Annotated in this window: 48 protein-coding genes and 1 riboswitch (1 of these 49 running past the window's edge); of the genes, 30 read left to right on the top strand and 18 right to left on the bottom strand. The window is 50.9% G+C overall.

Translation table 11 applies throughout. The features are described from left to right. Positions 1-678: 678 nt before the first annotated feature. Positions 679-1,221 (bottom strand): acyloxyacyl hydrolase, encoded by a 543-nt coding sequence (locus ACO0K9_RS05305; RefSeq protein WP_422982547.1) that lies wholly within the window; start codon positions 1,219-1,221, stop codon positions 679-681. Positions 1,222-1,352: 131 nt separating this feature from the next. On the opposite strand from ACO0K9_RS05305, the gene ACO0K9_RS05310 reads away from it, so the two are divergent. From ACO0K9_RS05310 to ACO0K9_RS05320, 3 genes are all read left to right on the top strand, one after another. Further along, positions 1,353-2,270 (top strand): NAD(P)-dependent oxidoreductase, encoded by a 918-nt coding sequence (locus ACO0K9_RS05310; RefSeq protein WP_422982549.1) that lies wholly within the window; start codon positions 1,353-1,355, stop codon positions 2,268-2,270. A 147-nt stretch (positions 2,271-2,417) separates the two neighbouring features. Next, positions 2,418-4,499, top strand: coding sequence for a molybdopterin-containing oxidoreductase family protein (locus tag ACO0K9_RS05315; protein ID WP_422982551.1), 2,082 nt, complete (start codon positions 2,418-2,420; stop codon positions 4,497-4,499). Positions 4,500-4,830: 331 nt separating this feature from the next. Beyond that, a complete protein-coding gene (locus ACO0K9_RS05320; protein ID WP_422982553.1) occupies positions 4,831-6,507 on the top strand; it encodes a long-chain-fatty-acid--CoA ligase in 1,677 nt (558 codons plus the stop codon). A 111-nt stretch (positions 6,508-6,618) separates the two neighbouring features. Here ACO0K9_RS05320 and ACO0K9_RS05325 read toward each other — a convergent pair whose 3' ends face one another. Together ACO0K9_RS05325 and ACO0K9_RS05330 are read right to left on the bottom strand one after the other, a co-directional pair. Next, positions 6,619-8,205, bottom strand: coding sequence for an alkaline phosphatase D family protein (locus ACO0K9_RS05325; protein ID WP_422982555.1), 1,587 nt, complete (start codon positions 8,203-8,205; stop codon positions 6,619-6,621). Positions 8,206-8,211: 6 nt separating this feature from the next. After that, positions 8,212-8,631 (bottom strand): acyl-CoA thioesterase, encoded by a 420-nt coding sequence (locus tag ACO0K9_RS05330; RefSeq protein ID WP_422982557.1) that lies wholly within the window; start codon positions 8,629-8,631, stop codon positions 8,212-8,214. Between the two features lie 512 nt (positions 8,632-9,143). Between ACO0K9_RS05330 and ACO0K9_RS05335 the strand changes: the two genes are divergently transcribed. From ACO0K9_RS05335 to ACO0K9_RS05380, 10 genes are all read left to right on the top strand, one after another. Further along, positions 9,144-11,033: an ABCB family ABC transporter ATP-binding protein/permease gene (locus tag ACO0K9_RS05335; protein ID WP_422982559.1), complete on the top strand. Its 1,890-nt coding sequence runs from the start codon at positions 9,144-9,146 to the stop codon at positions 11,031-11,033. Between the two features lie 2 nt (positions 11,034-11,035). After that, positions 11,036-12,019, top strand: a complete 984-nt coding sequence (locus ACO0K9_RS05340; RefSeq protein WP_422982561.1) for a LysR family transcriptional regulator — start codon at positions 11,036-11,038, stop codon at positions 12,017-12,019. Positions 12,020-12,234: 215 nt separating this feature from the next. Then, positions 12,235-13,521 (top strand): Glu/Leu/Phe/Val family dehydrogenase, encoded by a 1,287-nt coding sequence (locus tag ACO0K9_RS05345; protein WP_422982563.1) that lies wholly within the window; start codon positions 12,235-12,237, stop codon positions 13,519-13,521. A 379-nt stretch (positions 13,522-13,900) separates the two neighbouring features. After that, positions 13,901-14,797 (top strand): amino acid ABC transporter substrate-binding protein, encoded by an 897-nt coding sequence (locus tag ACO0K9_RS05350; RefSeq protein WP_422982565.1) that lies wholly within the window; start codon positions 13,901-13,903, stop codon positions 14,795-14,797. Between the two features lie 199 nt (positions 14,798-14,996). Continuing rightward, a complete protein-coding gene (locus ACO0K9_RS05355) occupies positions 14,997-15,941 on the top strand; it encodes a transporter substrate-binding domain-containing protein (protein ID WP_422982567.1) in 945 nt (314 codons plus the stop codon). Between the two features lie 270 nt (positions 15,942-16,211). Beyond that, a complete protein-coding gene (locus ACO0K9_RS05360) occupies positions 16,212-16,961 on the top strand; it encodes an amino acid ABC transporter permease (RefSeq protein WP_422982569.1) in 750 nt (249 codons plus the stop codon). Position 16,962: 1 nt separating this feature from the next. Beyond that, on the top strand, positions 16,963-17,655 hold the full coding sequence (locus ACO0K9_RS05365; RefSeq protein WP_422982571.1) for an amino acid ABC transporter permease: 693 nt from the start codon (positions 16,963-16,965) through the stop codon (positions 17,653-17,655). 59 nt (positions 17,656-17,714) lie between these two features. Next, positions 17,715-18,440: an amino acid ABC transporter ATP-binding protein gene (locus ACO0K9_RS05370; protein ID WP_186950995.1), complete on the top strand. Its 726-nt coding sequence runs from the start codon at positions 17,715-17,717 to the stop codon at positions 18,438-18,440. 415 nt (positions 18,441-18,855) lie between these two features. Next, positions 18,856-19,920: a dihydroorotase gene (pyrC, locus tag ACO0K9_RS05375; RefSeq protein WP_422982573.1), complete on the top strand. Its 1,065-nt coding sequence runs from the start codon at positions 18,856-18,858 to the stop codon at positions 19,918-19,920. A 12-nt stretch (positions 19,921-19,932) separates the two neighbouring features. Continuing rightward, positions 19,933-20,730, top strand: a complete 798-nt coding sequence (locus ACO0K9_RS05380; RefSeq protein WP_422982575.1) for a DUF3025 domain-containing protein — start codon at positions 19,933-19,935, stop codon at positions 20,728-20,730. Between the two features lie 25 nt (positions 20,731-20,755). On the opposite strand, the gene ACO0K9_RS05385 is transcribed toward ACO0K9_RS05380, so the two are convergent. Further along, the gene (locus tag ACO0K9_RS05385) at positions 20,756-21,004 is read right to left on the bottom strand and encodes a YdcH family protein (protein WP_422982577.1); all 249 of its coding nucleotides are present in this window, start codon (positions 21,002-21,004) and stop codon (positions 20,756-20,758) included. A 302-nt stretch (positions 21,005-21,306) separates the two neighbouring features. On the opposite strand from ACO0K9_RS05385, the gene ACO0K9_RS05390 reads away from it, so the two are divergent. Continuing rightward, positions 21,307-22,896, top strand: a complete 1,590-nt coding sequence (locus tag ACO0K9_RS05390) for a sensor histidine kinase (protein ID WP_422982579.1) — start codon at positions 21,307-21,309, stop codon at positions 22,894-22,896. A gap of 125 nt (positions 22,897-23,021) precedes the next feature. Here the strand turns inward: ACO0K9_RS05390 and ACO0K9_RS05395 are convergent, their stop codons facing one another. Then, entirely contained in the window at positions 23,022-23,504 is a 483-nt protein-coding gene (locus tag ACO0K9_RS05395; protein ID WP_422982581.1) for a DUF2147 domain-containing protein, read from the bottom strand. Positions 23,505-23,614: 110 nt separating this feature from the next. Continuing rightward, positions 23,615-26,440, bottom strand: a complete 2,826-nt coding sequence (locus tag ACO0K9_RS05400) for a valine--tRNA ligase (protein WP_422982583.1) — start codon at positions 26,438-26,440, stop codon at positions 23,615-23,617. A gap of 403 nt (positions 26,441-26,843) precedes the next feature. Between ACO0K9_RS05400 and ACO0K9_RS05405 the strand changes: the two genes are divergently transcribed. The 8 genes from ACO0K9_RS05405 (at position 26,844) to ACO0K9_RS05440 (ending at position 35,080) form a co-directional block, all read left to right on the top strand. After that, positions 26,844-28,934, top strand: a complete 2,091-nt coding sequence (locus ACO0K9_RS05405; protein ID WP_422982585.1) for a diguanylate cyclase — start codon at positions 26,844-26,846, stop codon at positions 28,932-28,934. 82 nt (positions 28,935-29,016) lie between these two features. Continuing rightward, positions 29,017-29,126, top strand: a riboswitch (TPP riboswitch). 76 nt (positions 29,127-29,202) lie between these two features. Then, entirely contained in the window at positions 29,203-31,116 is a 1,914-nt protein-coding gene (thiC, locus tag ACO0K9_RS05410; protein WP_422982587.1) for a phosphomethylpyrimidine synthase ThiC, read from the top strand. A 2-nt stretch (positions 31,117-31,118) separates the two neighbouring features. Beyond that, on the top strand, positions 31,119-31,319 hold the full coding sequence (gene thiS / locus ACO0K9_RS05415; protein WP_422982589.1) for a sulfur carrier protein ThiS: 201 nt from the start codon (positions 31,119-31,121) through the stop codon (positions 31,317-31,319). A gap of 61 nt (positions 31,320-31,380) precedes the next feature. Continuing rightward, positions 31,381-31,737 carry an endonuclease domain-containing protein gene (locus ACO0K9_RS05420; RefSeq protein ID WP_422982591.1) on the top strand — a complete coding sequence of 119 codons (357 nt, stop codon included), beginning with the start codon at positions 31,381-31,383 and terminating at the stop codon, positions 31,735-31,737. 164 nt (positions 31,738-31,901) lie between these two features. Beyond that, the gene (locus tag ACO0K9_RS05425; protein ID WP_422982593.1) at positions 31,902-32,693 is read left to right on the top strand and encodes a thiazole synthase; all 792 of its coding nucleotides are present in this window, start codon (positions 31,902-31,904) and stop codon (positions 32,691-32,693) included. After that, a complete protein-coding gene (gene thiD / locus ACO0K9_RS05430) occupies positions 32,693-33,511 on the top strand; it encodes a bifunctional hydroxymethylpyrimidine kinase/phosphomethylpyrimidine kinase (RefSeq protein WP_422982595.1) in 819 nt (272 codons plus the stop codon). The genes ACO0K9_RS05425 and thiD overlap by 1 nt, the downstream gene beginning before the upstream one ends. Next, positions 33,508-34,203 carry a thiamine phosphate synthase gene (gene thiE / locus ACO0K9_RS05435; RefSeq protein ID WP_422982597.1) on the top strand — a complete coding sequence of 232 codons (696 nt, stop codon included), beginning with the start codon at positions 33,508-33,510 and terminating at the stop codon, positions 34,201-34,203. Before thiD ends, thiE begins: the two co-directional genes overlap by 4 nt. 115 nt (positions 34,204-34,318) lie before the next feature. After that, on the top strand, positions 34,319-35,080 hold the full coding sequence (locus ACO0K9_RS05440; RefSeq protein WP_422982599.1) for a hypothetical protein: 762 nt from the start codon (positions 34,319-34,321) through the stop codon (positions 35,078-35,080). Between the two features lie 46 nt (positions 35,081-35,126). Here the strand turns inward: ACO0K9_RS05440 and ACO0K9_RS05445 are convergent, their stop codons facing one another. Together ACO0K9_RS05445 and dapA are read right to left on the bottom strand one after the other, a co-directional pair. Next, positions 35,127-35,855: a hypothetical protein gene (locus ACO0K9_RS05445; protein WP_422982601.1), complete on the bottom strand. Its 729-nt coding sequence runs from the start codon at positions 35,853-35,855 to the stop codon at positions 35,127-35,129. 63 nt (positions 35,856-35,918) lie between these two features. After that, the gene (gene dapA, locus ACO0K9_RS05450; protein ID WP_422982603.1) at positions 35,919-36,869 is read right to left on the bottom strand and encodes a 4-hydroxy-tetrahydrodipicolinate synthase; all 951 of its coding nucleotides are present in this window, start codon (positions 36,867-36,869) and stop codon (positions 35,919-35,921) included. 362 nt (positions 36,870-37,231) lie between these two features. Here dapA and ACO0K9_RS05455 point away from each other — a divergent pair, with 362 nt between their 5' ends. Beyond that, positions 37,232-39,523, top strand: a complete 2,292-nt coding sequence (locus ACO0K9_RS05455; protein WP_422982605.1) for a UvrD-helicase domain-containing protein — start codon at positions 37,232-37,234, stop codon at positions 39,521-39,523. A 232-nt stretch (positions 39,524-39,755) separates the two neighbouring features. Here ACO0K9_RS05455 and ACO0K9_RS05460 read toward each other — a convergent pair whose 3' ends face one another. Beyond that, the gene (locus ACO0K9_RS05460) at positions 39,756-41,408 is read right to left on the bottom strand and encodes a methyl-accepting chemotaxis protein (RefSeq protein WP_422982607.1); all 1,653 of its coding nucleotides are present in this window, start codon (positions 41,406-41,408) and stop codon (positions 39,756-39,758) included. A 197-nt stretch (positions 41,409-41,605) separates the two neighbouring features. After that, positions 41,606-42,238, bottom strand: coding sequence for a 2-polyprenyl-3-methyl-6-methoxy-1,4-benzoquinone monooxygenase (coq7, locus tag ACO0K9_RS05465; RefSeq protein WP_422982609.1), 633 nt, complete (start codon positions 42,236-42,238; stop codon positions 41,606-41,608). 340 nt (positions 42,239-42,578) lie between these two features. Here coq7 and ACO0K9_RS05470 point away from each other — a divergent pair, with 340 nt between their 5' ends. Both ACO0K9_RS05470 and ACO0K9_RS05475 read left to right on the top strand, forming a co-directional pair. Beyond that, a complete protein-coding gene (locus ACO0K9_RS05470; protein WP_422982611.1) occupies positions 42,579-43,715 on the top strand; it encodes a porin in 1,137 nt (378 codons plus the stop codon). Positions 43,716-44,109: 394 nt separating this feature from the next. Further along, positions 44,110-45,144, top strand: coding sequence for a porin (locus ACO0K9_RS05475; RefSeq protein ID WP_422982613.1), 1,035 nt, complete (start codon positions 44,110-44,112; stop codon positions 45,142-45,144). Positions 45,145-45,376: 232 nt separating this feature from the next. Here the strand turns inward: ACO0K9_RS05475 and ACO0K9_RS05480 are convergent, their stop codons facing one another. The 7 genes from ACO0K9_RS05480 to dusB form a co-directional block, all read right to left on the bottom strand. Then, entirely contained in the window at positions 45,377-46,201 is an 825-nt protein-coding gene (locus tag ACO0K9_RS05480) for a 2-keto-4-pentenoate hydratase (RefSeq protein ID WP_422982615.1), read from the bottom strand. 246 nt (positions 46,202-46,447) lie between these two features. Then, the gene (ruvB, locus tag ACO0K9_RS05485; protein ID WP_422982617.1) at positions 46,448-47,518 is read right to left on the bottom strand and encodes a Holliday junction branch migration DNA helicase RuvB; all 1,071 of its coding nucleotides are present in this window, start codon (positions 47,516-47,518) and stop codon (positions 46,448-46,450) included. Between the two features lie 3 nt (positions 47,519-47,521). After that, complete coding sequence (gene ruvA / locus ACO0K9_RS05490; RefSeq protein WP_422982619.1) at positions 47,522-48,103, bottom strand: Holliday junction branch migration protein RuvA; 582 nt, start codon at positions 48,101-48,103, stop codon at positions 47,522-47,524. A gap of 152 nt (positions 48,104-48,255) precedes the next feature. Continuing rightward, positions 48,256-48,798 (bottom strand): crossover junction endodeoxyribonuclease RuvC, encoded by a 543-nt coding sequence (gene ruvC / locus ACO0K9_RS05495; RefSeq protein ID WP_422982621.1) that lies wholly within the window; start codon positions 48,796-48,798, stop codon positions 48,256-48,258. Between the two features lie 442 nt (positions 48,799-49,240). Continuing rightward, entirely contained in the window at positions 49,241-50,806 is a 1,566-nt protein-coding gene (gene purH / locus ACO0K9_RS05500; RefSeq protein ID WP_422982623.1) for a bifunctional phosphoribosylaminoimidazolecarboxamide formyltransferase/IMP cyclohydrolase, read from the bottom strand. 47 nt (positions 50,807-50,853) lie between these two features. After that, entirely contained in the window at positions 50,854-51,087 is a 234-nt protein-coding gene (locus tag ACO0K9_RS05505; protein ID WP_110258221.1) for a helix-turn-helix domain-containing protein, read from the bottom strand. A gap of 80 nt (positions 51,088-51,167) precedes the next feature. Next, positions 51,168-52,178, bottom strand: a complete 1,011-nt coding sequence (dusB, locus tag ACO0K9_RS05510; protein WP_422982625.1) for a tRNA dihydrouridine synthase DusB — start codon at positions 52,176-52,178, stop codon at positions 51,168-51,170. Between the two features lie 323 nt (positions 52,179-52,501). On the opposite strand from dusB, the gene ACO0K9_RS05515 reads away from it, so the two are divergent. Next, positions 52,502-53,830, top strand: coding sequence for an NAD(P)/FAD-dependent oxidoreductase (locus ACO0K9_RS05515; protein ID WP_422982627.1), 1,329 nt, complete (start codon positions 52,502-52,504; stop codon positions 53,828-53,830). A gap of 134 nt (positions 53,831-53,964) precedes the next feature. Here the strand turns inward: ACO0K9_RS05515 and ACO0K9_RS05520 are convergent, their stop codons facing one another. Beyond that, positions 53,965-54,738: a hypothetical protein gene (locus tag ACO0K9_RS05520; RefSeq protein WP_422982629.1), complete on the bottom strand. Its 774-nt coding sequence runs from the start codon at positions 54,736-54,738 to the stop codon at positions 53,965-53,967. Between the two features lie 268 nt (positions 54,739-55,006). Between ACO0K9_RS05520 and ACO0K9_RS05525 the strand changes: the two genes are divergently transcribed. The 4 genes in view from ACO0K9_RS05525 to ACO0K9_RS05540 are tightly spaced (at most 60 nt apart) and all read left to right on the top strand, a layout consistent with a single transcriptional unit that may run on beyond the window. Beyond that, entirely contained in the window at positions 55,007-55,684 is a 678-nt protein-coding gene (locus ACO0K9_RS05525; RefSeq protein ID WP_422982631.1) for a hypothetical protein, read from the top strand. 60 nt (positions 55,685-55,744) lie between these two features. After that, entirely contained in the window at positions 55,745-56,347 is a 603-nt protein-coding gene (locus tag ACO0K9_RS05530; protein ID WP_422982633.1) for a hypothetical protein, read from the top strand. 45 nt (positions 56,348-56,392) lie between these two features. Continuing rightward, entirely contained in the window at positions 56,393-57,448 is a 1,056-nt protein-coding gene (locus tag ACO0K9_RS05535; protein WP_422982635.1) for a sensor histidine kinase, read from the top strand. After that, a protein-coding gene (locus tag ACO0K9_RS05540) for a LytR/AlgR family response regulator transcription factor (protein ID WP_422982637.1) crosses the window boundary here: on the top strand, positions 57,445-57,671 show its 5' portion. The gene runs 511 nt beyond the window's last position; 227 of the gene's 738 nt are visible here — the first part of the coding sequence; the start codon lies at positions 57,445-57,447; the stop codon falls past the right edge of the window. The genes ACO0K9_RS05535 and ACO0K9_RS05540 overlap by 4 nt, the downstream gene beginning before the upstream one ends.

Here is a 57,671-nt window from a genome sequence, read left to right on the forward strand (position 1 = left end):
CCATCCCGAACAGGACCGTGAAACGATTACGCGCCAATGATAGTGCTGCAACCAGTGTGAAAGTAGGTTATCGTCAGGCTTGTATCCAGAAACCCCCGCTAGAGCAATTTAGCGGGGGTTTCGCTTTGCGCGAACGGAAAATACACGCGTAACACAAGATCAAAAACAACACCAACGCCAATATCAACATCAAGACCTCTCAACACAGAGACACGGAGACACAGAGGTGCACCGAGAAAGGCAAGAAAGTCTGGAAAGACAAAAGCATTAGGGACTTCTCTGCTTTTACTCTGTGGCCCGGCCTTCGGGGGTATCAACCAACGATGCTGGTGCGCCAGCATAGTAACCTTCAGCCTGCGCTCACTGCTGTCCGGAATAATGTGCTTGACAAAAAATGACCTGGAAATCCCCTCCTTTCAAGGGGATGGCGTCGGGGTTTCACAAAGCATGCTTTGTGCCGACAGAATCTAAGCCGCTTGCAAGCGGCGCAGTGGACGGCTTAGGGTGGGGATGGGTTTCGGCCGATTAACGATAGATGAATTTACGTCGGAGACCTCCTGCATTTCTTTGCGCCTCAGTGTCTCTGTGGTGAGCGGTCTTACAGCTTTCACGATTCGACAGGCAACAAAAAAGGAGCCTGAGCTCCTTTTTAATTCCACTGCGAGAGGTGTAACGACCTTAAAACGCGTACCCAGCCTTCAGTACCGCAAAATTTACACCTGGATTTGGATGTTTGACACCGCCGTTTGAATAATGCTGGATCTTGAAGCTCAGGTCCCAGCCTTCTTTGGTCACATAGCCAAGGCCGATATGGTCGCCAAACTGGAAATTGGTGGAAAAATGGCGGCTATTGTTGTCATAAATTTCTGACAGCATATGCAGGCCTATGCCGGCTTCGCCATAAAACCCCTTTTTGCTGTCGTTTTGAAAGCGAAATACAGGGGTAATGCCGATATCAGTCAGATTTTGTGTTGCCCCACTCTTACCTTGAAAACTGTTGCCCTGCCATTGCGCCAGGGTAGCATCCCAATAGCCGCCAACGTGGGTGCCGTTTGACGAGAACCATTGATTGTCCCAGTTGGATTGCAGGCCGGCACGCAACATTTTGGTTTTGTTGCCGGTTGCAAATTCCAGTGAGGCTGAATCCAGGGCAAATACGGAAGAACTGGCACACACAGCAGTCACTGCGATGGCGAATAAAGAAGTAATACGCAGGCGCATATAATTGGCTTTCAGGTGAAAATAAGAAATCAGACAAACATCAGAATCGCTATTGTAGCAATGTCTGGCAACATGGTCTTAGGACGCTGCGTTTACAATTCAGATCTGCAAAAAAATCGAAGGAAACCAAGGTGAAACCAGCACTTGAAACAAAGATAGTCTTTCTTGGCATAGGCCTGATGGGCAAGCCCATGGCGCGGCGATTGCTGGCCGCAGCTTATCCTGTCACAGTGTGGAACCGGACTTATGCCAAGGCTGCGGCTCTGGAACCGGACGGGGCAAAGGTGGCTGCGACGGCGCTGGAAGCTGTGCAGCAGTCAGGTGCCGGGGTCATCATTACCATGCTGGAAGATGGCAATGCTGTTGCCGAAGTCATACAAGGCATTTTGCCGGCATTGCGGGCAGGCAGCACCGTAATCGACATGAGTTCGATACAACAGGCTCAGGCGCAGGTCTTGCACGCGCAATTGCAGGCGCACGGACATCAGTTCATGGATGCGCCCGTATCGGGTGGTGTCATCGGCGCCGAAGCAGGTACGCTGGCGATTATGGCAGGGGCTGAAATGGCGGTCTATCAGCAGATGGAAGCCATCCTCGCTACAATGGGCAAACCTATGCGTGTCAGTGGACCAGGTACCGGGCAACTGGCAAAGTTATGTAACCAGTTGATCGTCGGTGGCACCATCAATATCGTGGCCGAAGCCTTGTTGCTGGCACAGGCGGGCGGTGCCGATCCGGCTGCGGTACGGCAGGCCTTGCGCGGCGGTTTTGCTGAAAGCAGGATATTGGAAGTGCACGGACAACGTATGCTGGACCGCACTTTCATGCCCGGTGGCCAGGTAAAGAGCCAGGCCAAGGATATGGAAAACATTTTGCTGGCCGCGCAGGATGCAGGGGTCAGCTTACCCATCACCAGCTTGGTAAGTGAGGTGTATCGCGGTTTATTGCAAACTTATCCACATGCAGATCATTCAGCCGCGTTGCTGGCACTGGAACAACATAACCCTGGTAAGCGGCTTGGCGAGCAGCCGGATGTGTTACCCAATTAAGTGATCATCAAAGCGAGTGCTGATAACGCAAAAAACACTGGTTTTGTATCCCTTGCGATGCTGCCGACAGGACTACGATGTCAGGGCAGGCAATGGCTACAGCAGGGTAAATAGAAACCGATAGCAACCATTCAGACAGGATAGAATATGAGCAGCAATATCGTCAGGGCCGTATGCCCACATGATTGTCCCGATACCTGTGCTTTGCACGTCACCGTTGAAGATGGTATTGCCACTGCGGTCAAAGGCGACCCGGATCATCCTACGACGGCCGGGGTGTTATGCACCAAGGTGTCGCGCTATACCGAACGCACCTACCACCCCGACCGCTTGCTGTATCCGCAAAAGCGCATAGGTAAAAAAGGCGAAGGCAAGTTCGCCCGCATTAGTTGGGCTGAAGCGATTGCGATTATTGCAGAGAAGCTTAAACCATTGGTGGCCAGCAAGCCACTGGCCATTCTTCCCTATAGTTACGCCGGTACCATGGGTTTGGTGCAGGGCGAAAGTATGGCGCAGCGCTTCTTCCACAAGCTGGGGGCATCCTTTCTGGATCGCACCATCTGCGCCACTGCGGGTGGCGCTGGTTACAAGTACACCGTGGGTACCCGTAACGGTACGGATATTGAACAGACGCAAAATGCCAAACTGATTGTGATCTGGGGTGGCAATCCGATTGCGTCCAATCTGCATTTCTGGATGCGCGTGCAGGAAGCCAAGCGCAAGGGCGCCAGGCTGATCGCGATTGACCCTTATCGTTCATTGACAGCCGAAAAATGCCATCAACATATCGCCTTGCTACCAGGGACGGATTCTGCCCTGGCGCTTGGTCTCATGCATGTGCTGATCAGGGATGATTTGCTGGATCATGCGTATATCAAAGACCACACTCTGGGCTTTGAACAACTACGTGAGCGGGCAGCAGAATGGACGCCAGAGCGGGTCGCTGCTACCTGCGGCATTACCGCTGAAGAGGTCAACCAACTGGCGCGCGAATATGGTGAATGTGGACAACGCGGCGAAGCCAGCATGATACGCATGAACTACGGTGTGCAGCGGGTGCACGGTGGTGGCATGGCAGTCCGGAATATTTGCTGCCTGCCCGCACTGACCGGTGCCTGGCGTCATGCCGCCGGCGGCGCGCAACTGTCGTTGTCGGATGCTTTCCCGAAAAATACGGCAGTGTTGCAAAGGCCGGATTTGTTCCCGCAGGATTTACCTCGCCGCACCATCAACATGAGCACCATAGGCGATGATTTACTGCGTGAAACCTCGGCGGGCTTTGGCCCCAAAATCGAGGCCGTGATCGTGTATAACTCCAACCCCGTTGCCGTTGCACCAGAGTCGGCTAAGGTCATGCAGGGTTTTGCGCGTGACGACCTGTTCACGGTCGTACTTGAGCATTTTCAGACGGACACAGCGGATTATGCCGACATCCTGTTACCTGCTACCACACAGCTGGAGCATGTAGACATACATAGTACTTACGGACACCTGTATATGATGGCAAACAACGCAGCGATTGCGCCCTTGGGAGAAGCCAGGCCGAATACCGAAATTTTCCGTATGCTGGCCAAAGCCATGCACTTGACTGAAGCTTGCTTCAGCGAGAGTGATGATGACATTGCCGCCCAGGCCTTCAATAAACAGCACGCGCATGCCGTGCATTTTGACTGGGCTTCGTTGAAGAAGACCGGCTGGTCGAAACTGAAATTGCCAGATGCACCGTTTGCCCATGGCGGCTTTGGTACTCCGTCTGGAAAATGCGAGTTTTATAGTGCCAGCATGGCTGCAGCCGGGCTAGATCCTTTGCCGGCCTACGTTGCACCGTATGAATCCCTGGCCAGCAATCCTGAACTGGCAGCACGCTTTCCCCTGGCAATGATTTCGCCACCGGCAAGGAATTTCCTGAACTCGACTTTCGTCAATGTGCAAAGCCTGCGTGATACGGAAGATCAGCCGCATCTTGATATCCATCCTCAGGATGCGGCACAACGTCACATAGCCCATGGTGATCGCCTGCGGATTTTTAATGACCGTGGCAGTTTCGAGGCAGTGGCACGTGTGACGGATAAAGCCAGGCCGGGTCTGGTGGTTGGCTTGTCTATCTGGTGGAAAAAACTGGCCAGCGATCACAAGAACGCCAATGAAGTGACCAGCCAGCGTTTGACCGAAATGGGTGGTGGACCGACCTTTTATGACACGCTGGTCGAAGTGGAGAAGTGCGCATAGCTGAATAATGCTTGTTGGTAACTATAATGGATGCCGTATTTCCAGACATTTTTTAATTGCGAAATCTGGCCATCTGCCTTTGTCCTGAATCAAAAACAGGCTGAATTGTGTCCTAAAAAAATGATGCAATGCGACATATTCCTAGAGTATGTTTTCAGGTCTCGTCTAAAACACTTGCCATGCCAGAACTTAGCCGATAGCATCAAGCGAGAACTGGAATCAAATTCCGGCAATGCCCTGTTTGTCTATGCTGCAGTGCTTTCACAAGCGCGATGCCAAGGCCGGGCCTTGGGACACAAATACAACAACAATCATCAGAGACGAGGAAAATATGGATAAATTTTGGCTGAAATCCTATCCGGCAGGTGTACCGGCGGAAATTGATGTGAATCAGTACCAGTCACTGGTACAAATGATGGAAGAAGCCTTTCAGAAATTTGCAGCACGTGATGCCTATGCCTGCATGGGCAAGCGCATGACTTATGGGGAACTTGATACCCTGTCCAAAAAAGTCGGTGGATGGCTGCAAAGCAAGGGCCTGAAAAAAGGTGCACGCGTCGCCATCATGATGCCGAATGTCTTGCAATATCCCGTCGTCATGGCTGCCATATTGCGTGCTGGTTATACCGTAGTTAACATCAATCCCCTCTACACACCACGTGAACTGGAACACCAGCTCAAGGATTCTGGTGCCGAAGCCATCTTCATCCTGGAAAATTTTGCCACCACGCTGGAACATGTATTAAGCAAGACCGCAATCAAGCACATCGTCGTCGCCAGCATGGGTGATATGCTGGGCGGCATGAAAGGCATGATCGTCAATTTCGTGGTGCGCCATATCAAGAAAATGGTGCCGGCATTTTCTCTGCCTTCGGCGATACGCTTTAACCAGATGGCATCAGAAGCTGAACGTGTGAACTTTACGCCAGTAAGCACAACGCACGATGATATTGCGTTCCTGCAGTACACTGGTGGTACTACCGGTGTATCCAAAGGGGCGACCTTGTCACACAAAAATGTGGTTGCCAATGTATTGCAAAACGATGCCTGGCTGGCACCCAGTATGTCTGGTCATACCGATGAACAGAAAGTGATAGTCTGCGCTTTGCCGCTGTATCACATCTTTGCCCTGACCGTATGCAGCCTGCTGGGCACGCGCGTCGGTGCCATGAATCTGCTGATCCCCAATCCACGCGATATCCCCGGTTTCATCAAGGAATTGCGCAGTTACAGGGTCAATATTTTCCCTGCAGTGAATACCCTGTATAACGGTTTGTTGAACAATCCCGAATTTGCGACACTGGATTTTTCCGGTTTTGAAATTTGCAGTGGCGGTGGCATGGCGGTGCAAAAAGCCGTTGCCGACAAATGGTTGCAGGTGACGGGCTGCGCCATCGCTGAAGGTTATGGCTTGTCTGAAACATCGCCGGTGGCGACGGCCAATCCTGCCAACACCAAGGATTTTTCCGGCACCATAGGCTTGCCTATTCCCTCCACTGAAATCGCTATCCTGGATGACGACGGTAACCCCGTTCCTTTGGGTACCGCAGGTGAAATCGCCATACGCGGGCCACAGGTAATGGTGGGCTACTGGAACCGTCCAGATGAAACAGCCAAGGTCATGACAGCGGATGGCTTCTTTAAAACGGGTGACATCGGCAAGATGGATGAGACGGGTTATACCAAGATCGTCGATCGCAAGAAAGACATGATTCTGGTGTCCGGTTTCAACGTGTATCCAAATGAAATTGAAGAAGTCATCGTCATGCATCCAGGCGTACTGGAATGCGCGTGTATCGGCGTACCCGATGCCAATTCCGGCGAAGCAGTAAAACTGTTTGTGGTCCGCAAGGACCCTTCCCTGACAGTAGATCAGCTTATGGATTATTGTAAGGAACAGTTTACGGCTTACAAAAAACCCAAGTACATCGAGTTCCGCATGGATTTGCCAAAGACGAATGTAGGAAAAATCCTGCGACGCGAACTGCGGGATGAAAAGAAGGCATAAGTAAATAAGGCAGATGGCGCGGATGCTGATCTGCGCGGATGAAAAAGGAAGGCTGGCATTTGCCACCTTCCTTTTTTCATCTACAGTACACCGCAAGAATACATGCCTGGTTCAGGTAATGCTGAGGCCAGTCCTGCCGTCATCCACAAAAAAACTGCTGAGTGTGGCAATGCCGGAATCCGCTTTGGAGACGTCATCCAGGCCAAGAAAATGCGTGAGCATCCTGGTTTGGGAAATCTCCATCAGCATGAAACCCCGCTTGTCGCTGCGACCATATTTGATGTGCGGATTTTGCGCCACATACTGATCCGTCCGTTCTTGCGGACGAGAACTGGACGTCACAGACGTACCGCAAAATTCCGTCGCGAGGATGGGGTTGGATGGCGATGATTTGCTGTAAAAATCGCGCTTCAGATTAGCAGCATAAAAGGTATGGACATCACCGGAAATAACCACAGGATTGGCTGGTTTGTGCTTCTGGATATCATCAAACAGGCGTTGGCGGGCAACTGGGTAGCCATCCCAGCCATCGGTCCAGAATTTGCCATCGCCTTCTTGGGCGACAGCGGTCTGGCTTGATTGCGCCATCAGCGTTTGTTGAGTCAGGATATTCCACTTGGCAGTGGAACTGGCGAAGCCACGACCCAGCCATTTTTCCTGTTCCTGGCCCAGCATGGTGCGATTGGGGTCCATGCGTTCACTGCATTCCGCATTCGTTACCGAATTGGAACCACCTTGCCCTGGTTTGGAGCAGGCATGGTGCGACCGGTATTGTCGGTCATCCAGCACATGGAAGCGTGCCAGCCTGCCCCAGTCATAACGGTCATAGATGCGCATATTGCTGAAACGCTCGGCTTCACTGACCGATGCATGCAGGCGTACCGGCATGTGTTCATAAAATGCCTGGTAAGCAGCCGCCCGACGCAAGAGAAAATTCACGTCCAGCCGTTCATCACGGTCATTCCCATAGTCGTTGCTGACTTCATGGTCATCCCAGGTGACTATCCATGGCGCGACATGATGTGCTGCCTGCAATTGCGGGTCGGATTTATACTGGGCATAACGGCTGCGATAATCTGCCAGCGTGAAACTCTCCTGCTCGCGTTTGCGCGGCTTGCCCGGGTGCCGCGTATCATACGGCCCCCACTCATAAATATAGTCGCCCAGAAAGGCAATCAGGTCCGGATTGGCGGCAGCAATATGGCGGTGCGCTGCATATTCACCAAATTCCCAGTGCTGGCAGGATGCCACCGCCAGGCGCAGGTTGCCAACGACCGCATCCAGTGCTGGTGCCGTGCGGGTGCGTGCAACGGGGCTGACTGCATCGCCCAGCATAAAGCGATACCAGTACCAGCGATCCGGCTGCAAGCCAGTCACATCGACGTGTACGCTATGTGCCAATTCCGGCAGGGCGTGTGCTTCACCTTTATTGACGATGCGCCGGAAATTATCATCTTCAGCAATTTCCCAGCGCAGTTTATAGACGATGGCTGGCAGCACCTGTGCATTCAGGGGATCGGGCAGCAAGCGCGTCCACAAGACCACACTGTCTGCACGTGGTGACCCGGACGCGACACCCAGGCTAAACGGATACACCGTGCTGCGTTCGGCAGCAAAGCTGGGGAATGCCTGCGCCATTGCGGCCAGGGCGGTGAATTGCAAAGACTGCTGTAAAAACAGACGACGTGACAGCTTCATGAACAATCAACCTACCTTGGCAATATCTTCCAGTGGCGGAATCTGCCGTGGTTTCCTGTCATTGCCGGTCGCGACATAGGTGAGCGTGGCTTCCGTCACCTTGACGGTGCTGGCTTGCAGACGATTACGTTCTGCATACACTTCCACCGAGACAGTAATCGAGGTATTGCCAACTTTGACCACTTCGGCATAGAAGGACAACAGGTCACCAACAAATACCGGCTGCTTGAACAGGAAAGAGTTGACCGCAATCGTGGCAACCCTGCCATTCGCACGGCGGGCCGCAGGGATGGCACCGGCAATATCGACCTGGGACATGATCCAGCCACCAAAAACGTCACCATGCACATTCGCATCGGCGGGCATGGGCATGACCCGCAGGGTCGGCATATGGGATGGAAGTCCCGATTGAGTATGTTCTGTCATGGTTTTGCCTGAAAAATAAGAGTAATGAGATAGTGATTGATGGGTGTCAAATCTTAAACCAATTTTCACACAGTCTGATCAAAGCAAGTGGCTTGCCAGATGCCAGTTTGCTGAAATATCGACCATTACTTTTCATTTTTAAGCATTGTTGACACATATGCTGCTGGCGGCGGGGTTCAGCAGATTGTTTTCATGTAAAAAAGACAGCAAAATAGCGTGATTTCTTTAAACGACGAGAGAAAAAGTGCCAAAATTGCGCATCTTGAAAACCGCAAATGATCTATCTACAGACAGATGCTGCGTGTAGAGGGCAAAGCCGATAAGAGGCGTTGCTGGGCCGGGCCGTAAGTAAAATCGTTTATGCCCTATAATTTTCAATGGCGGTATCCTTGATAAAACTGTCTGCTATCTGATGCACTCTTTTATCCACACCAAGATCTGCACCCTCAGCGGCACTCTTAACTGTCCTGTTTGCAACACCATTTTTTACATTTAAAGCGAGAACCCCTTCCATGCGACGCAGAGAAACCATCCGTAGCTCAAGCTTGCCAGCCACGCCTTCCACCGCGGCCGCCAGCGACAGTAAGCGCGACGATTGGGCCACCGTCAAGACGCTGCTGCCTTATTTATGGGCCTACAAGTGGCGGGTGTTGCTGGCACTGTCTTTTCTGGTCGCTGCCAAACTGGCGAATGTCGGCGTACCCATGGTCTTGAAAAACCTGGTGGATAGCATGACAGTCAGCCCCACTCATCCAGCCATGATCATGGTGCTGCCGGTCAGCTTGCTGATTGCTTACGGTGCCTTGCGCCTGTCGACGACGCTGTTTACCGAATTGCGTGAATTTGTATTTGCCAAAGTCACGCAAAGGGCAGTGCGTACCATCGCCTTGCAAGTGTTCAGGCACCTGCACGCCTTGTCACTACGCTTTCACCTGAACCGGCAAACTGGTGGTGTGACGCGTGACATAGAACGTGGCACGCGCGCGATTTCCTCGCTGGTTTCTTATGCACTGTTCAGCATAGTGCCAACCTTGCTGGAAATCGGCCTGGTGCTGATTTATCTGAGTACGCATTACGACAAATGGTTTAGCATCATCACCGCGACAGCGCTGGTGACCTATATTATTTTCACGATTACGGTGACGGAATGGCGTACGCATTTCCGTCGCACCATGAACGAACTTGATTCCAAGGCACATACCAAGGCCATCGATTCGTTGTTGAATTATGAAACAGTTAAATATTTCGGCAATGAAGAATACGAAGCCCAACGCTATGACGTAGGCTTGCAGAGCTTTGAAACCGCAGCGGTGAAATCACAAAGCAGCCTGTTCCTGTTGAATACAGGGCAATCCATGATCATCGCAACGGCGGTGACCCTGATCTTGTGGCGTGCTACCCAGGGGGTGATTGACGGCAGTATGAGTCTGGGCGACCTGGTGCTGGTCAATGCATTCATGATACAACTGTATATTCCCCTGAATTTCCTGGGTGTGTTGTACCGGGAAATCAAGCAAAGCCTGGCTGATATGGAAAGACTGTTTTCCCTGCTGGACCAGAACCGCGAAGTGGCTGATTCCAGCACTGCCAAAGCCTTGCAGATACAACATAAAAATGGGGCGGAAATTCGCTTCGCTCACGTCAATTTCAACTACGAAGAAAAGCGGCAGATTTTATTTGATGTGGACTTCAGCATCGCTGCCGGTACGACCACGGCAGTGGTCGGCCACAGTGGTTCTGGCAAGTCTACCCTGTCGCGGCTCTTGTTCCGTTTTTACGATATTCAATCAGGCAGGATCGCTATTGATGGACAAGATTTGCGCGACTTGACCCAGGCATCGGTCAGGGCTGCGATTGGTATCGTGCCGCAAGACACAGTCTTGTTCAATGACACGATTGAATACAATATCGCCTATGGCAAGCCGGGGTCCAGCAAGGAAGAAATTATTGCCGTTGCCAAGGCCGCTTATATTCATGAATTTATCGAGACCCTGCCGGACGGATACGACACCATGGTTGGCGAGCGTGGCCTGAAATTATCTGGTGGCGAAAAACAGCGGGTAGCCATTGCCCGTACTCTGTTGAAAAATCCATCCATCATGATTTTTGATGAAGCGACATCGGCGCTGGATTCGCATGCCGAGCAATTGATACAGGCGCAATTGAAAGACATTGCCCGCAATCGTACCAGCCTGGTGATCGCGCACCGCCTGTCCACCATCGTTGATGCCGAGCAGATACTGGTGATGGACAAGGGCCGTATTATCGAGCGTGGCACCCATGCGCAACTGCTGGAACTGCAAGCTGCGTATGCGCGCATGTGGGAACGTCAGCAAAGCAAGAAGACAGAAGTGGCCGAAGACGATGACGAAGCGGATGAAGTTGAACTGGTGAGCGCATAAGCATGGAAACAAAATGGTTGGAAGATTTTGTCTCACTGGCAGAGACCAATAGTTTCAGCCGGTCTGCCGAATTGCGTCATGTGACGCAGCCAGCGTTTTCGCGCCGCATACAATCGCTGGAAGCCTGGCTGGGCAGTGACCTGATCGACCGCACTTCGTATCCCACCCGTTTGACACATGCCGGTGAAGTGTTTTATGAGCAGGCCATCGCCATGCTGGGGCAGATCAATAATGCGCGCGCCCTGTTGCGCGGCAAACGCACGACTACACAAACCACGGTGGATTTTGCGGTTCCGCATACCCTGTCGCTGACCTATGTGCCGCGCTGGCTGACTGGGCTGGAAGCCGCATTTGGTGAAATCAATAGCCGCCTGCTGGCGCTGAATGTTCATGATGCTGTCATGACGCTGGTGGAGGGCGGTTGCGACCTGCTGCTGTGCTATCACCATCCGCGCCAGCCCTTGCTGCTCGATAGCAGTCAGTACGACATGATCAGCATGGGAACAGAAGCCCTGCGTGCCTATATCCGTTGTGATAAACACGGTGTGCCGGAATTGCTGTTGCCCGGTACGGCGCAGTCGCCCTTGCCATTCCTGGCGTATGCCAATAATGCTTACCTGGGGCGCATGGTAGACCTGATATTGAACGATGCACGACAGCCTTTGCATCTTGAAAAATGTTATGAAACAGATATGGCAGAAGGATTGAAGATGATGGCGCTTGAAGGACGTGGCGTCGTGTTCTTGCCAGAGTCAGCAGTCACGCGTGAAGTCAAGCAAAAGCTGTTGGCGCGAGCAGACAATGGCAGTGGTGCATGGGAAGTGAATATGGAAATTCGCCTGTACCGCGAGCGGCCCTCATTGCAAAGACCGGGCAAGCTGATCGTATCGCGCCTGTGGGATTATCTGGAGCAGTTGCAGGCCAGCGAAAAGATATCGAACGGCAAGCAAGGCAAACCTCGTCGGCGTGCCGACGGAGAAACCTGATGTTGTTAGAAATTTAATCTCGCGTCTGTGAAAGTGCGGGATGTAACATGGAGTAGTTTCATGGTTATGCATTTCATGCATAGATTCATGCAAACAAAGCATTGGCTGATTTCAGAATGAAAAGACTATGATGCGTCTGCTTTCGGCGCCGGGGAATGACCGGGCTGAATGAAAAGATTCGCAAAACCAGTTCAACCATTTCAAGAGGCCATACCATGTCCACCCAGCACCAGATACCGTCTTATCTTACCCCGACTGAGACCGGTCCTTGGTCAGTTTACCTTGAGCAAATTGATCGTGTCACACCTTACCTGGGACACCTGTCCCGCTGGGTGGAAACCCTGAAACGCCCCAAGCGCATCCTGATTGTGGATGTGCCTATTGAGCGTGATGACGGTTCGATTTCCCACTTTGAAGGCTATCGTGTACAACACAATACTTCGCGTGGTCCAGGCAAGGGTGGTGTGCGTTTCCATCAGGATGTGACTCTGTCAGAAGTGATGGCCTTGTCTGCCTGGATGACCATCAAGAACTCTGCTGTGAACGTACCTTACGGTGGTGCCAAGGGTGGTATCCGCGTTGATCCAAAAACCCTGTCACGCGGCGAACTGATGCGCATGACACGTCGCTATACATCTGAAATCGGCATCATCATTGGCCCGGACAAGGATATCCCGGCACCGGACGTCAACACCAATGAACAAACCATGGCGTGGATGATGGATACCTATTCCATGAATGAAGGCCGCACTGCCACTGGTGTGGTGACCGGCAAACCTATTTCCCTGGGGGGTAGCCTGGGTCGTCGTGAAGCGACTGGTCGTGGTGTGTTCGTTGTCGGCAGCGAAGCGGCTGCCAAACGCGGCATGAGCATTGCTGGTGCAAAAATTGCCGTGCAGGGTTTTGGCAACGTTGGCGGTATTGCCGCGCGTCTGTTTGCTGAAGCCGGTGCCAAAATCGTTGCTGTGCAAGACCATGGCGGCACCATTTTCCATTCAAACGGCATGGATGTGAACAAGCTGCTGGAGCACGTCGCAGCCAAAGGCAGCGTGGCCGGTTTTGAAGGTATAGAAGCGGTGTTGCCGAATGAAGAATTCTGGGCAGTGAATTGCGACATCATGATCCCGGCAGCGCTGGAACAGCAAATCACCGTCAGGAATGCCGACCAGATCCGCGCCAAAATCATTCTCGAAGGCGCGAATGGCCCGACTACACCGGAAGCGGATGATATCTTGCGTGACAAGGGCGTGCTGGTGGTACCAGACGTAATTGCCAATGCCGGCGGTGTGACCGTATCTTATTTTGAATGGGTACAGGACTTCTCCAGCTATTTCTGGTCAGAAGATGAGATCAACCAGCGCCTGACCCGCATCATGAAGGAAGCCTTCAATTCGGTCTGGCAGGTAACGGAAGACAAGAAAGTATCACTGCGTACTGCAGCATTTATTATCGGATGTTCCAGGGTATTACAGGCACGCGAAGTTCGTGGACTTTACCCGTAAGCAGGAATTGTAAAAAACTATCCATCACCTATGCTATATAGGTGGTGGATATTGTCGTTTCTGGAGCCGGATTTACAGACTGCGATGCAGGCACATGGGTCGGTGCATGGTGGGATTGATGGAATGAGCAGAGGGTGAGTACGTGTTTACCACAATCATTCTCATCATGAAGCAGTCACTTTGCACGAATATTCTTTTGCGAATGCAAAAAGAGGCTAGTGGAAGTTCCGATGGAACAATATTTGCGTGCATATCTGAATGTTTGAGCAAGTATTAATTGCAAAAAATACCGAATAATATTTTGTTGATTGTGAAATTTTCTGTTGAAGAATATTGATCTTTGTCATTACCATCCTGAATTGGGTTCAAAGGGGGTCGCATGAAAGTTTTAAATTGGATAGCGAGAGCCAGTTTGCCTTGTGCACTGGTTTTGTGCTCCCCGCTTTCATGGGCCGCGGATACCCTGGCGCATATCAAAGAGACGCAAACAGTGACGATTGCTCACCGTGAAGCGTCTTTTCCATTTTCTTACTATAACGATGATAAAAAACCGGTAGGGTATTCACTGGATATTTGCCTGAAACTGGTGGAAACCTTGAAAAAGGAATTGAAGTTGCCGCAGTTGAACGTGGCCTATCTGGCGGTTACGCCCAGTACCCGTATCCCTGCCATTGTCGATGGCAAGGCGGACCTGGAATGTGGTTCCACCACCAATAATGCAGAACGTCGCAAGCAGGTCAGCTTTACCATACCGCATTTTTTTGCGACGGCACGCATGATAGTCAGAGTAGATTCCGGCATCAAGAACTGGACTGACCTGAAAGATAAAAGAGTCGTGACGACCAAGGGCACCACCACGGTCAAATTGCTGAACGACCGCGACAAGGTGCGTGGTCTGGGCTTGAAGCTGCTGGAAGGTAACGATCATAACGAATCCTTTGGTATGGTCGAGAGCCAGCAAGCGGATGCCTTCACCATGGATGACGTATTGCTGTATGGCTTGCGGGCCAATAGCAAGGATCCTGCTAAATTTGTCGTGGTAGGCGACCCGCTGTCCACGGAACCTTATGCCGTTATGTTGCGCAAGGATGATCCTGCTTTCAAATCCTTGATTGACCGCGAAATGGGGCGTTTGATGAATGAAGGGGAAATCAACAAACTGTATGACAAGTGGTTTCGCAAGCCTGTACCCCCAAAAGGGGCAAATTTGAATATGCCTATGGGTTTTTTGTTGCGGGATAACATACGTTTTCCTTCAGATAAGGTGGCGGATTAAGGTTCTGGCACATGGTTTGCATGTGTTTTGGTACGGGGCTTGCAACAAAGAAAGACAGAAGGCGAGGCCAGTCTTGTTTTTGCAGTAGTCGAATAAGTAGTAATACGTATTAAGTCGGGTAAAAAAAAGCGATAAGTAAGCTGAGGGTTTTGTTAAACTCAAAGCGATGAATTTTTTGATTTAACTTTCTGGAGACAGTATGAAATTTTCGAAATTGTTGGGCGCGCTGATTGGTGCAGGTTTGATCGCTGGTGCTGCACAGGCGCAAGAAACCGGAACCCTGAAAAAAATCAAGGACGCAGGCTCCATTACCATTGGTGTACGTGATTCTTCCATTCCATTCTCTTACCTTGATGACAAACAGTCTTATCAAGGTTATTCCATCGATCTGTGCATGAAGGTCGTGTTCGCTCTCAATAAACAGCTGGGCGTGGACCTGAAAGTCAAAATGAATCCGGTTACATCAGCTACCCGTATACCGCTGATGGCCAATGGCACAATAGATTTGGAGTGTGGTTCGACGACAAATAATGTTGAACGTCAAAAACAGGTTGCATTTGCCCCAACGACATTCGTTACAGCGAACCGCATCTTGTCGAAAAAATCCTCGAATATCAAAACACTTGCTGACCTGAAAGGAAAAACGGTCGTTTCTACATCAGGCACATCGAATCTGAAACAGTTGACCACTCTCAATGCAGATCAGAATCTGGGCATTAATATTCTGCCTGCTAAAGATCACGCAGAAGCTTTCCTGATGCTGGAAACAGGTCGCGCCGTTGCTTTTGTCATGGATGACATCCTGCTGGCATCTCAGGCAGCCAATTCCAAGTCACCGGCTGACTATGAAGTCAGCAAGGACGCACTGTCGGTTGAGCCATACGGCATCATGATGCGCAGGGATGACGCACCATTCAAGAAGGCAGTTGATACAGCGATCAGCAATGTGCTGACTTCTGGCGACGTGAACCGTATTTATTACAAATGGTTCCAGCAACCGATTCCACCAAAAGGTATCAATCTGAACATACCTATGTCTGAGCAGCTCAAGGCTGTGGTGGCAAAGCCGACTGATTCTGGTGAACCATCTGCTTATGCAGCTGTACCGGAAGCGCAAAAAGCTGTGCTGAAAAAGAAAAAATAAAATAGTAGCAGGGCTTAAGAACCTGATTACGATCTGTAGCGAGCGAGCGAGCGTCAGCGGAGTAAAGAGCAGCGCAAAAAGCGGAATGTACTTCTAGTACATGAGCATTTTGAGCAGCGCATGAGCCCCGATCACGTGCGCGCAGTAAGATCGTAAGCAGGTTCTAAGAAGGAATAGGGCAGATCAAAACGGGCGGATAGTCTCCTCCCGTTTTATTTTGCAAGGTCCGTCATTGATGTCTGGTGACGCACGAAGCTTTGGGGAGATCACATGAATTATCAATGGAATTGGAATATTTATTGGGAGGATGCGCTTGACGGCGGCGGCACGTATTTTGATACCCTGATCTGGGGCGTCAAAGTGACGCTGGCGCTGGCCATGCTGGCATGGATCATTGCCCTGGTGTTGGGCTCGGTCATCGGCACGATGCGCACAACGCAAAACAAATGGCTGGTGCGTTTCTCGAACGGATATATTGAGCTGTTTCGCAACATTCCCTTATTGGTGCAAATGTTCATCTGGTATTTCGTCATACCGGAACTGGTACCCGATGCCCTGGGTACGTGGATGAAGAATTTGCCGAACGTGTCGTTTTACACTGCCGTCATCAGCCTGGGTTTGTTTACCTCGGCACGTGTGGCCGTGCAGGTGTCTACCGGTATCAATGCTTTGCCACGCGGGCAAAGAATGGCGGGTACGGCACTGGGTCTGACGCAGATTCAAACCTACAGGTATGTATTGCTGCCTATGGCCTTCCGTATCATTACGCCTTCCTTGACGAATGAAGTTGCGGCCATTATCAAAAACAGTTCGGTTGCATCCACGATTACCGTGCTTGAATTGATGTCGCGCACACGTTCGATGAATGAATTTACCTACAAGACATTTGAGGCATTTACTGCCGCAACGCTGATTTACCTGTTCGTTTCTGTCGCCGCAATCATGATGGCCAATTTCCTTGAGCGTAAACTAGCCGTGCCAGGCTTCATTACTGGCGGCGCAGCAAAGGGAGGGCGCTAAGATGTTTAATAATTTTGACTTCGAAGTTCTCCAGCGCACCTGGTGGAATCTGATTACTGAAGGCCTGTTGTTTACGATTGAGCTGACGGTATTGGCCATGGTCGGTGGCATCATTCTTGGTACCTTGATGGCGATGATGCGTTTGTCCAGCAATCGCTTTGTTTCTCTTGCCGCTTCTGGCTATGTAAATCTGGTACGTTCAGTCCCCTTGTTGCTGGTGATATTCTGGTTTTACTTCCTCGTGCCATATATCGGTGCGTGGATTATTGGTTCACCTGAGCCGGTCAAGGTTGGGCCATTAATGTCTTGCATGATCACTTTCGTCATGTTTGAAGCGGCTTACTATTGCGAAATCATGCGTTCGGGAATCCAGTCGATTCCGCGTGGCCAGGTATGGGCCGGTAATGCCATGGGAATGAATTATTTCCAGACCATGCGACATATCGTTTTGCCGCAGGCATTCAGGAATATGTTGCCAGTTCTTTTGACGCAGACCATCGTTTTGTACCAGGACGTTTCTCTCGTCTCGGTATTGTCGATCAAGGATTTTGTCGGTTCTGCGACGGTGGTTGCGAATAATAATGGCCGCCCTGTTGAGATCAACCTGTTCGTCGGTGTGGTGTATTTTGTCACCTGCTTTGCGTTGTCGACACTGGTCAAGAAACTGAACCAAAAGATAGCGATCATTCGCTGACCTTGTTTGGTGACAGATTGAAGCGATAAGAAAGCTAAAAAGTATCCTGGAGAATTCAAATGATTAAATTAAGTAATGTCAGCAAATGGTATGGTCAGTTTCAAGTATTGACGGATTGCACGACCGAAGTGTCCAAAGGCGAGGTGGTGGTGGTGTGTGGTCCATCCGGTTCCGGTAAATCGACCCTGATCAAGACGGTCAATGGTCTGGAGCCTTTCCAGAAGGGTGAAATCACGGTGGAAGGGGTGTCTGTCGGCGACCCGAAAACCAATTTGTCCAAATTGCGTGCGCGCATTGGTATGGTGTTCCAGAACTTTGAGCTATTCCCGCATTTGTCCATTCGTCAAAACCTGACCATAGGCCAGGTCAAGGTACTTGGTCGTTCAGAAGAGGAGGCGACTGAACGCGGCCTCAAATACCTGGACCGTGTTGGTCTGATCGCGCAAAAGGATAAGTTTCCTGGCCAGTTATCCGGCGGTCAGCAGCAGCGTGTAGCGATTGCCCGTGCGCTGTCCATGGATCCGATCGCCATGTTGTTTGATGAACCTACTTCTGCTCTCGATCCTGAGATGATCAATGAAGTGCTGGATGTCATGGTCGGTCTGGCACAGGAAGGTATGACCATGATGGTCGTGACCCATGAAATGGGATTTGCCAAGAAAGTGGCAAATCGCATCGTCTTCATGGACAAGGGCCTCATAGTCGAAGATTGTGCCAAGGATGAATTTTTCACCAATGCCCGATCTGACCGCGCACGTGATTTCCTGGCGAAAATCATTCATTGATGAAAGTGAAATTTCGGTAGTATTTTTTGTTTCAAAAAAACAGCCCTGAACAAGTTCCAGGGCTGTTTTTCCTTGTGAATAGGACTTACGCAAAACCGCCCCAGCTGCGTTGCAGCTCCTCTCCTAGGAGCCGCGTACTAAAGTACTGTCTTCGTCGCTACGGTGTAGTTGGGGTTTCAGACAACATGTTGTCTGCCAACGAAACGAACCTCCCCTGCAAGGGAGGTTTCCTAGAAACGATAGCCTTGCTGGGACAATTTTGCGTAAGTCCTAGTGAAAACAAATTCTGTTTTTTTTCAGAAAATGGCTAGCTTGCTATTCATGCAAGAAAAAAAGCAAGTCCGCAAGGTCGTCAATATTCGAGAAAAAGCAGGGGAAAAGGTAAAATGCCGGTATTCCGTCAACGCGAGCTATCATGACAACCACGACTTCTGGCAATACCCCGCAGCAAATCACCCTTACTCGCCCCGACGACTGGCATCTGCATGTGCGAGATGGCGCAGCATTGAGCAGTGTGCTGCCGCATACGGCAGCACAGTTTGCGCGTGCCATTATCATGCCTAACCTGAAACCACCCGTCACGACAACCGCGCAGGCCGCTGATTACCGCAAGCGCATCCTGGCGGCCTTGCATGCCGGCATGACATTTGAGCCATTAATGACCTTGTACCTGACGAATAACACGCCGCCAGATGAAATCCGTCGTGCCAAAGACAGTGGCTTTGTACATGCGGTGAAGTTGTACCCGGCTGGTGCCACCACCAATTCCGATGCTGGTGTGACTGACCTGAAAAATTGCTACAAGACCCTGGAAACCATGCAGGAAGTTGGCATGCCCTTTCTGGTACATGGTGAAGTGACTGATCCTGAGATTGATTTATTTGACCGTGAAGCAGTATTCATTGACCGCGTCATGCAACCGCTGCGCAAAGACATGCCGGAATTGAAAGTGGTGTTTGAACATATCACCACCAGTGATGCGGCTGCCTACGTGGCAGAATCCGACGGCCCGATTGCCGCGACGATTACTGCCCATCACCTGCTGTATAACCGCAATGAGATTTTCAAAGGTGGCATACGCCCGCATTATTACTGTTTGCCTGTGCTCAAGCGCGAAACCCACAGGCAGGCTTTGGTCAAAGCTGCCATCTCGGGTAGCAAACGCTTCTTCCTGGGGACAGACTCTGCACCACATGCAAAAGGTTTGAAAGAACATGCCTGTGGTTGTGCCGGTTGTTATACCGCTATGCATGCGATGGAATTGTATGCCCAGGCGTTTGAACAGGCTGGCGCGCTCGATCAGCTGGAAGCTTTCTCCAGCTTCAATGGTCCGGATTTTTATCAATTACCACGCAACCAAGGCACCATTACCCTGGTGCGTGAAGATTGGCAAATGCCCGCCGAATTGCCATTTGCCGACAGCAGTATGGTGCCTCTGAACAGCGGTGAAACTCTGCACTGGAAAATGCGTGCAGCCTGAGTATTGACGCACATGCCCCCACGTTTTTTTGATGGCATAGACTGGTCACGGCACTGGTATGCCGCCGTATTGCCGGTGGCGCAAGAGGTGTTGGCGGGCGCTGACTGGCGCACGCGGATCAGTCAGTTGAGCGCCCAATCCGGTTTGCTGAATCACCTCGACCTGCCTATACAATTTATTGCGCAGGAAGAACTGCCGGAGGGTGTTGCTTATGAAGCCCATATCAGCGCCAGTGGGCAGGTGCCGACCAGGGAAAATCTGCATGACTTTTTCAATGCACTGGTGTGGCTGAGTTTTCCTTGTGTGAAGCGGCAACTGAATGCCCTGCAGGCAGCCCAGATTAAGGCTATTGGCATAGGCAAGTCACGCGGGCCGGCACGCGATGCAGCTACCATTTTTGATGAAAATGCGGCCTTGCTGGTGGTCGAAGACAGTGAGCAAGGACAGGCGTTGATCGCATCTCTGCGTGCGCATGCATGGCAGGATGCTTTTGTCGCACAGGCAGACAAGTTTGGTCAGATTGCCGAAGTCTGGTGTTTTGGCCATGCCCTGATGGAAAAACTGGTCAAGCCGTATAAAGCCATTACGGCCCATACCTGGGTGCTCATGGTTGATCAGGCTTATTTTGTGCTGGATGCGACAGCCAGGCGTGCGCATGTAGATCAGTTGGTGGCTGCGCAACTGGCCAGCCATCCTTTGACTACCGCAGACTACACACCCTTGCCAATACTCGGCCTGCCTGGCTGGTGGCCACAGCAAGACCAGTTTTTTTATGCAGACCAGCAAGTGTTCCGGGCCAGACGCACCTGAACACATCTGTGCAAAGCTGCATGTTCTAAGCGACAGGCTTGCTCTGCAGCATGTGGAATAACTGGTCTTTCAAACTGATACGCAGTTTTTTCAGGTCTTCCAGTGCCACGTCACCCAAATGTTCCTTACCATTTTCAGCACGATTGACGGCTTTGTCCGTTACATCATATTCATCAAACAGTTTTGCGAAATGAGCGTTGCCAAGTTTTAATTCATGAATGATTTCCTTGAATTGAGGAAATTCAGTGGACAGTGGGTGATGGTCAACTTGCATAGGGGAATTCCTTGTTTAAATGGGGAAATATTTCCTTATCCTCATAGTAAGCAAATTACAGTTGATGCAGATGATCTGGATCAAGTCTGCGGTAAGTAAGTCCGGCTCAACTTACCCCAGCTCAACTTACCCCAGAATACCCATTGATTTCATGTAGAATATTCGTGCATTACGATCTGTGGTAACGCGTTGTCGGCTGGCCATTCGTGAGAGGGAGAGGCTTTGATGAGCGTATTGACTGAAGGTCTTGAATCTGAGCATGCTGCTGGCAGCATGATTATTTATCTGGACAGACTGTAGCAATGCCCGGCAAGCATACACACAAGCCTGCCGCACCCGGCCGATTCTCTTCCCTGTCGCTCAGAAATGCGATTGTGCTGGGTATCGCCTTGGGTATTGTCATACCGGCGATGTTGCTGGGCTCGGTACTGGCCAGGGATAGCTATGAACGGGAATATGAAGTGCGCGTGCGTGGCCCTTTGCGTCAGTATGCCAACATGCTGGAACAAACCATGCCCATTCCCCTATGGCAGGTTGATGCCGAAGCGGCACAGAGTTTTGTCAATTCCGTCATGCTTAATCCGGATGTCGTACGCATTTCGGTAGAAGATGCCGCCCTTGGGCGTTTTGTCCATGCCGAACAGGCCAATGCACAGCAACAGGATCTGATTTCAGAAACCCGGAATGTCCGCAAAGGTGGTGGCATCATAGGACGCGTCACGATAGTGATGAGCAGCCATCTGATGGAACAGGAATTCCTGAAGAAGTTAGCGAAAGGTGGCGCGGCCATTCTTGTGCAGTTGCTGATTTCTTTTTTCCTGTTGTGGCTCTTGTTTCAAAGACGCATGATGCGTCCGCTGCAACAGTTGCAACTGGATGTGGACCGCCTGGGTGAAGGGCAGTTTACAGAATCGGTTCATGTGGCCAGACCGGATGAACTGGGTAGCCTGGCACTCGGCATTGATACCATGCGGGTACGACTGGGTGAGTTGATGCAAATGCAGGCCAGCCATCAACTGACACTGGAACAGCGGGTTGCAGATCGTACGCAAGAACTGCATGGCTCCAATCAGGAATTGCGTACAGCACTGGATAACCTGAACAATGCACAACTGGAAATCCAGCGTACAGACCGGCTTGCCGCACTGGGTTCACTGGTCGCAGGAGTGGCACATGAGCTCAATACACCCATAGGCAATTCGGTGACGGTCGCCAGCACCATACACGACCTGAGTCACGAGTTCTGCAAGAAAATGGCTCTCGGCATGACGCGTGCACAACTACAAACGTATGTAGAGCAAAATTTGCAGGCCAGCGATATTTTATTGCGCAACCTGCATGGCGCGGCGGAATTGATAGGCAGTTTCAAACGGGTTGCCGTTGACCGGACCAGTGCACAAAGAAGAGCGTTTCTGTTGGATGAGGTGATACGCGAAACAGTACTGACCATGGGTACCAGCATCAAGCGCAGCATCCATCAGGTAAGTATGGATTTGCCAGCGGACATCTGGATGGATTCTTATCCGGGCCTGCTTGGTCAGGTCATCAGCAATCTGATCAATAACGCCATATTGCACGGGTTTGATGGCAGGGGGAATGGCGTGATCAGTATCCATGCACATCGCCTGGACCTGGAGCCGCCAGCGGTCGAGTTAAGCGTCAGTGATGACGGCGTCGGTATCTCGGAAGCCAATATGAGCAGGATATTCGATCCATTTTTCACAACCAAACTGGGGCAGGGCGGCAGTGGCCTGGGTTTGAACATTGTGTATAACCTGATACGCGATGTACTGGGTGGCAGCATTCGCGTTGAGAGCAAGCCTGGCAGCGGTGCCAGCTTCATCATGCATTTACCCTTGCATGCCCCCGGGCAGGCTGACACCAGCGAATAGACTGTTCAAGTAGCGAGAGACAGGCAGCGTGGCAGCAGCAGATGGGCGCTGATTAATACTATTATTTAAATAAAAACGGGAGCCATGGCTCCCGTTGCTGCTTCTTTTACTGCTATCGCAGGGGTTTATTGCTCGCGCAACCAGGTCTGGGTACGACCAAACATCGGTGCACCAATATAACCGCGTACATTCAGTTTTTTGTTGTTTTCAATCACGCTGAGTTTGCTGCTATATAACTTGCCATTACCCGGGTCGAGTATTTTGCCGCCAGTGTATTCATCGCCATCTTTTTTCAAGCCGGATAAGATGGTCATGCCGACGATGGGCTGGTCTTTGTTGGCACCTTCGCATTTGTCGCATTTTGGATTCTTTTCAGGTGCGTCAGCTTCCAGGAACAGTTTTTCTATCCTGCCCTGCAATTCACCAGCAGTTTCGGTGATGCGTATCAATGCCTTGGGCTTGCCAGATTTATCATCAATGCTCTTCCATAGGCCGACCGGGCTTTCTTCTGCCTGCGCCAGCATGGGCAGACCAGCCAGGGCGATGGATACGGATAACGCGGAAAATGCGGATAATGCAGTTAACGCAAGTGGAACTGTTTTTTTCATGCTGTCTCCAAAAGAAAAAACCTAGGTCTCTGATTTATTGGAATTGATTGTACGTGGCAAAATATTTACCACGTACAAGATTTTTAGAGTACCTACTTTAACCCACGGTATTACGCTGATGGCAATTTGCCAAGTTGTTCGCGCAGTTTTTGCAGGGTAGCAGAGAAATTTGCCACCCTTTCTTTCTCTTGCGCGATCACTTGTGCCGGTGCCCTGGCGACAAAGCCTTCATTGCCCAGCTTGGCTTCTGCCTTGGTGATTTCGCCTTCCAGACGGGCGACTTCCTTGCTGATACGTACACGTTCAGCCGCCACATCGATTTCCACCTTCAGCATCAGTTTGGATTCGCCTACGATGGATACCGGCGCCGGTGAATCCGGCAGGGCATCCACCACGCTGACTTCAGACAGCTTGGCCAAGGCTTGCAGGTAAGGGGCAAAAGCCTGCAGACGGGCTTTGTCTTCGGCATTAGCGGCTTGCAACAACAGCGGCACGCGCAGGGCTGGGGACAATTGCATTTCACCACGCAGGTTACGGCAAGCGTCAGTCATGCCTTTCAGCGCCTGCATCCAGGCTTCGGCATGCGTGTCGACGTTTTCAGCGACAAACAGCGGATAAGGCTGCACCATGATGCTGTCGCCAGCCGGGTTCAAAGTCTTGCCTGCCAATGGTGCCACGGTTTGCCACAAAGCTTCGGTGACGAAAGGAATGATAGGGTGAGCCAGGCGCAAGATCACTTCCAGCACGCGCAAGAGCATGCGGCGGGTGGCGCGTTGTTGCGCCTCATTACCTTGCTGTACCTGTACCTTGGCAACTTCCAGGTACCAGTCGCAATATTCATCCCAGACAAACTTGTAGATGGCAGAAGCAATATTGTCGAAACGGTAGTCAGCAAAGCCTTTTTCCACCTCGGCCTCTGCTCTTTGCAGGGTAGAGATGATCCATTTGTCAGCCTGTGAATATTCCAGATCAGCTGCACCCACATCTGCGCCAAAACCACAATCCTTGCCTTCGGTATTCATCAAGACAAAGCGGGTCGCGTTCCACAGTTTATTGCAGAAATTGCGATAACCCTCACAACGACCAAGGTCGAAATTGATATTACGGCCCAGTGATGCATAGCTGGCCATGGTGAAGCGCAAGGCGTCGGTACCATAGGCAGGAATGCCATCGGCAAATTCCTTGCGGGTGGCCTTTTCTATGCTGGCTGCCTGTTTTGGATTCATCAAACCGACTGTGCGCTTGGCCACCAGCTCATCAACGCTGATACCATCGATGAGGTCGATAGGGTCCAGGGTATTACCCTTGGATTTGGACATTTTCTGGCCGCTGGAATCGCGCACCAGACCATGCACATACACGGTATTGAACGGTACCTTGCCGGTAAAGTGCGTGGTCATCATGACCATGCGCGCTACCCAGAAGAAAATAATGTCAAAGCCGGTGACCAGCACCGAGGATGGCAGGAACTGCTTGATATCCGGTGTTTCCTCTGGCCAGCCCATGGTAGAGAAAGGCACCAGCGCAGACGAAAACCAGGTATCTAGTACATCGTCGTCACGCTTCAACGCGCCAGTGTAACCAGCAGCAACTGCCTTGGCTTTGGCACCGGTTTCATCGGTCGCCACAAAAATTTCACCATTGTCACCATACCAGGCCGGGATTTGATGACCCCACCACAATTGGCGCGAGATACACCAGTCCTGGATATTGTTCAGCCACTGGTTATAGGTCGTGGTCCAGTTTTCCGGAATGAACTTGATTTCACCATCAGCGACTTTTTTCAGTGCGACTTCAGCGATGGATTTGCCTGGGAAGTGCGTGCCTTCCGGTGCCGGTTTGCTCATGGCCATGAACCATTGATCGGTCAGCATCGGTTCGATGACCACATTGGTACGGTCGCCACGTGGCACCATCAATTTGTGTGGTTTGACTGAGTCCAGCAAGCCTTGTGCATCCAGATCAGCAACGATTTGTTTGCGGGCGATAAAACGGTCCATGCCTTGATACACGGCAGGGGCGTTTTCATTGATCTTTGCATCCAGGGTAAAAATGCAAATCATGTCCAGTTTGTGACGCTGACCAACTGCGTAATCGTTCATGTCATGCGCAGGTGTGATCTTCACGCAGCCGGTACCAAATTCCTTGTCTACGTAACTGTCAGCAATCACCGGGATTTCACGGCCCGTCAGCGGCAGTTTGAGCATCTTGCCAACCAGGTGGATATAACGTTCATCCGTCGGGTCAACCGCCACGGCCACGTCACCCAGCAGGGTTTCAGGGCGGGTGGTTGCCACAGTCAGATGGCCAGAGCCATCAACAAACGGATAACGGATATGCCACATCGAGCCATCTTCTTCTTCCGATACCACTTCCAGGTCGGACACAGCCGTACCCAGTACCGGGTCCCAGTTGACCAGGCGCTTGCCGCGATAGATCAGGCCTTGCTCTACCAGTTTGACGAAGACATCAGTGACGACTTTAGAGCGCTCGGCATCCATGGTGAAGTATTCACGATCCCAGTCGGCAGACGCACCCATGCGGCGCATCTGGCCGGTGATGGTGGAGCCGGATTTTTCTTTCCATTCCCACACTTTTTCCAGGAATTTTTCACGGCCCAGATCATGGCGCGAAATCTTTTGTGCATCAAGTTGTCGTTCTACTACAATTTGTGTGGCAATACCGGCATGGTCCGTACCTGGCACCCAGGCCGTATTGTGACCGCGCATGCGGTAGTAACGGGTCAGGCCATCCATGATGGTCTGGTTGAAGGCATGGCCCATATGCAGGGTGCCTGTCACATTCGGCGGTGGCAATTGTATGCAGAAGGATGGTTTGCCTGCATCCATGGTGGCGGCAAAATATCCACGTTTTTCCCACTCGCCACGCCAGGATTGTTCGATTTCTGCGGGCTCAAAAGACTTGGCTAATTCCATAATATGATCTGCGGTGATTGCTAAACCTTTGATTATAAATGAGCTAGGTGTAGAAGTTGGTTTTTTACTGCGAGTTAAATTGTTTTAAAGATAATTTTTATGCCATGCAAGAGAAATGCGACCCTTGTCTGATAGATAGCAACATCTGTTGTTATCTATGTTATCTATCGGCATCTCTATTTCTTTTGTGTAATAGATTGTGTCACCGACTTTAAACGGCGTATCTAAAACAGAGGGAAAGTCGTATGCTTGTCGCCTGTTTATGGTTGATATAGGCTGGCTCCGGCCGTTTTGACGGCCTTTCCCATTTTCCAGCCTACTTAAAGTCACCTATTTTCTCCCAGCGAGGGCATGCATGTTCCGGCTTCGACATCAAAATCAATGCTTGAGATGGTGTGTATGCATGGCGAGCCTGTTACTGGTTTTGCTGCCCCCGACAGTCAGGGCCGACAGCCACAATGACTTGCGTGAGATAGAAGCCATCCACGACCTGGCAGACCGGGATAATACTGCTGCACTCCAGCAACTAAGGGCGTATAAGGAAAAAATCAGCGCGAATGGCAGCACCTATGCCAATTACAGTTTGCGTGTCGAACTACTGAAAACCCTGATCACCATCCTGTACGACGCCGGCAAGAATAAAGAAGCGAATGCCACCAATGCTGAACTGATGCAATTGGCGCGTGCGCACAATGATGGCGACATGATCGCCCTGGCCATGATCGGGGAAGCGTTTCAGTTGCAGGACCAGGGCAAGTTTGCATTGGCACTGGTCAAACTGGAGGAAACACAACAATCCTTGCGTGACAGCAAAGATGCCGAAGTGCTGATGCGCCTGAACATTGCGTTTGGTACGGTGCACTTGGCAATCGGTAATTTTGACAAGTCGCTGGCCTATTGTCTGGAAGCCTTGCGTCTGACTGACCAGATACCGCGCCGCCGGGCCCAGGCCAGGCTGTACCGCATGGAAGCCATTTCCCGCCTTTATTTAAACATGCACAATGCAGAAAAGGCATTGGAAACCGCTAATGACGCATTGTCGATAACACCGAAAATTGACTCTCCCAAAACCATCTCTTCATTGGTGATGGCGCGTGGCCTGGCACTGACCGACCTGGGCCGGTATGCCGAGGCGCTGGACGCCTACAAGACCGTCTTACAGATTGCCACGGATGCTGGCATGCCGGTTGTTGCAGCGACTGCCCTGGGCAATATTTCAGATTATTATTTGCGCGTCCACCAGTATGACGAAGCCGAACAGGCAGCCAGGACAGCGCTGCAAAAAGCGGAAGAGATTGGCGACCCCTTTGCCGTGGCGATGGCCAAAGCCAATATAGGATTTGGCCTGGCTGGCCAAAGAAAATTTGCGCAGGGCATCACGTATATCAACGAGGCCAAAAAGTATTTCATGGAAACTGGCTCCAAGTCGGACATGGAAAGCCTGTTGAGTGAAATTGGGGCGATGTACGAAACCGCAGGCATGCACAAAGAGGCGTTGGCAGTCGTGCGTGAGCAGCAAAAACTCAGTGACGAATTGTTTCGGTCTGACCGTGCCCGCGCCGTTGCGACTTTGCAAGAACAGTTCAATGCTCAACAAAGACAAAAGCAGATTGAATTGCTGGCCCGCGAGAATCAACTCAAGGATGCTGAAATTAAAAATCGTCAGCTGCAGCAAATTATTTTATTGCTGGCTGCAGTAGTGATGGTGATGATAGGCATCGTGATTTTCTTTCTCTACCAGCGGGTACGCAAGACCAACGAGAAATTGCGCGAAGTTAACCAGCAACTTGAGTTTCATGCCGTGCGTGATCCCCTGACCGGTTTGTACAACCGTCGCTCTTTCGTCGACCTGATGAAGAGCAGGGTGATCTTGCCGGAAGGTGAGCGTCGCGAGGACAGCCTGGAAAATCCGGATTGCCTGATACTCATGGATATCGATCATTTTAAAAATATCAACGACAGTTACGGCCATGCTGCCGGTGACGTGGTGCTAATGGAAGTGGCACAACGCTTGCGCAGTACAGTGCGCGATACGGATATGGTGCTGCGCTGGGGAGGAGAAGAGTTTTTGATCTATTCACCGCGCTCGAATCCTGCACAATTGAAGAACCTGGTGGAACGCATACTGCGCGTCATCGGTGAAGCCAGTGTAGATGTCGATGGCGTCTCAATCGCAGTGACCATGACCGCCGGTTTTATCAGCCTGCCGTTTTCCGGCATCCCCGAATTGGTCTGTAATTGGGAAAAAGCCCTGCAGATTGCCGACATGGCCCTGTATCTGGGTAAGGTCAATGGGCGCAATCGCGCATATGGTGTCAGCAAATTATTGATTGCATATGAAGACGCCTTGCCGGTACTGGACCATGATTTATCGGCTGCCATCAAGGCCGGCATGGTGGAGCTGGCTGAAGTTCACGGACCGGTTAAAGTGCAGATCAGCAATGTTGTCGGAGATGCAGCAGAGGTGAAGTGTGTATCGCCAGTTGCGCAATAAATAAGCACCATAATTAAGCACCACAGCTAAAATAAAAGTCGTATAATCTGGCCTCGTCGCGGTCTTGTTCTAAGACCCGAAGAAAAAATGCTAGGGGTCCTGCCATTACGCTATGAATCGTGATGTTGGGTGAGAAATACCCTCGAACCTGATCTGGATAATGCCAGCGAAGGGAAGCTGCCGAAGACTTTTTGCCACCCTCAGCGTGCGCATCCCGACTTTGGAAACTCCTTTGCTGGCTCCATGCCAACAAAGCAAAGGAGCCAAAATGAACGCCAACCCGCAATTCTTGTCCGCTACCGCCACGGTAGACGAGGCAGCCATACAGCCACTACCGAATTCCCGCAAGACCTATGTACAGGGCAGCCGTCCCGATATCCGTGTACCCATGCGCGAAATCAGCCAGTCTGATACACCTGCCATGTTTGGCTCGGAAAAAAACCCGCCTATCTATGTCTATGACACGTCTGGCCCTTATACCGACCCTGCTGTCAAAATCGACATCCGTTCTGGCCTGGCGTCAGTACGCGGTGCCTGGATAGCCGAGCGTAATGACACGGAAGAACTGGCTGGCCCTACATCCGAATACGGTATAGCCCGCCTGCATGACCCCAAGCTGGCCGAATTGCGCTTCAATCTCAAGCGCTTGCCGCGTCGTGCACTGGCAGGCAGGAATGTCTCGCAAATGCATTATGCGCGACAGGGCGTTATCACGCCGGAAATGGAATTTGTCGCCATCCGCGAAAACCTGCGCAGGAAAGAATACCTGGAAAACCTGAAAGCCTCTGGCCCCATGGGTAACAAGCTGGCAGACGTCATGGGCCGGCAACATCCCGGCCAGTCTTTTGGCGCTGCGATACCTGAAGAAATCACGCCAGAATTTGTACGTTCAGAAATTGCCCGTGGCCGTGCAATTATTCCGGCCAATATCAATCATCCTGAAATCGAGCCTATGATCATAGGCCGTAATTTCCTGGTCAAGATCAATGCCAATATCGGCAATTCTGCAGTGACCTCTTCCATTGGCGAAGAAGTCGAAAAAATGACCTGGGCGATACGCTGGGGCGGCGACAATGTGATGGATTTGTCGACCGGCAAACACATACACGAAACCCGTGAATGGATCATCCGTAATTCACCCGTGCCTATCGGTACCGTGCCTATCTACCAGGCGCTGGAAAAAGTGAACGGCAAGGCCGAAGACCTGACTTGGGAAATCTTCCGTGACACCCTGATAGAACAGGCTGAACAAGGTGTCGATTATTTCACCATCCACGCTGGCGTACGCCTGCAATATGTGCCGATGACAGCCAAGCGCCTGACCGGCATCGTCTCACGAGGTGGTTCCATCATGGCGAAATGGTGTCTGGCGCATCATAAAGAAAGCTTCTTGTATGAGCATTTTGAAGACATCTGCGACATCATGAAAGCGTATGATGTGTCCTTTAGTTTAGGCGATGGCTTGCGCCCGGGTTCTATCTATGACGCCAATGATGAAGCCCAGTTAGGTGAATTGAAAACCCTGGGCGAGTTGACCCAGATTGCCTGGAAACATGATGTACAAGTCATGATAGAAGGCCCCGGTCATGTGCCCATGCACCTGATCAAAGAAAACATGGACCTGCAACTCGAACAATGCCATGAAGCGCCGTTCTATACGCTTGGCCCTTTGACGACCGACATCGCACCAGGCTACGACCACATCACATCCGGCATAGGCGCTGCGCAAATCGGCTGGTATGGCACTGCCATGCTGTGCTACGTGACACCTAAAGAACATCTGGGTTTGCCCAACAAGGTAGATGTCAAGGATGGCATTATCACTTACAAGGTTGCCGCCCACGCAGCCGATCTGGCAAAAGGCCATCCCGGTGCGCAGATACGCGACAATGCCTTGTCCAAGGCACGTTTTGAATTCCGTTGGGAAGATCAGTTCAACATCGGTCTTGATCCCGATAAAGCGCGTGAATTCCACGATGAAACCTTGCCCAAGGATTCTGCCAAGGTTGCCCATTTCTGCTCCATGTGTGGTCCGCATTTCTGTTCCATGAAAATTACGCAGGAAGTACGCGACTATGCCAACGCACAAGGCATCAGCGAGATACAGGCATTGAAGCAGGGCATGGAAGTCAAAGCCGTCGAATTCATCAAATCCGGTGCGGAAATCTACAAGAAGCAATAGCCATGGTGGAGATACAACTCAATGGAGAAAAACGGCAACTGACGAGTACGTTGCTGGCTGATCTGATCGCAGAATTGAATCTGTCGCAGCAGGCGATTGCGGTGGCGGTTAACCGGCAGATTATTCCGAAGTCGAAGTGGGCAGAGTACCAGTTGCATGAGTTAGACAAGGTAGATGTTGTGCGTGCTATTGGTGGTGGCTGAGTTTTTTAGCTCCTTCCCCTTGAAGGGGAAGGGATTTAAAAAATATTTTTTGCGAAAAAATATGAAAAACGCAACCAGCGAAGCCTTGATTACCACAGCAAAAGTCCTGCGAAAAAATATGACTGATGCCGAAAAGAAATTGTGGCAAGGTTTGCGTGGCGAACAGCTTGGCGTGAAGTTCAGACGGCAATATCCATTTCAGCATTTCGTGTTGGATTTTGTTTGTCTGGAAAAGCGTTTGGTGATTGAAGTTGATGGGGGGCAGCATACTGAAGCGCAAACGTATGACATGCATAGGACTCAAGTGCTGAAGAAGGCAGGTTTTACTGTCTTACGCTTTTGGAATAATCAGGTATTGAGTGAAACTAGTGCTGTGATGGAAGAAATCTGGCGGCATGTGAACAAAGAGCAGTCTTAAAAGACTGAGGACATTCCCCTCCCCTTCAAGGGGAGGGCTAGGGTGGGGATGGGGTTCAGTCGATTAAGCAAACATTCAGTTTGCTGCAGAACCCCATCCCCATCCCAACCTTCCCCTTGAAGGGGAAGGAGCCAAACAGCATCCCAAATTTTGGAGATAAAACAATGAATACAGAAAACCAGCCAGGCCTCACCATAGCCGGCAAAACCTACCGCTCGCGCTTGCTGGTCGGTAGTGGCAAATACAAAGACCTCGAACAAACCCGTCTGGCAACAGAAGCCAGTGGTGCCGGGATCATCACGGTAGCGATACGCCGTGTGAATATCGGGCAAGACCCGAATGCACCAAGCTTGCTGGACGTAGTACCACCCAGCAAATACACTATCTTACCTAACTCTGCCGGTTGTTATAACGCCGAAGATGCGGTCTATACACTGCAACTGGGACGAGAATTATTGGGCGGTCACAAACTGTGCAAGCTGGAAGTATTGGGTGACGAGAAAACCCTGTTCCCGAATATGCCTGAAACCCTGAAGGCAGCCAGGACCCTGGTCAAAGAGGGTTTTGATGTCATGGTGTATTGCAGCGATGACCCGATACAGGCAAAGATGCTGGAAGACCTGGGCTGTGTTGCCGTCATGCCGCTGGCTTCATTGATAGGTTCCGGCATGGGTATTTTGAATCCCTGGAATCTGTCGCTGATCATCGATCAGGCCAGGGTGCCGGTATTGGTTGATGCTGGTGTTGGTACGGCGTCGGATGCCGCCATCGCCATGGAACTGGGTTGCGATGGGGTATTGATGAATACGGCGATAGCGGGTGCCAAAGACCCGGTGCGCATGGCGCGTGCCATGGGGCTGGCAGTCGAAGCCGGACGGGAAGCCTTTCTGGCGGGGCGCATGCCGCGCAAGTTTGCGGCGTCACCCTCATCGCCCATGGCTGGTCGCATCGTCTGATGAAGACACCCAGCCGTCCATGTGTGCTGGTGTTTGCCGGACATGACCCCAGCGGTGGCGCGGGCGTACAGGCTGACATAGAAGCGATTGCTGCGCAGGGTGCGCATGCCTTGCCGGTGATTACCGCATTGACGGTGCAAGACAATGACCATGCCTATGCAGTGCATGCTGTTGATGTGCAAATTATCTTGCAGCAGGCCATGACCCTGGTCGCTAAGATACCGGTCAAGGTCATCAAGCTGGGTATCGTCGCGCACAAAAAAAATGCGACAGCGATTGCGAATTTTATCCAGAAGATGAAACTGCAATATCCCGATCTGCAAGTCATCCTCGATCCGGTATTGGGTAGCGGACATGGTGACAGTTTATCGCTGGATGATGCGGTAGAGGCGATTGAACCCTTGTTGAAAGTCGCGACATTGATCACGCCAAATTTGCCAGAGTTAAAACGTCTGTCACCACAGGCGAGTGATCTTCAGGCGCAGGTGCAAAACCTGATGGAATACACGCAAGCCGATATCTTGCTGAAAGGCGGTCATGCAACGGAAGTGCGGGTGAAAAATATCTGGTTTCAGCATGGACAATGGCAGACTGCACAAGAATGGCAATGGCCACGCCTGCCGGGTGAATTTCACGGCAGCGGCTGCACACTGGCGTCGGCCATCGCCGGACAACTGGCAAAGGGCGTCGTATTGGCAGACGCCTTGCAACAAGCGCAAAGCTATACCCAGCAGAGCTTGCAACATGCTTATGCCATAGCTGCAGGACAGCTTATTCCGGCACGCCAGCCAGTATTGAATACGAGGAAAAAATCATGAACCAATCAAGTGTTCGTCAACTTAGCAGTCGTCAACTCAGTAGTGCTCAACTTAGCGGCTTGTATGTCGTCACCCCTGACTGGGACAATACTGCCGAGCTGGTGGCCGTCACGGAGCAGGCTTTGCAGGGCGGCGCGCGGATCGTGCAATACCGCCACAAAACCGCCAGCCGGGAACTGCGCAAAACCCAGGCCCTGGCCTTGCTGGAGTTGTGCCGCAGTTTTGACAAGCCCTTCATCATCAATGATCATCTGGACCTCTGTCTGGATATTGATGCCGATGGCTTGCATGTAGGCGGCACCGATATGTCGGTCGCTGATGCCAGGGCAAAGCTGGGGGCGGATAAGATTCTGGGCGCATCCTGCTATGGTGATCTGGAACTCGCACGCACGGCCGTTAAAGGTGGTGCCAGCTATATTGCCTTTGGTGGCTTTTATCCTTCGCGCATCAAGCAATATGCGGTGACCACACCAGCCAGCATAGTGGCTGAAGCAATCAGGGAATTTGATGTGCCGAATGTGGTCATCGGCGGCATGACACTGGAAAATTGCCAGCCACTGCTGGCACAAGGGGCTGACATGGTGGCAGTAATCAGCAGTGTGTATATGGCAGAGCAACCGCAACAGGCGGCGCGTGCATTTGCAAGGCTATTTTTGTATGAAAAAGCGTTTCAAAGAAAAGAGTCGTTCTGAACTTGCATATTCACGCCCTGCATACTGCATACTGCAAAGTCACCAGCCGAATAATTGTATGGTATATACTTTGTGATCCAAATTTCTCCTGACCTGCAATGTGCAGGCTACTTCAATGAGCGCGAACAATTCCCCTTCCAGTCAGAGACAAAAATTCTTACCTGGTAGCCTGATAGAGGAAAGAGATAACGACTCGGGTAGAGGCGATTATTATCCTGCACCTGACGGCGTGGATGGCTGGTCATGGGGAGCATTTTTGCTGGCGCTTTATTGGACCGCACGTCATAAAAGGGGGATAGGCTTTCTTCTTTTCATTCCCATCGTTGGTTTTTTTGTCGCTTTTAAGATAGGCCGTACTGCTAGATTATGGGCCTGGCACAATATTTACTGGGATAGCCTGGAGCACTTTAATCGCGTGCAACGACGTTGGACTATCGTTGCTTTTAGCCTGTATGCCCTGATTTTTTCAGTAATTGCCGTTTTGACGTATCCTGAAACTCAAAAAAATGAGGCGAGGAGACAGTTAGTAGTCAATGGCAGGCTGGCTATTAACGATGCGGTGCATAGTGCAAAAGATGTATCCCGGGCAGTAGGTGACTATATTTTGAGTCATCACGCTTTCCCTAAAAATATCGACCAGGCTGGATTTGAATCCCAGCTACCAGCCGATATAAAGAGTATAGAAATCGACCAAAAAAATGGTTTGATAGCCGTCACGATGAATATCGAACCATTCAAGGACAAGGTTTTTTATCTGGCACCCCGTTATGAAGGGAAGCAAGAGATACTATGGCGGTGCCTGAAGGGCGATTTTACGACCTGGGACATACCGCATGAATGCCGATATGATGCAACTGAAGATTTTTCCATACGGTGATAATAGCGAGGGGCGTTAACTCGCTGCGCGTCCCAGTAATGTGCCATTACTTCGGGCTATTGCCGGTTTCCTGGTTTTCGTTGTTGGTAGCCGCTTGCGGTTCCAGGTCTTCGACCTTCAATAATTCTGCCGTGGTCAGGATGCCGACGCTGATGATATCGTGGCCTTCTATGGTTTCACATTTGCGCGGATTGGCGAGCGTACCTTCCGTGCAAAAGCGGATATTGCCCCTCTTTTTGTTCGCGCCCGGGTAGTAGAAGAACATCATGTCGCTGGCACTTTTGATATACATGGCCTGGTCCAGCAATGATTCCGGAAATTTGCCTTCTGTTGCCTTCAACAACCATTCACGTAATTTAGGTATGGCATCGGTGCTGATTTCACGGGTTTCCTTGTTGTGTGGGCCGTGAAAGCCAAGATTGGTACGTGCCAGGTCCTTGCTGGCGAGCATGCGGCGCTCTTTACCTGCCATGAACATGATGGCGCAGGAAGAAAAGCAATTACCCTGGACTGCAGTATTGATTTTCCTGCCGCTGATTAACTGGGCAATGCCATAGGCTGCATTCAGGTCGCCGCCCTGGCTTTCGGTCAGGACTACATTGTGCACTTCACCACCCGACAGATTGCGGCGGAAGCGTTGTGCATCATCCGCTTCCACCTTGCCATATAAAATCAGGGTGTCATTTGAGCGCAGCATGGTCATGGCAGCGACAGGCGCGGTGTAAGAAATCGTGGCCGCAGCCAGCAAGGTAAGCAAAGGATTCAAACGTGGCATCATCATTCAGAAAGAAATAATTGAAGCCGCATTATCCTTTGCTTAGGCCAGCCGGGCAATGCTCTATGCAATGATGTCAAGGTTTGTTATCGCACGCAATAAATTATCCACAGTTTCTGCCGTCGCTGTCTGCATGGGGGCACGCAGGCAGGCTTGTATTGTGCCGGATGCCGCCAGTGCTGCTTTCAGTGGAGCCGGATTGGGCTCTTCAAACAGTGCCTGCATGACCGGCAGCAAGTGATAGAAAATTGTCCTGGCCTGTACAAGCTGACCTACATTGATATGCGCCTGCAAACGCAGGAACAGGTCTGGACGCACATGCGCAGACGCCAGTATGCCGCCAGCACCGCCAAGGCATAATGTAGAAAACAATTGATGGTCTTCCCCTGCCAGTACCTGGATATCGCCATCCTTGATGAGTTGCATGGTGGCTTGCAGATTGCCGCCGCAATCCTTGATGGCGACAATATTGGGATGCCGCCCCAGTTGCTGCAAGGTGGCTAATTCCATATTCACTCCGGTGCGGTAAGGAATGTTATATAGCAGCACAGGGAGGGGCGACGTATCAGCGATTTCGTGGAAGTAGTGCAGGATGCCAGCCTGCGATGGCCGTATGTAATACGGTGGTGTGACCAACACACCAGCGACCTGTCTTTGCCCCACTGATGCAAGTCTGTGCAAGACTTGCCCCATGTGATTACCGCTTAAACCCATGATGACTTGATGGGCCGGAACCACAGCCAGTACGGCGTCCAGCACCTGCAATTGTTCCTCTTCACTGAGTGCGGCTGCCTCGCCAGTAGAGCCACAAACTACCAGGCCGGCTACCCCTTCCAGGATCAGCTTGCTGGCCAATGCCTGTAAGGCAGGGAAGTCCACCGCCGCCCCTGTGTCGGCACAAAATGGCGTGACCAGGGCGACCCAGATGCCGGAGAAATCAGCGCGTCTGGTCTGGCGGTTAGATTCAATATGTGCGATATGTGTATGGCTGGAATTGCTGATGCTACTGGACATGCCTGTTCTCCTGTGGACCGGTTAAAAGACCCGCAGGGAGTTGACACATAGCACAAAGGGAAGAGACCGTTTTGCCATCCTGTCAGCTCACCTGACGGGACAGCACGCCCCGGTCAGATGAGCGTCTGTTTCTTGGCTTTGGCAAAGACCATACCCAAGGCAGTGTAGCCTTGTGTGTGTAATTGATCTTTGACCTGAGTTTGCATATTGAAAATGAGACTGAAAAATGGGATAGCGATTGAAATGATTATCTGCGGGTGTAATAAGCCTGTCAAGTCAGTAATACATTCATCCCGCCACAAATTTTAAGCTGCCCGGTTGCGGCATAAAGCGCAAATGACATAGTCCCGTATAATCTGGCTATGCAAAATTTACTCCACAACTTAAATCCTGAACAACTCGCTGCCGTGACCCAGCCAGCGCAGTCTGCCCTGATTTTGGCCGGTGCCGGTTCTGGCAAGACGCGAGTGCTGACGACCAGGATAGCCTGGCTGATCCAGACTGGCCAGGTATCACCCGGTGGTATTTTGGCAGTGACCTTTACTAACAAGGCGGCCAAGGAGATGCTGACGCGCCTGTCGGCCATGTTGCCGATTAATACACGTGGCATGTGGATAGGCACTTTCCATGGCTTGTGTAACCGCCTGTTGCGCGCGCATCACCGTGATGCTGGTTTGCCGTCGACTTTCCAGATTCTCGATTCTGCCGACCAGTTATCCTTCATCAAGCGTTTGTTGAAGGCGAACAATATCGATGATGAAAAATTTCCACCCAAGACCCTGATGTATTTCATCAATGGCGCCAAGGACCAGGGTTTGCGTGCTGCCCAGGTCGATGCCTACGATGATTTCAATCGCAAGCTGGTCGCTCTGTATGATTTGTATGATGCCCAATGCCAGCGTGAAGGCGTAGTCGATTTTGCCGAGTTGCTGTTGCGCACCTATGAATTATTGAGCCGTAACCAACCCTTGCGTGAACATTATCAGAACAGGTTTCGCCACATCCTCGTTGACGAGTTTCAGGATACCAATGACTTGCAATACAAATGGTTGAAACTGATGGCCGGTGAGGGCACCAAGAACGGCGGGGCTGTCTTTGCAGTGGGTGATGATGATCAGAGTATCTATGCCTTCCGTGGTGCGAATGTCGGCAATATGTCGTCCTTTGAACGTGAATTCCAGGTGCAGAACCTGATCAAACTGGAACAGAACTACCGTTCACATGGTCACATCCTGGACAGTGCAAACGTGCTGATAGAACACAATAGCAAACGCCTGGGTAAAAATCTGCGTACCGATGCCGGTCACGGTGAACCGGTGCGCATCATGGAAGCCAGCAGTGATATACAGGAAGCCAACTGGATCATAGATGAAGCCAAGAATTTGATACGTGAAGGTTCGTTGCGCAGCGAAATCGCGATCTTGTATCGCTCGAACGCGCAGTCGCGTGTGATTGAGCATGCCTTGTTCACGGCTGGCATACCGTATCGCGTATATGGCGGTCAGCGCTTTTTTGAACGGGCCGAGATCAAGCATGCGATCGCCTATCTGCAATTGATGGACAACCCGCACAATGATTCTGCGTTTTTGCGTGTGGTGAACTTCCCTACCCGTGGCATAGGGGCGCGTTCGCTGGAACAATTGCAGGATGTCGCCAGGCAGCAGAATAGTTCCATGTATGCAGCCGTGCGGTATGTGTCTGGCAAGGCCGGTTCTTCGCTGGCATCTTTCGTTAAATTGATAGAAGGTGCGCGTTTCGAAACACAGAACCTGCCTTTGCCGGAAATGGTAAAAATTGTGCTGGAAGTCAGCACTTTGCTGACGCACTACCAGACCGAAAAAGAGGGGGCAGACCGTATAGAAAACCTGGAGCAGTTGGTGAATGCTGCAACCCTGTTTGTGTCAGAAGAAGGCTTCAACAAAGAGGCGCCAGCCTTTGCCGGCCCGGCTAGCAGTGCTGTGGTCTTGCTGGAAAATGGGAATGCTGATCAGATCATCGATGCCGATGCTGCCTTGCCAACTGTGATGTCAGCGCTGTCGGCTTTCCTCTCGCATGCTTCATTGGAAGCTGGCGACAATCAGGCGCAAGCTGGACAGGATGCCATGCAGTTGATGACCGTGCATTCAGCCAAGGGGCTTGAATTTGATGCGGTCTTCATTACCGGTCTGGAAGAAGGCTTGTTTCCGCACGAAAACAGCGCACAGGAAGAAAGCGGCGTCGAAGAAGAACGTCGTCTCATGTATGTGGCGATTACCCGCGCACGCCAGCGTCTGTACCTGAGTTTTTCACAAACCCGCATGTTACATGGCCAGACGCGCTACAACATGCGTTCACGCTTCCTGGAAGAATTACCCGAAGAATCAGTCAAGTGGTTGTCACCCAAAATACAGGCAAGCTGGTTTGGCAATAAAAAATCAGCATGGGATGAAGCCCCCGATGACGCCGCTAACCGGATTGCACAGAGTTTTAAACAGAGTAATGACAAAATGGCCTGGCGCATAGGACAGAATGTTGTGCATGATAAATTTGGTGAAGGCGTGATTGATAAAATCGTAGGCGGTAGCGGTGGTGCCGTTGCGAGTGCCTATATCAATTTTGGAAAATTAGGTGTGAAACAGTTGGACCTGAGCAGTGCAAAACTACAGAAAATATAAAAGCAGAAAATGGATGTGGCGAACGTGGGCTATGCTTCGTGCGCCATGGTCGCGTATCACTTTGGACTCGCAGATCAAAATGTGTAAAGGCCTTGATCTGCAAGTTAAATAAAATGCCTGAATATTATAGGCACTGGCTGCCATGATTTTGGCCATGAATTTCATTCGCAACAGCAGGTCAGATCGTATATGACGCTGATGGTTGAAATGGGTGGCTCATTGAAAATGAATGCTATCTACTATGCGGCAGTTGTTTGGCCACGGCCAGTGATGGGGCTGCTTTGACCTTGTTGGCTGGTCTCATATTCGTTCCTGCGGGCACACCTGTGTCCAGCTTGAAGATACTGACAGCCTGCTGTAAATGCATGGCTTGTTCCGCCAGATTGGTTGCCGATGCAGCGGCCTCTTCCACCATTGCAGCGTTTTGCTGTGTAATTTCATCCATTTGTGAAACAGCCTGATTCATTTGATCTACACCGTCGCTTTGCTCACTGCTGGCATTGCTGATTTCATGAATGATGCTGGTAACGTTTTGCACTGACTGCACTAGTTGCAGCATGGTCTTTGATGCATCTTCGACCAATTTATTGCCGGTATCCACTTTGCTCATGGAATCTTCTATGAGAGCCTTAATTTCCTTTGCGGCGCTGGCTGACTTTTGCGCCAAGTTGCGTACCTCGCTCGCGACCACCGCAAAACCACGACCCTGTTCACCAGCTCGTGCTGCTTCTACGGCTGCGTTCAGCGCCAGGATATTCGTCTGAAAAGCGATGCCATCGATCAGGCTGATAATATTTTCTATGCTTTTTGCAGAATTGCTGATTTCATGCATCGTGCTACCGACCTTGCTAACCATGTCGCCGCCTTGTATGGCAACTTTGGAGGCAGTTTCAGCCAGGTAATTAGCCTGTGAGGCACTGTCGGAATTCTGTTTGATCGTGGAAGCAAACTCCTCCATGCTGGCAGCTGTTTCTTGCAAGCTGGATGCTTGTGATTCAGTACGGTTGGACAAATCCATGTTGCCATCTGCAATTTCTCTGCTACCACCGCTGATAGAGGTCACGTTGGTTCTGACATCGGCAATAATGGATACCAGATTGATGTTCATCTGACGCATTGCCTGCATAAGCTGCCCCATCTCGCTGTCGTCGCCTTTGGGAACAGAAGTCGCCAGGTCACCACCTGCCATAGTGCGCGCAGCATGTATGGCTTGCTGAAGTGGCTGTATATAGTTGCGGCGTATGGCAAACCATTGATAGGCGATGATCGCAGTAGCTACGCACATAGTGGAGAAGTCAATGATTTGAAAGCCTGAACTCAACAGGCGCACAATACCACCCACCAGTATCATGGCAATGGCAGAAAGCATACCCAGCGCGAGTTTTGTGCCGCCGGAAAATTGCAGAGCACTTATTATTTTTCCGGCAATATCGGTTCTTACCAGTTGACCGTGGTGTAGTTGGAATCGCCCAGCTTTGTCTTCACGCATGCGACGATATAACTGTTCCGCCTCTGCTATTTCTGCGCGACTAGGTTTGGTACGTACCGACATATAGCCAACCACCTGATCATTTTCAATGACTGGGGTGACATTCGCTCTTACCCAATAATGGTCGCCATTTTTGGAGCGATTTTTTACCATGCCATCCCATTGCCGGCCTTCTTTGATGCTGCCCCATAAGTCGTCGAATGCCTGCGCCGGCATGTCCGGATGCCGGACAACATTATGGGGCGCACCTATCAGTTCTGATTCTTCAAAACCGCTGATTTCGATGAAGGTGGGGTTGCAATACTGAATTTTTCCTTTAAGGTCGGTCTTGGAAACGATGGATTGACCATCTTTGACTTCAACTTCCTTACCGGTGATGGGTTGATTATTGCGCATCGTTTTCCACCTTTCCTGATCGTCGTTACAAGTTCAAACTACGAAGGTGGAAAGCAGCATATCCACCAAGAATTTAATTGAAAATTCGGGTGTTCAGATACTGAATGCGACAAAAAAGTTATTTAAAAAATAATTTCAGCTAATCACAACTTAATTTATCTGTGGACAATAGCAAAGCGCGATGTCTGTGATGAGAGTTAAATGTAATACGCACTGGCCGTCATGATTTTGGCCATGAACTTCATCCCTGCCTTGACCGGTGCCGGCAGCTCGCTGGCGCCCAGCGACTGGGCAGCCGCACCGTGAGCAATTTCATCTACACGCATCTGTTCCACAATGGCGCGCGACCTGGCATCTTGCGCAGGTAATTTATCCATGTGGCTGGCAAGGTGGGCTTCAACCTGACGTTCGGTTTCAACCACAAATCCCAGGCTGAGCTTGTCGCCGCTTTTGGCCGCCAGCATGCCAACTGCATAGGCCCCGGCATACCACAAGGGGTTCAGCAGGCTGGTATGCGAATTCAATTCCTTCAAGCGACCTGCAGTCCATGCCAGGTGATCTTCTTCTTCAATGCCGGAATGCTGAAATTGCTGGCGGATATCATCCGTTTTCGTGAACGCGCCCTGGGCGTCATACAAAGCCTGGGCACAAATCTCGCCCACATGATTGACACGCATCAGGCCGGCGCTATGGGTTTTTTCTTCATCCGACATGCTTGCTTCGTCTATCCCTTGGGCCGGATTACCGCGCCTGGCACGAGCTTGTCCATTCACGACACGCAATGCGCGGTCAAATCCCTGGATGAGGTGGTCGATTGCTAAAGTGCTCATAGATTAGTCTGAAGAAGTAAGCGTCAATGCCCGAATTATAGGACAGAACACCGCGTGCTTCAGAGGGATTGCCAGGCTGCATGATTCACATCAAGACTTTCAAGAAAATTATGATTCTCACAATAAGAAAGAAGATGCTTGTTGTGATAACGCCACATAAAATTTGCTTAAATACGGTCGTTCGCAAATTCTCTTTGCCCTAAATCTTTTAATTTGTTCCAATGGAATCTAGCTTCTTAATCAGCAGGTTACGAAGTCTTGGCAAGACTAAATACAAAAGCATGACCATGCGAAAAACGTCTGGTCGGTAAAAATACTTATAATTTTGGAGACTGTTTAAATGAAAAAAACGATACTGGCTTTTGCAGTTCTGAGTGCATTTGCAGCGACAGCGTCTGCACAATCTTCCGTTACTATCTACGGGATTATTGATGCAGCAGTGGTAGCGACTACTAATCAGACTGCTACAGGCGGCTCTAAATTTTCCATGGATGCAGGCCAATTGCTGACTTCCCGCTGGGGTATCAAAGGTTCTGAAGATCTGGGCGGCGGTTTGAAAGCCAACTTCAATCTGGAAGGTACATTGGCCAATGACACTGGTGCAGCCGGTGCAGGTTTTGGCGGTAATGTATTTAATCAGACTGGTAATAACACTTCCCTGTTTGATCGCCTGTCATGGGTAGGTCTGTCTGGTGATTTCGGTTCCGTTACTCTGGGTCGTAACAATATTCTGGGTGTGGATTCTGTTGGTCTGGCTGATCCTATGAGTTTGGCACATGCAGGTTCCAATCCTAACGTGATGTTCAGTGCATTGAATTCTGGCGCCTTCTTTGGTGGTTTCGGTACTAACCAGGGTGGTACTGCACTGCGTCAAAATAACTCCATCAAATATGTTTCTCCATTGATGTCAGGCTTCGGTGGCGGGTTGATGTATGGCTTCGGTGAAAAAGCCGGTGATACAACAGCCAGCAACTACGCTGGTGCGTCTGGTTTCTTCACTGACGGTACCAATGGCGCGGCTGTGTCTTATGCAAAAATGAAAGACAATGCCAATGCAGCCAATCTGACTGGCTTTGCCGCTGGCGCCAAGTTTAAGGTCACTCCGTCTATTATGCTGCGCGGCACATATGCACAAACCAAGGTCGAAGGCGCTATCAAGATTGATGCTCTGCCAAGCGCAGACGGACGCAAGATTGCGGTGATTGGCCTGGGTGCAGATTTCAGTTTGTCTGATCAGACAACACTGACAGCCGCTTATTACAACACCAAACGTTCCGGCGACATCGAAGGTAAAGCCGATCAGTTCATCGGACTGGCCAAATATGCATTTAGCAAACGTACAACAGCGTATGCATCCCTGACCTATGCAAAAGCTGGTTCTGTAAATGCACAAGATGTATCGCTGGCACTGGGTATCATCGGTGCGGGTAACAGTTCTGCAACGCGTACAGCAGTAGGTATTTTGCACGCATTCTGATCATAAGCTGATCGTAGTATATGCAAAGGTCGCCCAGGGGCGGCCTTTGCAGTTTGTTGTTTTGATAATAAAAAATAGATTTCAAGGCAATTTGTTGTACTTTTGCACACCAGTAATGTTGTACTTAAAGCATCAAAAGTGTGTTAATTTAAGCAATTAACGTTGCTTATTTGAGACATTTTTTGTCCATATCTCCCTCCAAAGCCGAATTAGCTTGGCTGTCCAAGGCCAATTTTGGTCAAATACGTTAACTTCTTTTTAGCAGTCTTGTTGGTTCATAAGAATTAGCGCGTTTTGTGCGATCAAGTTTTGGCTCTGTTTTTTTGGCTCTGTTTTGCGCGAAAATGTGCTTAATGTAGTTCATATCAATGTGAAATCCTTTGGAGAAATATAAATGAAAAAATCACTCATCGCTTTGTCCGTTTTGGCAGCTGTTGCTGGTACTGCGCAAGCACAATCATCCGTAACTATTTACGGTGTTCTGGACATGGCTTTGCAAAATGAAACCAATGGCGCTGGTACAAAAGGCGCAGGCAATATTACAGCTCTGGATTCCGGCGTTCAATCCGGTTCCCGTTTGGGCTTCAAGGGTACTGAAGATTTGGGTGGCGGTCTGAAAGCCATCTTCAAGCTGGAAATGGGCGTTAATGCTGACACAGGTGCATCTGCTCAAGGTGGCGTGGCATTCGGTCGTGCAGCTTGGGTAGGTTTGGCTGGTGACTTTGGTGTTGTTAAATTGGGCCGTCAAAACAAACCTATGTTCGACGCTGTAGACTCTATCGATCCATTCAGCACTGGTATCGTCGGCGGCACAGCTGGCCAAAGTACAAGTGCAACTGGTTTTGGTAACCTGTTCTTCGCGACCAACCCACGTTCCACAAACACAATCAACTACTCCACGAATGATCTGAGTGGTTTCACTGGCTCCGTTGCTTACACATTTGGTGAAGCTGCTGGCGACAACTCTAAAAGCCGTGGTATTGGCGCGTCTGGCCAATATGCTGCTGGCCCGTTCCTTGGCGTGATTGCTTACCACACAGAAAATGATGCGGCTGCACTAGCAACCAAGCATTTGTTTGCAGGTGCAACATATGACTTTACAGTAGTTAAAGCTGCTTTGGCATACGGTAAAGTTACTTCTGACAATAACTCTGTTGATAACAAAATGTGGTTGTTGGGCGGAACAGTACCAGTAAGTGCTGCTGGCGCAATCGTCGGTACATACGCACGTGTAACAAACAACCTGGTATCAGCAGGTAATTCTAACCAAATCGCTATTGGTTACACTCACTCTCTGTCCAAGCGTACAAACATCTACACATCCTTCGAGCGTCTTTCGAATGATCTCAATACAAACGCAGGTGGTCTGGCTTCCAGTAACGGCGTGACAGAACGTCTGGTGAACGTAGGTATCCGTCACATGTTCTAATTTTTTATGCTGACCTTAGGGGCAGTATGAGAAATGCAAAAAAAAGCACCTTCATGGTGCTTTTTTTATGGCTGTGCTTATTGGGAATATTTTTGAGCAGTAAAGTCAGGTCACATATCAGTCATTTTGTGATTTGTCTGGTCAAAAAAATTGTCAGATTATTTAGCCATTCTTTTTTAATTATTAGTGATGTGAAGTAAGGGGTTAATAGCTTAAGAGCGGTAGTTGTCATTTAGGCGAAGCTGACACTAAGGCCAGGCAGTGGTACGCCAGAAAAAGCCGTTCCCCAGGTTTGCCCGGCCTGTACCGGATACGCATCAGTCCAGGTGCCGGTCGTGATAATCTCACCCGCCTGCAAGGCCGGAAACTGCGGTTGTTCTTGCAGCAGCCGGTGCAAATACCAGATGGCGTGCAGCGGGCTGTCCAGAACGTCGCTACCATAGCCTGCGCTGAGCAACGAGCCGTCGCAAGATAAAGACACGCTGGCATTCGCCAGCACTTCTGCCAGATGCTGACGGCTGGCGCTGGACAGTATGCGTGGCTCGCCTATCAGCAAGGTGCCGTGCAGGCCAAGGGCAGCAATGGCGTCCGCTGCTTCGAACTTCCAGTCTGGGTAGGGGCTGACGACGATTTCTATACCGTGCGCCATCCATTCCAGGCAATCAGCCAATTCTTCTATGGTGGCATCTGCCGCAGGTGTGCGGCCCAGCTTGAAGACTATTTCAGGCTCTATGCGGGGTTGCAAGGCACCAGTCAGGCTTTGATAGACATAGGCATCTTCCACATAGCGTACCGTGCTATCAAACAGGCTGCTCCAGATGGGCGCACGAATGGCTTCCCTGGCACCGTATTTGGACCACAGCTTGCGATTGGTAAAACCCAGCTTGCGTCCTATGCGCACTTCACCTTCAGCTATGCGTATGGCATCTGAAGCTTTAGCGATTTCATAAGCATCATGAATGCTTAGATCGAATTGGGAAGTCAGTGGATGTAAGGGCTGGAAACGGGCCCTGGCTTCAAGGAAGGTATAGGCATGGTGTTCGGCTTGTAGGGACATGGCATCAAGTTTGGTTGGTTTGAGCACAAAAAAAATTCTGGAAGGCGTGGATGTGTCACTTTCTGTTTCTGGAATAGTTCTTAGAACCTGCTTACGATCTTAAGCGCGCACGTGATTGGGGCTCATGTGCTGCTCTTCACTCCCGCTGACGCACGCTCACTACAGATCGCAAACAGGTTCTTACTGCCACGTGCAGGCAATGCAAAGCATGGCTTTAATGGCGATAGAGAAACGAGGTTTGCACCCTTAAGCGCCTCCCCATAATTCACCGTTATTGCCCGATCTGGGCATGGTTACGCCAAAATGCTCATAGGCGGACGGAGTTGCTATCCGGCCCCGGGGTGTACGCTGTAAAAATCCTTGCTGTATCAGATAGGGTTCCAGTACATCTTCTATGGTGTCGCGTTCTTCGCCTATGGCGGCGGCAACATTGTCCAGACCGACCGGGCCACCACCAAACTTGAAGAGTATGGCTTCCAGCAATTTTCTATCCATCAGATCAAATCCGGCGGCATCCACATCCAGCATTTTCAGGGCAGCATCGGCCATGGCGCGGGTGATTTCGCCATTGCCCTTGACCTCGGCATAGTCGCGTACACGTCGCAACAGGCGATTGGCTATCCTGGGCGTACCACGTGCCCGCTTGGCGATTTCACCGGCACCATCGGCCTGTATCGGCGCATGCAGCAATGAAGCTGAGCGGGTGACGATCTTGGTCAATTCTTCCGGCGTATAAAATTCCAGCCTGGCGACGATACCAAAACGGTCGCGCAGCGGGTTGGTCAGCATGCCGGCGCGGGTTGTAGCGCCCACCAGCGTGAACGGCTGCAAATCCAGTTTCACCGAGCGGGCCGCCGGACCTTCACCGATCATGATATCGATCTGGTAGTCTTCCAGCGCCGGGTACAAAATTTCTTCCACGACCGGTGACAATCTGTGGATTTCATCGATGAACAAGACATCGTTTGCTTCCAGGTTGGTCAGCAGGGCAGCCAGGTCGCCCGCACGTTCCAGTACCGGTCCCGATGTCTGGCGCAGATTGACGCCCATCTCACGTGCAATAATATGCGCGAGGGTGGTTTTACCCAGGCCCGGTGGACCAAACAGCAGCGTGTGATCGAGCGCTTCACTGCGTTGTCTGGCAGCGGTGATAAAAATTTCCAGCTGGCCGCGTATCTTTTCCTGCCCCACATACTCATCCAGTTGCTTGGGACGCAGGGCGCGCTCTATCGCTTCTTCATTGGGGGAGCTCGGCGTTGCCGAAATAATGCGTGGTTCGCTGAAGTTGGAAGAAAGATTATCTGTCTGTATCGTCATCGCTTAGCCTTTGGACAGTGCTTTCAATGCCAGCTTGATACCGTCGGATACCCCGCTGCCGGCAGGCACGGATTTCATCGCCAGCAAGGCTTCTTTGTCGGAATAACCAAGGGCTTGCAAGGCATTCAGGATATCGGCGCTATGGTCACCTGCCGCCAGCGCGGCGGTGGCAGTACCCAGGTCTGCACCCAGTTTGCCTTTCAGTTCCAGTAGCAGGCGTTCAGCGGTCTTTTTGCCTATGCCAGGCACGCGGGTCAGGCGTCCGGCTTCCTGCAGGGTAATCGCCTGCGCCAGATCAGCGACCGACATACCGGACAAGATAGACAGGGCAGTGCGGGCACCAACCCCGCTGATCTTGATCAGTTGTTTGAAGGTGCTGCGTTCTTCTGCCGTACCAAAACCAAACAGCACGTGCGCATCTTCGCGTATCGTCAGGTGGGTCAGCAAGACGACTTTTTCACCCAGGTGCGGCAGATTATAGAAGGTGCTCATGGGCACATCGACTTCATAACCTACGCCCTGGCAATCGACCAGCAATTGCGGAGGATTCTTTTCTATCAGAGTGCCAGCAATGCGACCTATCATGAGACTGCTTTCATACTGTATGAATAAGCAGTGATAGTAAACGATTCTTGGGCGTTTGACGAGGCTCGCAAGTAATTTATAACGATATTACCTATCTGCAACGCGGGGCAAGAGTGAGATAGAGAAATACGACCATATCTGCAATGAAGCGCTTAGCCCACCAGACGGCCACCTTTGACGCGCAGTCCTTTTTTAGCCAGGCCGGGTGCCAGTGCACCCAAAGTCGCCAGCGCATCGCCGCTATGCGCATGGCAAATTGCCACGCCCAGCGCATCGGCTGCATCGCTGCCAGGCAGGCCAGACAACGCCAGCAGGCGCTGCACCATATCCTGTACCTGTTCCTTCTTGGCCCGGCCATGGCCGACCACTCCCTGTTTGACTTGCAGGGCGGTGTATTCTGCGACTGCCAGGTCGGCCGCCACCAAAGCACAAATGGCCGCCCCGCGTGCCTGCCCCAGCAAAAGCGTGGATTGTGGATTGACGTTGACGAACACTTTTTCTATCGCCGCACAATCTGGATTGTAAGTGCGTACTATCTCAGAAACACCTGATAAAATGGTCTTTAAGCGTTCCGGTAAAGTGCCATCAATGGTCTTGATGGTGCCCGAAGCGATATACGTCAGCTTGCTGCCCTGTTTGTGAATGACGCCAAAACCGGTAGTGCGCAAGCCGGGGTCTATGCCTAGGATTTTCATGAATTGTTTTTGTGGGTATCGGTGGTCTGGTGCTAATTGCCGATGTTGCTGAACGGGTGTTGCTTGTGAGTATAGCGTATCAATGCGGGCTTTTATTTGTGCTTATGTGAGTGGGTAATTACTTTTATTTATTGTTGTCTGCGATTGATATTCGCAAGCAACCAACGCCACTGGAGCGCCAGCCCGGTAGCCTCCAGTCGGCGCTGGAGCGACGTTAAATTGGTTGGTGATACGTAGGCGATACTCAGCCCGTTTTGTATCGTCGCAATGCAATATGGTTGAGTGAGTCAGTATCCTCAAGTTCGTCATTCCTGCGTAGGCAGGAATCCAGTCTGGCACCAGCCAGAATAGTGACTTAAGCCATAAAGATGAGAGGGCAGAATAAAAAAACGGCTCTGGAATAACAGAGCCGTTAATTTGATCAATACAGCGTCAATCCGCATCAATGACGGAAATGACGTGTACCCGTGTACACCATCACCACACCGCGCTCATCAGCAGCATCAATCACTTCCTGGTCACGCATGGAACCACCGGGATGGATGACGCAAGTAGCACCAGCGTCGACAACCACATCCAGGCCGTCACGGAAGGGGAAGAACGCGTCGGATGCTACCGCAGAACCGGTCAGTGTCAGGCCAGCATTCTGCGCCTTGATAGAAGCGATACGGGCAGAGTCAATGCGGCTCATCTGACCAGCACCTACGCCCAGCGTCATGCCATTACCGCAGAAGACGATGGCATTTGATTTGACATATTTGGCCACGCGCCAGGCGAACATCATGTCAGCCATTTGTTGTGGGCCAGGCTGCAATTTCGAGACGACGCGCAATTCTTCCTGTAGGACGTTTTTGGCATCTGGTGCCTGCACCAGCAAACCACCGCCGACGCGTTTCATATCATACTGGTTGAAGCCGGCACCCAAAGGAATTTCCAGCAGGCGCACGTTTTGTTTGGCTGCAAAAATCTGTTTGGCTTCCGCAGTGAAGGATGGCGCGATCAACACTTCGACGAATTGCTTGGCGACGATTTCAGCAGCCTTGCCGTCGAGTTCGCGATTGAAAGCGATGATGCCGCCGAAAGCAGACGTAGGGTCTGTCTGCAAAGCCTTGCTATACGATTCAAACGGTGTCGCACCCAGCGCCACGCCGCAAGGATTGGCATGCTTGACGATGACGCAGGCAGATTCAGCGAAAGACTTCACGCATTCCCAGGCGGCATCGGCATCGGCGATATTGTTGTAAGACAGTTCCTTGCCCTGCAACTGCTTGTAGTTGGCCAATGAGCCTTCGAGAGACTTCAGGTCGCGGTAAAAAGCCGCAGACTGGTGTGGGTTTTCACCATAACGCATTTCCTGCACTTTTTCAAAATGCAAGTTCAGTGTTTGTGGATAAGCGCTGCGTGTAGCATGCGTCTTGTCTTCACCCAGGCTGCTCAGGTAATTGGTGATGGCACCATCGTATTGTGCTGTGTGGGCAAATACTTTTTTTGCCAGTGAAAACTTGGTGCCATAGCTGACGACGTTTTGATTTGCCTTCATCTCTGCCAGCACCACGGCATAATCAGCCGGGTCCACAATGACAGTCACGTCCTTGTGGTTCTTGGCAGACGAACGCAACATGGTCGGGCCGCCGATGTCGATATTTTCTATCGCATCTTCGAGTGAGCATTCGCCCTTGGCCACGGTTTGCTGGAACGGGTACAGGTTCACTACCACCATGTCGATGGTAGGAATGCCATGCTGTTCCAGCGCAGCCACGTGTTCCGGGAAATCACGGCGCGCCAGGATGCCCCCATGCACTTTTGGGTGCAGGGTCTTGACACGGCCATCGAGCATCTCAGGAAAGCCGGTGTAGTCTGCCACTTCAGTCACAGGCAGGCCGTTGTCAGCCAGCAGTTTGGCCGTGCCACCCGTGGACAAGAGCTTGACACCGAGCGCAGACAATTCACGTGCAAATTCGAGCACACCGGTCTTGTCGGAGACGGAAATGAGGGCTTGTTTGATCATGATTTTTGATATGAGTAAGGAAATCGGTGTCAAGCCTCGCGGATAGATTAAAGCAAACCGTGTTGCTGCAATTTCTTGCGCAAGGTATTCCGGTTAATGCCTAACATATCAGCGGCTTGTGACTGGTTGCTGGAGGCACGCGTCATGACCATTTCTAACATTGGCTTTTCAACGGCTAACACGACCATGTCGTAAATATTGGATGCGGGTTGCTCGCCCAGGTCACGGAAATATTTTTCCAGGTTTTTGTGGACGGCGTCTTGGATGCTATCTTTGCTCATGCTGTTTTTATCACTGTTCGGTTATGCCAGGCGGCGAGTTGTCCGTGGATGACGGACGGGAAGACAAAAGGATATTCGCCTTACGCTGCCAGTTTTTCTTCAAAGGGGCGGTATTGTAACCGCTCTCCATCCATGTGATCAAAAAAACTGCTGACGGCGGCAAGTTGTTCATCACAGTCCGTCAGTAAGTTCATTTGTTGCCGGAATTCTTCACCACCTACCAGGTCCTGCATATACCAGCCTATGTGTTTGCGTGCCGTTCGTACACCCAGATAGTCACCATAGAAGGCATAGTGCGCTTTCAAATGGGCATCCATCAGTTCACGAACTTCAGAAATCAGAGGGGCAGGTAAATATTGTCCGGTCTTGAGGAAGTGGGCGATCTCGCGAAAGATCCACGGTCGGCCTTGCGCCGCCCGGCCTATCATGATGGCGTCAGCACCGGTGACCTGCAAAACATATTTGGCCTTTTCCGGCGTCGTGATGTCGCCATTGGCAACCACGGGAATATTGACTGCGGCCTTGACCGCAGCAATGGTGTCATATTCGGCATCACCCTTGTAGCCATCGGCGCGGGTACGCCCATGCAGGGTCAGCATTTGTATGCCAGCCGCTTCTGCCATGCGGGCAATGTTCAGGGCATTTTTGTTTGCCCTGTCCCAGCCGGTACGAAACTTCAGCGTCACCGGCACATCGACTGCACCGACCACCGCATCCAGTATTTTCCCGACCAGGCCTTCATGTTGCAACAAGGCAGAACCGCACCAGGCATTGCAAACTTTTTTTACCGGACAACCCATATTGATATCGATGATTTGCGCACCTTTATCCACATTATGCCTGGCACATTCTGCCAGCATTTGTGGGTCAGCACCGGCGATCTGCACCGCCTTGGGTTCCATTTCGCCTTCATGGTTGGTACGGCGCGTCGATTTTTCTGTTTCCCAGAGCTTGGGATTGGATGCCGCCATTTCAGATACGGCATAGCCTGCACCCAGTTCCTTGCATAACTGACGGAAAGGCCTGTCAGTCACACCAGCCATGGGAGCAACAAAAATATTATTACGCAGCACGTAAGAGCCGATTTGCACGATCAGGGAAGGGGAAATTCGAAGAAGCGCTATTCTACCTGAATCCTGCCTAAATATTCGGCAAAATCATGACCGTTCGTCGGGAATATTTTTATCTATATGGCATGATCACTTAATAGTATAAATCTAGTAAAAGACGCGTCTTTTAGACTTGCATTTCTAAATTACTGTCATAGCCAATTTACCAACCTGTGTTGCAGTACTTGTGTATACTCTAGTTGTCTAAACACGTTCTTACAGACTCCTGACAAAAGTGCATTCCCATGGCCTTGATTGGCTGATCGTCGTCAAGGGAATACATTTTTTATATTAAGGGAGTTGTCGTGAACACGCAAAACAAGGAGGCAGTACATAGAATTACCATCGTTGGCGGTGGTGCAGGCGGGCTGGAACTGGCAGTTCGTCTGGGCAAGAAACTGGGCAAGAAAGCGAAGGCGATCATCACGCTGGTGGATGCCAGCCGTACCCATTTGTGGAAACCTTTATTGCACCAGGTTGCCGCAGGTACCCTCGACAGCCACGCGGACGAACGCGAATATTTTGCCTTGGCAAGATCGAATCATTTTGAATTCCGGCTGGGCCGCATGGATGGCTTGTCACGCGACAAGAAAGAAATCTACCTCGCTCCCACTCTCGATGAAAACGGCATAGAGTTATTGCCACGTCAGGCCATTCCTTATGATAGCCTGGTGATTGCACTGGGCAGCCAAACCAATGACTTTGGTACGCCTGGCGCACGTGAAAATTGCATCATGCTGGATTCTCTGGCTGCAGCAGAACGCTTCCATCAAAAACTCATCAATTGCTGCCTGCGTGCACAAACCCAGGCCCAGGCTGCGGGGGAAGGGCGTTTTACCGTCACCATCATCGGTGGTGGCGCTACCGGTGTAGAGCTGGCCGCCGAGTTGCACATGACTACCAAAATTCTGTCCAGTTATGGGCTGGTTAATTTCCATCCTGAAAAAGACTTGAAGATCGTCATCGTTGATGCTGCACCGCGTTTGCTGCAAATGCTGCCTGAGCGCTTGTCAGAAGCCGTGGCGCGCGAATTGCGCAGCATTGCCGTTGAAATTCATACCAACGAAAAAGTCGTCGAAGTTTCCAAGGCCGGCGTGCAAATGGCAGGTGGCAAATTCATCCCCAGCGGCATCGTGGTATGGGCGGCAGGTATCAAGGCACCAGAGTTCCTGAAAGACCTTGATGGCCTGGAATGCAATCGCATCAATCAACTGGTCGTCAACCGGTCCTTACAAACCACGCGGGATCCTTCCATCTTTGCCCTGGGTGATTGCTGTGCCTGTCCGCAAGGTGAGGGTTTGCCGAATGTGCCCCCGCGCGCCCAATCAGCACATCAGCAAGCCAGTTTGCTGGCCAAGTCACTGACACGCCAGTTGCAAGGCAAGTCGCTGCTGGAATTTACCTACAAAGACCATGGTTCACTGGTGTCATTGGGTAATTACAGTACGGTCGGCAGCCTGATGGGGGCCATCGCCAGCGGCTCCGTTTTTATCGAAGGCACGTTGGCGAAATGGATGTACTGGTCACTGCACAAGCATCATCAGGTGGCAGTCAATGGCCTGTTCCATACCTGGCTATCCACCTGGGCAGAAACCATAGACAGAGTGCGCAATCCGCGTATCAAGTTGCATTGATTTTTTTCTGGACGGAGCCCTGCAGCGAGGCCTTGTGGCCAGCTATTGCTTGCAGGGGCAAACCTCGTTTGGTCACAGCAGAAATAGGGGGAGCTTGGAGTTTCTTGCTTCCCTGGTACCGGCTGCTTGACATCTCAAGCAGCATTCTTGCCATACCAAAGCAGAATTGCCAGCGCAATGGCGATCAGCACCAGTGGCAATTTTAAGTCTATCAGCGTGACCAGCAGTTTCTTCTGTGTACCATTTTTTGCATCATTCAATGCCCCGGCCCATTTGGCTTTTCGTAATTCAAGAAATGGGTCAAATCCATTCAGCGTTTGCGTATCCCTGTTATGAAATGCCGTCCGTGCAACGCCTTGTGACAGATTGAAATTGTTCAAAACAATTTCAGCCTTATTCCTGTCTTTGATCGCCAGGGTTTTTGCAGAGCCATCATAGAAGTTGAATTTGAATAGGGTTTTTTTGTATTTGCCATTCACTTTATTATGGGTCACTTCCAACTTGTGCAATTGTGCGAGGTCATATATGCCTATCTTCCATGACCTGACATCGACTATCGCCAATGGAAAAAGATAGCAGCCGGGAAGAAAGTAAAATTCCTTGTTGAGCTGATTGCGTTGCCAGATCGCATGGACGCCATAGATAAGGCCTGTCAACAACAGCGCATACAAGAAAATTGCTCTTTGGTCTTCCCACAATATGCTGAGCGAATCCACTACATCAGAAAATGCCACCAGCCATAATAAAATACTGCAAAAGAGGATGAGTAGCGCATTCAGCCCAAACCAGATCCTGTTTGATGTCGTGTCGGCATGCACCAGGTAATCAGGATTGGAAACAGACTTTAATAATTGTTTTTTGACACTGCGGGGCAGTGTATCAAAATCGAATTGATAAAAGACGCGCACGAATTCAGTCCTTAAATTTAAAATAGTGTGGTCAGTTGATGGTAGTCAGCGCCATAAAAAGCTTGCAATTATTCAACATTATCAGTATCACCAATTGTCTTGCTTTGGTCAACCTATGTGTCTGGAAATGATGTTTTGGGTGTGTCTGCTCACCAGAACACCGTTTTTTTGATCTGATGCAGTTTGAAATGCATCCATCCGACAATTACCGGCATTAATCGACCGTCACCCGCCACTAATCGCAAACCAGAGGTAAAGGCAAATCCACATGCGTATATTTCAAGTCTTGAATTATTCTTATGGAGAAGATGTGATGAAACACTGGAAAGCAGTAATCGCAGCCTGCCTGATTGGCTTTGCCATGAATGCCTCGTTTGCTGATGGCATCAAGCTTGGTGCACCTGATGGGTGGCAGCTATGGGGACCCTTGGGGGATAAATATGAGATGGGGATAGACCCGGCGGAAAGCACGCCTGATCACCCCGCGCTGATCATCGCTAGCAAAGACACAGCAACGAATGAAACCGTCACCCTGATGCAGCAAGTGAATGCCGCAGAATGGGAAGGTGGCATGATTGAATTCAGTATGATGGCTAAAGCGGTCGGTGCGGAAAAGAACAGGATATGGTTACGCCATATGAAAGGCAGGAACCCCGTCACGGGAGAAAAACGCAACGTGCCGGAACTGATGGTGAACTCACGCAGCATACCAGACAGCAAGGGGTGGGAGCGGATTACCATCATCAGCTATTTACCCAAAGACGCAGGTGACGAAGACCGGCACTTTGACATTGGTATCTCACTTGCTTCCAAAGGCAAGATATGGGTCAGGGATATTAAATTGGAACGCAAACCTTTTGTACCGATTACCAATCCCGTTGAGCTACCAGCTTTTCGCATAGGCTTACCCACCTATCCTGCCCGCAATCTTAACTTTACTGGTTAATTTTTCGGTCTTGCACATCTGCATCTCAATACATAAATCAAGCAAATATTGGAGTCAACATTGAAACACTGGAAAATTGTAGTCACTGCGCCTCTGGTCGCATTTGCCGTCAACTTTTCTTTTGCCGGACCGGTCAAAAATGGTATCCCCAAAGGCTGGGTCGGTGGCGGAGCGATCGCCACCCATTATGAAAGTGGACTGGACGAGTCACAAGGTACAACTGAGCAACCGGCCTTTTTCATTGCTGCAAAACAGGATACAGTTACGGATGATTTCGCAGCCATCACGCAAGTCATTGACGCCAGTGCCTATCGTGGGAAAATCATGTTCTTTACCGCATCGGCCCTGCATATAGGCGAACTTGGCGGTTATGAATTCTGGATCAGGACCACTAATGAAAAGGGATACACCTCTATTGCCTCTTCCTGGGCCCGCAAGAGTGACACCTGGGAAACAGTCAGGGTCAGATTGATGGTGCCGGCGAATGCACAAAAATTGGAGCTGGGCGTGGGTATCAGAGATAAAGGTAAATTACTGGTAAAAGGCATGACTTTCAATGAAGTGCAGCCCAGCAATTCTGTGCCGGAGAGTAAGCCCATAGCCAATAAAATCACCATGGGGTCAGTCACAGGGGCGTTACAGAATCTGAATTTTTCTGAGTAGTTTTCGAACTGATTTCCTGACAAATTTAAAGAATAGCTACAATAGATGCACACAGAAATTGCGATACCCCATCAAGATCAACAGGGTGATAACACAGTAGTTACCTGGCCATTCTTGTCCATGGCGGCAGTGCTGGGACTGTTTGCTTATGCAGGCTTGAGCGCGGCGCGCTCTGCCTGGCTGGCGGATAGTCTGGCGCTCTTGCTGGCGTACACCGCAGCGCAGGCGGGTTTGTGCCTGTCGCAAAAAATGCTATGGCTCAAGCATGCTGGTCTGCGTTGGCTTGTGCTGGCGGTTTTTGTGTTGCTGGCCTTGTATGTGGGGGTAAAGGTTGAAGCCATGTTCTGGCCACCCTTGACAACGGGTCATGCAAACTGGTTGCTGCCAGCCGTCATTCTGGTATTTATCTTCGCCACCGTATTCCCTGCCGCCATAGACCTGGAAATCAAGCGTCGTACCCAGGCCAGCCTGGCCGCAGAAGCCAGCAAACACAGGGTAGAAAGACAAATGCTGGAAGCCAGGCTGGCTGCTTTGCAGGGGCAGATAGAACCGCATTTTTTGTTTAATACCCTGGCCAATACCCGTGCCCTGATACATCAGGATGCCGTACTTGCCGAGCAAATGCTGAACCACCTGATTGCCTATCTGCGTGCTGCCATGCCCGACATACGCCAGAGTACCACCACGCTTGGGCAAGAGCTGGACAGAGCTGCTGCATATCTGCAAATCTTCCAGATACGGCTGGGGCCGCGCTTTCAGTTTTCTGTGCAGGCCGCGGACGATGTCAGGGCTTGCCTGATTCCACCGCTGGCTGTCATGAGTCTGGTAGAGAATGCGATCAAGCATGGCATAGAACCGCAGCCTGGCGATGTGCGCATCGACATCAGCGCCAGCAGCGATGCCGGGCAATTGCAGATCATGGTCAGCGACAATGGTTGCGGCTTTCAGAATGAACTGGGCAGTGGCGTGGGTTTGCTGAATGTACAGGAAAGATTGCTGGCCCTGTTTGGTGAGCAGGCAGAATTGCAATTGCAGCCGCAAGAATCCGGTGGCATATGCGCGACCATCTGCTTGCCAGCCAGGCCAGGCGAGTTGTCATGAGTATCAACAATCCCAGGGTACTGATCGCCGAAGACGAAGCAATTTTACGACAAGAACTGCAAAGCACATTGATGCAACTGTGGCCAGAACTTGACATCATCGCTACCGTTGATGACGGCATCAAGGCCCTGCATGCGATAGCAGAACTGCGTCCCGAGCTTGCCTTTCTGGATGTGCGCATGCCCGGCTTAAGCGGCATCGATGTCGCCCGTCTGGCGCAGCA

It is taken from the genome of Undibacterium sp. Ji50W (assembly GCF_049340445.1).
Taxonomy (GTDB): domain Bacteria; phylum Pseudomonadota; class Gammaproteobacteria; order Burkholderiales; family Burkholderiaceae_D; genus Undibacterium.

Coding starts and splice junctions, on each gene's coding strand:
- ACO0K9_RS05480 (WP_422982615.1), bottom strand. CDS start 46,201: ATGTCCCTACAAGCCGAACACCATGCCTATACCTTCCTTGAAGCCAGG.
- ruvA (WP_422982619.1), bottom strand. CDS start 48,103: ATGATAGGTCGCATTGCTGGCACTCTGATAGAAAAGAATCCTCCGCAA.
- ACO0K9_RS05365 (WP_422982571.1), top strand. CDS start 16,963: ATGTTTAATAATTTTGACTTCGAAGTTCTCCAGCGCACCTGGTGGAAT.
- dapA (WP_422982603.1), bottom strand. CDS start 36,869: ATGTCCAGTAGCATCAGCAATTCCAGCCATACACATATCGCACATATT.
- ACO0K9_RS05320 (WP_422982553.1), top strand. CDS start 4,831: ATGGATAAATTTTGGCTGAAATCCTATCCGGCAGGTGTACCGGCGGAA.
- thiC (WP_422982587.1), top strand. CDS start 29,203: ATGAACGCCAACCCGCAATTCTTGTCCGCTACCGCCACGGTAGACGAG.
- ACO0K9_RS05440 (WP_422982599.1), top strand. CDS start 34,319: ATGAGCGCGAACAATTCCCCTTCCAGTCAGAGACAAAAATTCTTACCT.
- ACO0K9_RS05390 (WP_422982579.1), top strand. CDS start 21,307: ATGCCCGGCAAGCATACACACAAGCCTGCCGCACCCGGCCGATTCTCT.
- ruvC (WP_422982621.1), bottom strand. CDS start 48,798: ATGAAAATCCTAGGCATAGACCCCGGCTTGCGCACTACCGGTTTTGGC.
- ACO0K9_RS05315 (WP_422982551.1), top strand. CDS start 2,418: ATGAGCAGCAATATCGTCAGGGCCGTATGCCCACATGATTGTCCCGAT.
- ACO0K9_RS05475 (WP_422982613.1), top strand. CDS start 44,110: ATGAAAAAATCACTCATCGCTTTGTCCGTTTTGGCAGCTGTTGCTGGT.
- pyrC (WP_422982573.1), top strand. CDS start 18,856: ATGACAACCACGACTTCTGGCAATACCCCGCAGCAAATCACCCTTACT.
- ACO0K9_RS05395 (WP_422982581.1), bottom strand. CDS start 23,504: ATGAAAAAAACAGTTCCACTTGCGTTAACTGCATTATCCGCATTTTCC.
- ACO0K9_RS05335 (WP_422982559.1), top strand. CDS start 9,144: ATGCGACGCAGAGAAACCATCCGTAGCTCAAGCTTGCCAGCCACGCCT.
- ACO0K9_RS05330 (WP_422982557.1), bottom strand. CDS start 8,631: ATGACAGAACATACTCAATCGGGACTTCCATCCCATATGCCGACCCTG.
- ACO0K9_RS05505 (WP_110258221.1), bottom strand. CDS start 51,087: ATGAGCAAAGATAGCATCCAAGACGCCGTCCACAAAAACCTGGAAAAA.
- ACO0K9_RS05525 (WP_422982631.1), top strand. CDS start 55,007: ATGCGTATATTTCAAGTCTTGAATTATTCTTATGGAGAAGATGTGATG.
- thiE (WP_422982597.1), top strand. CDS start 33,508: ATGAACCAATCAAGTGTTCGTCAACTTAGCAGTCGTCAACTCAGTAGT.
- ACO0K9_RS05425 (WP_422982593.1), top strand. CDS start 31,902: ATGAATACAGAAAACCAGCCAGGCCTCACCATAGCCGGCAAAACCTAC.
- ACO0K9_RS05535 (WP_422982635.1), top strand. CDS start 56,393: ATGCACACAGAAATTGCGATACCCCATCAAGATCAACAGGGTGATAAC.
- ACO0K9_RS05405 (WP_422982585.1), top strand. CDS start 26,844: ATGGCGAGCCTGTTACTGGTTTTGCTGCCCCCGACAGTCAGGGCCGAC.
- ACO0K9_RS05460 (WP_422982607.1), bottom strand. CDS start 41,408: ATGCGCAATAATCAACCCATCACCGGTAAGGAAGTTGAAGTCAAAGAT.
- thiD (WP_422982595.1), top strand. CDS start 32,693: ATGAAGACACCCAGCCGTCCATGTGTGCTGGTGTTTGCCGGACATGAC.
- ACO0K9_RS05455 (WP_422982605.1), top strand. CDS start 37,232: ATGCAAAATTTACTCCACAACTTAAATCCTGAACAACTCGCTGCCGTG.
- ACO0K9_RS05345 (WP_422982563.1), top strand. CDS start 12,235: ATGTCCACCCAGCACCAGATACCGTCTTATCTTACCCCGACTGAGACC.
- ruvB (WP_422982617.1), bottom strand. CDS start 47,518: ATGACGATACAGACAGATAATCTTTCTTCCAACTTCAGCGAACCACGC.
- thiS (WP_422982589.1), top strand. CDS start 31,119: ATGGTGGAGATACAACTCAATGGAGAAAAACGGCAACTGACGAGTACG.
- ACO0K9_RS05340 (WP_422982561.1), top strand. CDS start 11,036: ATGGAAACAAAATGGTTGGAAGATTTTGTCTCACTGGCAGAGACCAAT.
- ACO0K9_RS05355 (WP_422982567.1), top strand. CDS start 14,997: ATGAAATTTTCGAAATTGTTGGGCGCGCTGATTGGTGCAGGTTTGATC.
- ACO0K9_RS05470 (WP_422982611.1), top strand. CDS start 42,579: ATGAAAAAAACGATACTGGCTTTTGCAGTTCTGAGTGCATTTGCAGCG.
- ACO0K9_RS05360 (WP_422982569.1), top strand. CDS start 16,212: ATGAATTATCAATGGAATTGGAATATTTATTGGGAGGATGCGCTTGAC.
- ACO0K9_RS05380 (WP_422982575.1), top strand. CDS start 19,933: ATGCCCCCACGTTTTTTTGATGGCATAGACTGGTCACGGCACTGGTAT.
- ACO0K9_RS05385 (WP_422982577.1), bottom strand. CDS start 21,004: ATGCAAGTTGACCATCACCCACTGTCCACTGAATTTCCTCAATTCAAG.
- ACO0K9_RS05325 (WP_422982555.1), bottom strand. CDS start 8,205: ATGAAGCTGTCACGTCGTCTGTTTTTACAGCAGTCTTTGCAATTCACC.
- ACO0K9_RS05370 (WP_186950995.1), top strand. CDS start 17,715: ATGATTAAATTAAGTAATGTCAGCAAATGGTATGGTCAGTTTCAAGTA.
- ACO0K9_RS05305 (WP_422982547.1), bottom strand. CDS start 1,221: ATGCGCCTGCGTATTACTTCTTTATTCGCCATCGCAGTGACTGCTGTG.
- ACO0K9_RS05420 (WP_422982591.1), top strand. CDS start 31,381: ATGAAAAACGCAACCAGCGAAGCCTTGATTACCACAGCAAAAGTCCTG.
- ACO0K9_RS05350 (WP_422982565.1), top strand. CDS start 13,901: ATGAAAGTTTTAAATTGGATAGCGAGAGCCAGTTTGCCTTGTGCACTG.
- coq7 (WP_422982609.1), bottom strand. CDS start 42,238: ATGAGCACTTTAGCAATCGACCACCTCATCCAGGGATTTGACCGCGCA.
- ACO0K9_RS05445 (WP_422982601.1), bottom strand. CDS start 35,855: ATGCCACGTTTGAATCCTTTGCTTACCTTGCTGGCTGCGGCCACGATT.
- purH (WP_422982623.1), bottom strand. CDS start 50,806: ATGATCAAACAAGCCCTCATTTCCGTCTCCGACAAGACCGGTGTGCTC.
- ACO0K9_RS05400 (WP_422982583.1), bottom strand. CDS start 26,440: ATGGAATTAGCCAAGTCTTTTGAGCCCGCAGAAATCGAACAATCCTGG.